Source organism: Micromonospora sp. NPDC048909 (genome assembly GCF_040649635.1).
Classification (GTDB): Bacteria; Actinomycetota; Actinomycetes; order Mycobacteriales; family Micromonosporaceae; genus Micromonospora.
Genome location: NZ_JBEZFU010000005.1, coordinates 515,140 through 572,810, shown reverse-complemented (window position 1 = coordinate 572,810; position 57,671 = coordinate 515,140). Strand labels below are relative to the sequence as shown.

Annotated in this window: 46 protein-coding genes and 1 pseudogene (2 of these 47 only partly in view); 24 read left to right on the top strand and 23 right to left on the bottom strand. The window is 72.6% G+C overall.

Annotated elements, in window-relative coordinates:
• The 3 genes in view from AB0C04_RS17500 to AB0C04_RS17490 are tightly spaced (at most 38 nt apart) and all read right to left on the bottom strand, a layout consistent with a single transcriptional unit that may run on beyond the window.
• Positions 1 to 1,203: the 5' portion of a sugar ABC transporter substrate-binding protein gene (locus tag AB0C04_RS17500; RefSeq protein WP_357055186.1), read on the bottom strand. It extends 87 nt beyond the left edge of the window; only the first 1,203 of its 1,290 coding nucleotides appear in the window; the start codon lies at positions 1,201 to 1,203; the stop codon falls past the left edge of the window.
• Positions 1,204 to 1,218: 15 nt separating this feature from the next.
• A complete protein-coding gene (locus tag AB0C04_RS17495) occupies positions 1,219 to 2,814 on the bottom strand; it encodes an FAD-dependent oxidoreductase (protein WP_357055182.1) in 1,596 nt (531 codons plus the stop codon).
• A gap of 38 nt (positions 2,815 to 2,852) precedes the next feature.
• Positions 2,853 to 3,899 (bottom strand): LacI family DNA-binding transcriptional regulator, encoded by a 1,047-nt coding sequence (locus tag AB0C04_RS17490; protein WP_357055179.1) that lies wholly within the window; start codon positions 3,897 to 3,899, stop codon positions 2,853 to 2,855.
• Positions 3,900 to 4,357: 458 nt separating this feature from the next.
• Here AB0C04_RS17490 and AB0C04_RS17485 point away from each other — a divergent pair, with 458 nt between their 5' ends.
• Together AB0C04_RS17485 and AB0C04_RS17480 are read left to right on the top strand one after the other, a co-directional pair.
• Positions 4,358 to 5,710, top strand: a complete 1,353-nt coding sequence (locus AB0C04_RS17485; RefSeq protein ID WP_357055176.1) for a hypothetical protein — start codon at positions 4,358 to 4,360, stop codon at positions 5,708 to 5,710.
• 258 nt (positions 5,711 to 5,968) lie between these two features.
• A complete protein-coding gene (locus AB0C04_RS17480) occupies positions 5,969 to 7,972 on the top strand; it encodes a translation factor GTPase family protein (protein ID WP_357055173.1) in 2,004 nt (667 codons plus the stop codon).
• A 75-nt stretch (positions 7,973 to 8,047) separates the two neighbouring features.
• Here AB0C04_RS17480 and AB0C04_RS17475 read toward each other — a convergent pair whose 3' ends face one another.
• The 9 genes from AB0C04_RS17475 to AB0C04_RS17435 all read right to left on the bottom strand — a co-directional run bounded on the left by AB0C04_RS17475 (position 8,048) and on the right by AB0C04_RS17435 (position 19,392).
• Positions 8,048 to 10,798 carry a hypothetical protein gene (locus tag AB0C04_RS17475; RefSeq protein ID WP_357055170.1) on the bottom strand — a complete coding sequence of 917 codons (2,751 nt, stop codon included), beginning with the start codon at positions 10,796 to 10,798 and terminating at the stop codon, positions 8,048 to 8,050.
• Entirely contained in the window at positions 10,795 to 11,943 is a 1,149-nt protein-coding gene (locus AB0C04_RS17470; protein ID WP_357055167.1) for a Gfo/Idh/MocA family oxidoreductase, read from the bottom strand. Before AB0C04_RS17470 ends, AB0C04_RS17475 begins: the two co-directional genes overlap by 4 nt.
• Positions 11,940 to 12,851, bottom strand: a complete 912-nt coding sequence (locus tag AB0C04_RS17465; RefSeq protein ID WP_357055164.1) for a sugar phosphate isomerase/epimerase — start codon at positions 12,849 to 12,851, stop codon at positions 11,940 to 11,942. The genes AB0C04_RS17470 and AB0C04_RS17465 overlap by 4 nt, the downstream gene beginning before the upstream one ends.
• A complete protein-coding gene (locus tag AB0C04_RS17460; RefSeq protein WP_357055161.1) occupies positions 12,842 to 14,050 on the bottom strand; it encodes a CehA/McbA family metallohydrolase in 1,209 nt (402 codons plus the stop codon). Before AB0C04_RS17460 ends, AB0C04_RS17465 begins: the two co-directional genes overlap by 10 nt.
• Positions 14,051 to 14,052: 2 nt before the next feature.
• Positions 14,053 to 15,228, bottom strand: coding sequence for an ABC transporter ATP-binding protein (locus AB0C04_RS17455; protein ID WP_357055158.1), 1,176 nt, complete (start codon positions 15,226 to 15,228; stop codon positions 14,053 to 14,055).
• The gene (locus AB0C04_RS17450; RefSeq protein WP_357055155.1) at positions 15,228 to 16,106 is read right to left on the bottom strand and encodes a carbohydrate ABC transporter permease; all 879 of its coding nucleotides are present in this window, start codon (positions 16,104 to 16,106) and stop codon (positions 15,228 to 15,230) included. The genes AB0C04_RS17455 and AB0C04_RS17450 overlap by 1 nt, the downstream gene beginning before the upstream one ends.
• A gap of 76 nt (positions 16,107 to 16,182) precedes the next feature.
• On the bottom strand, positions 16,183 to 17,130 hold the full coding sequence (locus tag AB0C04_RS17445; RefSeq protein WP_357055152.1) for a sugar ABC transporter permease: 948 nt from the start codon (positions 17,128 to 17,130) through the stop codon (positions 16,183 to 16,185).
• Positions 17,105 to 18,502 (bottom strand): extracellular solute-binding protein, encoded by a 1,398-nt coding sequence (locus AB0C04_RS17440; protein ID WP_357055149.1) that lies wholly within the window; start codon positions 18,500 to 18,502, stop codon positions 17,105 to 17,107. The genes AB0C04_RS17445 and AB0C04_RS17440 overlap by 26 nt, the downstream gene beginning before the upstream one ends.
• Positions 18,503 to 18,654: 152 nt before the next feature.
• Positions 18,655 to 19,392 (bottom strand): GntR family transcriptional regulator, encoded by a 738-nt coding sequence (locus AB0C04_RS17435; RefSeq protein ID WP_357055147.1) that lies wholly within the window; start codon positions 19,390 to 19,392, stop codon positions 18,655 to 18,657.
• Positions 19,393 to 19,578: 186 nt separating this feature from the next.
• On the opposite strand from AB0C04_RS17435, the gene iolC reads away from it, so the two are divergent.
• From iolC to fxsT, 12 genes and pseudogenes are all read left to right on the top strand, one after another.
• Entirely contained in the window at positions 19,579 to 20,562 is a 984-nt protein-coding gene (gene iolC, locus AB0C04_RS17430) for a 5-dehydro-2-deoxygluconokinase (RefSeq protein WP_357055143.1), read from the top strand.
• Positions 20,559 to 21,446, top strand: a complete 888-nt coding sequence (locus tag AB0C04_RS17425; protein WP_357055140.1) for an aldolase — start codon at positions 20,559 to 20,561, stop codon at positions 21,444 to 21,446. Before iolC ends, AB0C04_RS17425 begins: the two co-directional genes overlap by 4 nt.
• The gene (iolB, locus tag AB0C04_RS17420) at positions 21,443 to 22,345 is read left to right on the top strand and encodes a 5-deoxy-glucuronate isomerase (protein ID WP_357055137.1); all 903 of its coding nucleotides are present in this window, start codon (positions 21,443 to 21,445) and stop codon (positions 22,343 to 22,345) included. The genes AB0C04_RS17425 and iolB overlap by 4 nt, the downstream gene beginning before the upstream one ends.
• A complete protein-coding gene (gene iolD, locus AB0C04_RS17415) occupies positions 22,345 to 24,189 on the top strand; it encodes a 3D-(3,5/4)-trihydroxycyclohexane-1,2-dione acylhydrolase (decyclizing) (protein ID WP_357055134.1) in 1,845 nt (614 codons plus the stop codon). The genes iolB and iolD overlap by 1 nt, the downstream gene beginning before the upstream one ends.
• Positions 24,190 to 24,263: 74 nt before the next feature.
• Positions 24,264 to 25,166, top strand: coding sequence for a DUF4231 domain-containing protein (locus tag AB0C04_RS17410; protein WP_357055131.1), 903 nt, complete (start codon positions 24,264 to 24,266; stop codon positions 25,164 to 25,166).
• A 93-nt stretch (positions 25,167 to 25,259) separates the two neighbouring features.
• Positions 25,260 to 25,433: an FXSXX-COOH protein gene (locus AB0C04_RS17405; protein ID WP_357055128.1), complete on the top strand. Its 174-nt coding sequence runs from the start codon at positions 25,260 to 25,262 to the stop codon at positions 25,431 to 25,433.
• A complete protein-coding gene (locus AB0C04_RS17400; RefSeq protein ID WP_357055125.1) occupies positions 25,405 to 27,777 on the top strand; it encodes an FxsB family cyclophane-forming radical SAM/SPASM peptide maturase in 2,373 nt (790 codons plus the stop codon). The genes AB0C04_RS17405 and AB0C04_RS17400 overlap by 29 nt, the downstream gene beginning before the upstream one ends.
• Positions 27,774 to 28,037: pseudogene (locus AB0C04_RS17395) on the top strand (AAC(3) family N-acetyltransferase); the annotation flags it as partial. The gene AB0C04_RS17400 and the pseudogene AB0C04_RS17395, both read left to right, overlap by 4 nt.
• Before the next feature lie 55 nt (positions 28,038 to 28,092).
• Positions 28,093 to 28,578 carry an AAC(3) family N-acetyltransferase gene (locus AB0C04_RS17390; protein WP_357055122.1) on the top strand — a complete coding sequence of 162 codons (486 nt, stop codon included), beginning with the start codon at positions 28,093 to 28,095 and terminating at the stop codon, positions 28,576 to 28,578.
• Between the two features lie 71 nt (positions 28,579 to 28,649).
• A complete protein-coding gene (locus AB0C04_RS17385; protein ID WP_357055119.1) occupies positions 28,650 to 29,330 on the top strand; it encodes a TIR-like protein FxsC in 681 nt (226 codons plus the stop codon).
• Positions 29,317 to 30,462, top strand: a complete 1,146-nt coding sequence (locus AB0C04_RS17380; RefSeq protein WP_357055115.1) for a TIR-like protein FxsC — start codon at positions 29,317 to 29,319, stop codon at positions 30,460 to 30,462. The genes AB0C04_RS17385 and AB0C04_RS17380 overlap by 14 nt, the downstream gene beginning before the upstream one ends.
• Entirely contained in the window at positions 30,459 to 34,403 is a 3,945-nt protein-coding gene (gene fxsT / locus AB0C04_RS17375) for an FxSxx-COOH system tetratricopeptide repeat protein (protein WP_357055112.1), read from the top strand. Before AB0C04_RS17380 ends, fxsT begins: the two co-directional genes overlap by 4 nt.
• Here fxsT and AB0C04_RS17370 read toward each other — a convergent pair.
• Complete coding sequence (locus tag AB0C04_RS17370) at positions 34,397 to 35,347, bottom strand: alpha/beta hydrolase (RefSeq protein ID WP_357055109.1); 951 nt, start codon at positions 35,345 to 35,347, stop codon at positions 34,397 to 34,399. The two genes, fxsT and AB0C04_RS17370, sit on opposite strands and share 7 nt — an antisense overlap.
• 555 nt (positions 35,348 to 35,902) lie before the next feature.
• Here AB0C04_RS17370 and AB0C04_RS17365 point away from each other — a divergent pair.
• Positions 35,903 to 38,335, top strand: a complete 2,433-nt coding sequence (locus tag AB0C04_RS17365) for a M14 family metallopeptidase (RefSeq protein ID WP_357055106.1) — start codon at positions 35,903 to 35,905, stop codon at positions 38,333 to 38,335.
• A gap of 56 nt (positions 38,336 to 38,391) precedes the next feature.
• On the opposite strand, the gene AB0C04_RS17360 is transcribed toward AB0C04_RS17365, so the two are convergent.
• Positions 38,392 to 39,231, bottom strand: coding sequence for an alpha/beta hydrolase (locus AB0C04_RS17360; RefSeq protein ID WP_357055103.1), 840 nt, complete (start codon positions 39,229 to 39,231; stop codon positions 38,392 to 38,394).
• A gap of 152 nt (positions 39,232 to 39,383) precedes the next feature.
• A complete protein-coding gene (locus tag AB0C04_RS17355) occupies positions 39,384 to 41,771 on the bottom strand; it encodes a glycosyl hydrolase (protein WP_357055100.1) in 2,388 nt (795 codons plus the stop codon).
• Between the two features lie 220 nt (positions 41,772 to 41,991).
• On the opposite strand from AB0C04_RS17355, the gene AB0C04_RS17350 reads away from it, so the two are divergent.
• The 5 genes from AB0C04_RS17350 to AB0C04_RS17330 all read left to right on the top strand — a co-directional run bounded on the left by AB0C04_RS17350 (position 41,992) and on the right by AB0C04_RS17330 (position 46,331).
• On the top strand, positions 41,992 to 42,798 hold the full coding sequence (locus tag AB0C04_RS17350; protein WP_357055097.1) for an AAC(3) family N-acetyltransferase: 807 nt from the start codon (positions 41,992 to 41,994) through the stop codon (positions 42,796 to 42,798).
• A 61-nt stretch (positions 42,799 to 42,859) separates the two neighbouring features.
• Positions 42,860 to 43,774, top strand: a complete 915-nt coding sequence (locus AB0C04_RS17345) for a LysR family transcriptional regulator (protein ID WP_357055094.1) — start codon at positions 42,860 to 42,862, stop codon at positions 43,772 to 43,774.
• Positions 43,775 to 43,873: 99 nt separating this feature from the next.
• Positions 43,874 to 44,440, top strand: coding sequence for a cysteine dioxygenase family protein (locus AB0C04_RS17340; RefSeq protein WP_357055091.1), 567 nt, complete (start codon positions 43,874 to 43,876; stop codon positions 44,438 to 44,440).
• A 19-nt stretch (positions 44,441 to 44,459) separates the two neighbouring features.
• Positions 44,460 to 45,635, top strand: coding sequence for a putative sulfate exporter family transporter (locus tag AB0C04_RS17335; RefSeq protein ID WP_357055088.1), 1,176 nt, complete (start codon positions 44,460 to 44,462; stop codon positions 45,633 to 45,635).
• Positions 45,636 to 45,677: 42 nt separating this feature from the next.
• On the top strand, positions 45,678 to 46,331 hold the full coding sequence (locus AB0C04_RS17330) for a class I SAM-dependent methyltransferase (protein ID WP_357055085.1): 654 nt from the start codon (positions 45,678 to 45,680) through the stop codon (positions 46,329 to 46,331).
• A gap of 36 nt (positions 46,332 to 46,367) precedes the next feature.
• Here AB0C04_RS17330 and AB0C04_RS17325 read toward each other — a convergent pair whose 3' ends face one another.
• Genes AB0C04_RS17325 through AB0C04_RS17305 form a run of 5 tightly spaced genes read right to left on the bottom strand, consistent with a single transcriptional unit; the run spans position 46,368 to position 50,866 of the window.
• The gene (locus AB0C04_RS17325; RefSeq protein WP_357055082.1) at positions 46,368 to 46,835 is read right to left on the bottom strand and encodes a hypothetical protein; all 468 of its coding nucleotides are present in this window, start codon (positions 46,833 to 46,835) and stop codon (positions 46,368 to 46,370) included.
• Between the two features lie 18 nt (positions 46,836 to 46,853).
• Positions 46,854 to 47,735: a sugar ABC transporter permease gene (locus AB0C04_RS17320; protein ID WP_357055079.1), complete on the bottom strand. Its 882-nt coding sequence runs from the start codon at positions 47,733 to 47,735 to the stop codon at positions 46,854 to 46,856.
• Complete coding sequence (locus AB0C04_RS17315; protein WP_357055076.1) at positions 47,732 to 48,742, bottom strand: ABC transporter ATP-binding protein; 1,011 nt, start codon at positions 48,740 to 48,742, stop codon at positions 47,732 to 47,734. Before AB0C04_RS17315 ends, AB0C04_RS17320 begins: the two co-directional genes overlap by 4 nt.
• Positions 48,735 to 50,036 (bottom strand): sugar ABC transporter substrate-binding protein, encoded by a 1,302-nt coding sequence (locus tag AB0C04_RS17310; protein WP_357055073.1) that lies wholly within the window; start codon positions 50,034 to 50,036, stop codon positions 48,735 to 48,737. Before AB0C04_RS17310 ends, AB0C04_RS17315 begins: the two co-directional genes overlap by 8 nt.
• Positions 50,033 to 50,866 carry a carbohydrate ABC transporter permease gene (locus tag AB0C04_RS17305; protein WP_357055070.1) on the bottom strand — a complete coding sequence of 278 codons (834 nt, stop codon included), beginning with the start codon at positions 50,864 to 50,866 and terminating at the stop codon, positions 50,033 to 50,035. Before AB0C04_RS17305 ends, AB0C04_RS17310 begins: the two co-directional genes overlap by 4 nt.
• Before the next feature lie 373 nt (positions 50,867 to 51,239).
• On the opposite strand from AB0C04_RS17305, the gene AB0C04_RS17300 reads away from it, so the two are divergent.
• The gene (locus tag AB0C04_RS17300; RefSeq protein WP_357055067.1) at positions 51,240 to 53,153 is read left to right on the top strand and encodes a Xaa-Pro dipeptidyl-peptidase; all 1,914 of its coding nucleotides are present in this window, start codon (positions 51,240 to 51,242) and stop codon (positions 53,151 to 53,153) included.
• Between the two features lie 43 nt (positions 53,154 to 53,196).
• Here the strand turns inward: AB0C04_RS17300 and AB0C04_RS17295 are convergent, their stop codons facing one another.
• Positions 53,197 to 54,426: a helix-turn-helix domain-containing protein gene (locus tag AB0C04_RS17295; protein ID WP_357055064.1), complete on the bottom strand. Its 1,230-nt coding sequence runs from the start codon at positions 54,424 to 54,426 to the stop codon at positions 53,197 to 53,199.
• A 293-nt stretch (positions 54,427 to 54,719) separates the two neighbouring features.
• Between AB0C04_RS17295 and AB0C04_RS17290 the strand changes: the two genes are divergently transcribed.
• Positions 54,720 to 56,054, top strand: coding sequence for a nicotinate phosphoribosyltransferase (locus AB0C04_RS17290; RefSeq protein ID WP_357055062.1), 1,335 nt, complete (start codon positions 54,720 to 54,722; stop codon positions 56,052 to 56,054).
• Between the two features lie 4 nt (positions 56,055 to 56,058).
• Here AB0C04_RS17290 and AB0C04_RS17285 read toward each other — a convergent pair whose 3' ends face one another.
• Together AB0C04_RS17285 and AB0C04_RS17280 are read right to left on the bottom strand one after the other, a co-directional pair.
• Positions 56,059 to 56,301, bottom strand: coding sequence for a hypothetical protein (locus tag AB0C04_RS17285; RefSeq protein ID WP_357055059.1), 243 nt, complete (start codon positions 56,299 to 56,301; stop codon positions 56,059 to 56,061).
• Between the two features lie 4 nt (positions 56,302 to 56,305).
• On the bottom strand, positions 56,306 to 56,590 hold the full coding sequence (locus AB0C04_RS17280) for a hypothetical protein (RefSeq protein ID WP_357055299.1): 285 nt from the start codon (positions 56,588 to 56,590) through the stop codon (positions 56,306 to 56,308).
• Positions 56,591 to 56,889: 299 nt separating this feature from the next.
• Here AB0C04_RS17280 and AB0C04_RS17275 point away from each other — a divergent pair, with 299 nt between their 5' ends.
• The gene (locus AB0C04_RS17275) at positions 56,890 to 57,501 is read left to right on the top strand and encodes a dihydrofolate reductase family protein (RefSeq protein WP_357055056.1); all 612 of its coding nucleotides are present in this window, start codon (positions 56,890 to 56,892) and stop codon (positions 57,499 to 57,501) included.
• A gap of 156 nt (positions 57,502 to 57,657) precedes the next feature.
• On the top strand, positions 57,658 to 57,671 hold the 5' portion of the coding sequence (locus AB0C04_RS17270; RefSeq protein ID WP_357055053.1) for a hypothetical protein. The gene runs 628 nt beyond the window's last position; only the first 14 of its 642 coding nucleotides appear in the window; the start codon lies at positions 57,658 to 57,660; its stop codon lies off the right edge, out of view.

Here is a 57,671-nt window from a genome sequence, read left to right as displayed (position 1 = left end):
GCTGGCGCGCACCTGCTGGCTCAGCTCGGCCTGCCCGGCGTGGCTCGGCTTCACCACGCCGCTGGTGATGCCGTCGACGACCACCTTCTGCAACTGCTCGGGCTTGAGCTTCGGGTTCGTCTTGCCCAGGGTCTCCGCGGTCAGCTGGGACTGCCGCGGCGGCGGGAAGAACTGGGCGAGCTTCGCCGAGTTGGTGGGGTTGGTGAGGAAGGCGAGGAAGTCGGCCGCCGCGTCCGCGTGCGGGCTCTTCTTCAGCACACCGATGCCGGCCTGGCCGACCACCGCGTAGGGGCCCTTCGGCCCGGCCGGCAGCGGGACCAGGTCCCAGGCGAAGCCGTCGTCCTTCAACAGCGAGGCGCGGGAGATCTGGGTGATGGTCATGGCCGCGTCACCGGCGAAGAAGTCCGCGGTGGTGCCCGGCCCGGGCAGCGCCTTGTCGGTGAAGATCGCCCTGTGCAGGGTGGTCATCGCCTCGACCATCTCCGGGGCGGCGAAGCCGCAGGACTTGCCGTCCTCGCTCCACGCCTGAGCACCCCAGCCGGTCCAGAAGGTGGAGAGGTTGTCCCAGCCCTTGTAGTCGAAGTCCCGGATCACCAGGCCCGCCTTGCCGGTCGCACGCTGCGTGCCGCCGGCCGCGGCGAGCGCAGCGTCCCAGGTCCACTGCCCTGCGGCGATCAGCTCCGCAGGCGTCTTCTGCCCGGCCTTCTTGAGCAGGTCGGTGTTGACGAAGACGCCGAACGGTGAGGTGGAGAAGGGGTACGCGTAGAGCTTGCCGCCGTCCTGCCAGAGCTTCAGCGTGGCGGGGGAGAGGTCCTCGTACTGGTAACCCTCGGCCTTCTTGAGCGTGTCGTCGAGCGGGAGCAGCGCGCCGGAGCTCACGAAGTCGGGGGCCGAGTTCTCGAACACCCAGGCCAGGTCGGGGGCGTTACCGCCGGCGATCTGAGTGGTCAGCGTCGTGGTGTAGTTCTCGAAGGGCAGCGGGTCGAACTTGATGGCGCTGACGTCCGGGTGGTTCTTGCGGTACTCGTCGGCGATCTCGTTGAGCAGCTTGAGGTGCGCCTCGTTGGCCGACCACACCGTCATCCGGAGGCTGGCCGGGCCGTCGTCGCCGGCCTGGTCACCACCACCACAGGCGGACAGCGCAAGGACACCGGCCAGCGCCGCGGCGGTGAGCCGCAGGCTCTTTCCTGGTTTCACAATCATCTCCTCACCGGGGGTTCAGTAGCCCGCGATCGCCGGCCAGCGCAGCTCCACGCCGGCCGACGAGATGCGGTCCTGGAAGTCGGCCAGCAGGCGGGGGGTGCTGCGGACCGCGCGCGGGGACTCGCCTCGCGCCAGACAGAAGTCGGCGAGCAGCCCGGCGACCTCGCCGACGTTCCACTCGACGGGGTGCAGCCGGTAGCTGCCGTTGGTGATGTGCGTGGTGCCGATGTTCTTACCGGCCGGCAGCAGGTTCTCCACCCGCTGCGGGATCAGCGCGCCGAGCGGGATCTCGAACGGGCAGGAGCCGACGTCGATGTAGTTGTCGCCGCCGGTGGACGGGTGCAGGTCGATGCGGTACATCCCGACCCCGACCGCGTCCGGGTAGTGCACGGCGCCGTGCTCGCCGCGTACGTCCAGGGAGAGGTCCTGCTCCGCCACCGTGTACTCGGCGCGGATGCGGCGTGATTCCCGGATGTACGGCGCCTGGGCCAGACCGTCCCGGCTGCCGGTGAGGTCGCCGCGCAACCGCAGCCCCGGGAACCCGGTGCCGCCGTCCGGGCGGGGCGCCTCGGTCTGCAGCCAGTAGAGGACCGAGTAGGAGAGCTCACGCGCCTTGGCCAGGTGCCAGGACGCGTTCGGCACGTCGATGACCGGGCCCTCGAAGTAGTCGATCATCGGCCAGTTGACCAGGGTGATGTCGCTGCCGTACGTCCCGGCGGTGAAGTTGCGCCGGGCGGCGATCCGGCGGAACGTCCACAGGTTGCCGTCTCCGGGGCTGAGCCGCTGGTCGGCGTTGACGGTCAGCGGGTCGTCGTCGGGGTTGGGGGTGAAGCTGCGTTCGACGATCTCCAGGGTGCGCGGGTGCGGGGATCGCCAGGAGAGCAGGCGGTCGCCCCAGAAGTCCGGCTTGTAGTCGCGCCAGAAGTCGTAGCCGGCCGGGCGGTCGATGGTGTGGTCGCCGTCGACGTGGTCGATGGCGAAGCAGACCGAGACCGCCTGCATGTTCATCGGCTGCGCCTCGGTCGGCGCGCTGGGTTCGCCGGTCTGGGCCTGCGACTCGAACCCGGTGACGTACTCGGTGCCGGAGAGCGGCAGCAGGTCGCCGGCCTCGGTGGCGTCCAGCACGTAGGGCGCGGTGAGGTCGATCCGCTCGTCCCGGTCGCGGTGCGCCACGGTGACCCCGACGACCCGGTCCCCGTCGGTCGCCACCGCGACCGGCCGGTACGGCTGCAGCACGGTGAGCCGGCCGGACCCGCGGTACGGCGCGAGCATCTCCTCGAGGACGGCGACCGCGACCCGGGGCTCGTGGCAGAGTCGGCTGACCCAGCCGGCGCCGGGGTTGAGGTCGGTCCAGGCGCGGGACCGCTCGGTGAGCGGGTAGTGCCGTCGGTAGTAGTCCCGGATCCCGTTGCGCAGGGCCCGGTAGCTCGCGGTGGCACCGAACTGCTCGATCCAGGAGTGCTCGTCCGGTGGGACGGCCTGGCTGGTGAGCTGCCCGCCGAGCCAGTCGAACTCCTCGGTCAGGATGACGGACCGGCCGGCGCGGGCAGCGGCGAGAGCCGCCGCGACGCCGCCCAGCCCGCCACCGATGACGAGGACGTCCGCACGCATCTGTACCACTTGCTTCCTTCCAGTTGCGCGATCGCCGCTCAGCGGCGGCCGACCGCCGGTCCGGGGGCGCCGAGGGTGTCCCCCTCGACGAGTTCACAGGGCAGCAGTCGCTGTTGGAGCCCACTGGCGCTGCCGTCGATCACGTTGGCCAGCACCTCGACCGCCTGCCGGCCCATCTCCTCGCGCGGAATCCGGAAGCCGGTGAAGGCCAGGTCCGTCGGGACGGGGACGGTCGGGTCGCCCAGGGTCAGCAGCGACAGGTCGCCGGGCACGGTCAACCCGCGTCGCCGGGCGGCCAGCTCCAGCGCGACCGCGGTGGCGAAGTCCTCGGCGAAGGCGACGGTGCTCTCGTCGGCGAGCAGATCGTCGAGGACCGCGTCGGCGTCCTCGGCGGTGGCCGGCCGGTGGCGGGCGCTCTCCGCGGCGGTCGCCGCCACGACGTACCCGCGGTGCCGGTCCTGCGACGACTCGGCGGTGGTGCCCATGCTCAGGTAGGTCAGCCGGCGGTGGCCGCGGGCGAGGGCCAGCTCGACCAGTTGGCCGACGGCGCTGCCGTAGTCGGCCCCGACGTACGGCACCGGACCCCCGGCGTCGTCGCGACGGCCGACCGCCACGTACGGGTAGCCGTCCCGATTGAGTCGGTGCAGCTCCGCGCCGTCGATCTCCCGGCCGAGCAGGATGCACCCGTCGGCCAGGCGCAGCCGGTTGTCCTGATGGAAGATCCGCCGTCGGCCGTCGACCACCGGAGCGCTGGTGAAGAGCAGCAGGTCGCAGCCGACCCGCTCGGCGTACTCCTCGATGCCGAGCAGGAACGGGTGGAAGAAGTCCCGGCTGCCGCTCGGAAAGGCAGGCTCGTAGGTGAAGACGCCGATGATCCGGTTGAAGCGCGCGGCGAGGCGGCGGGCGACCGGGTCGGCGGCGTAACCCGTCTCGGCGATCGCCCGCAACACGCGGTCCCGGGTCTCCGGGGCGATGCGCACATCGGCGTCTGCCCGGTTGTTGAGCACCAGGGACACCGTCGCCTGGCTGACACCGGCCAGCCGTGCGATATCACGCTGAGTGACTCGTCGGGGAGTAGCGGTCACGGGGGATCCTTCCGGCGGCGCTAATACGCATTAGCGCTCGGTGTAGGGAGGAGCTTGGCCGCCGGTCCCGGCCTGTGTCAAGAGGGTGAACTGAGATTTCGCCGAGATGAACGCCCGGGAGTAATGCGTATTAGCCGTAACGCCGCCCGGCTGCTCGACCGTTCGGCGATTCGTCGGCACCGTCCTCCCGGGTGCTCTTGACAGGCGCCGCCGGCGGCGAGCAACATTCGATTAACACCTTTGCTAATACGTATTAGCGCCCCGGCCCGGTACCGATCGTCGGGCGCTCACCGCTGCGTCCGTCACCGAATGTCACCGCAGCGGTGGCCGTTCGCCAGCCGAACCAGCCCGGAACGTCCACTGTCGCCGGCAGGACACCAAGCCGCACGGACCGGCCGGCGCGAGCAACACCCGGCCGTTCGCCCCCGGCCGGGCCCGTCCCGAGAACAGGAAGACGTATGACGAGAACACCTGTCTCACCGCCCCGCCGCATCGGCGCGGCGGTCGGCGCCGGTCTGCTGATCGCCGCCGTGGCCGGCACGCCCGCCACCGCGGACCAGGCCGAGATCGACTTCCCCCGGTTCAGCTACGTGGGCACCGCGTTCGACAAGGCCGCCCTCGCCTACAACCCGACCAACGAGTTCATCTTCCCGAGCGTCATCCGGGCCGCGGACTACTTCCCCGACCCGCTCGGCACCTACTACCTGTACTACGCCCCCCACGAGCGGCCCGGCGGAATCTCCCTGGCCTACGCCGACTCGATCGACGGCCCGTGGACCGAGTACGCGGCCAACCCGTTGGTCAGCAACACCTGGCTACCGCACTACTCGACGGTCAGCCACGTCTCCTCGCCACACGCTGTCTGGGTCGAGGGCGAGGGCAAGCTCTTCCTCTACTTCCACGGCGAGAACTCGATCACGCGCTACGCCACCTCCGCGGACGGCATCCACTTCGACTACGGCGGCACCGCGGTGAGCCGGGACGCCACCACCGGTGGGGAGACCTCCTACGCCCGGGTCTTCGAGCAGTCGGTGCCGCGGCTGGGCAGCCGGTACCTGATGGTCTTCATGGACAACCCGACGGCGGCGCTGCCCGGGCCGACCGGTCCGGTGTCCCGGCGGATCCGCTGGGCGGTGTCCCCGGACGCACGGACCTGGACGATCCAGCCGGAGCCGCTGATCACCCCGCAGGGCAGCGAGGGCCCGAACGCGTCGGGCCCGTTCTTCCTGCGCTGGCAGGACCGCAACCTGGTGATCTTCCATGCAGCCGACGGCAACATGCACGCCGTGGACGTCGGGGAGAACTTCGACCAGGAGATCCACCTCGGCGTCGTGCACGACTCGATGAACGTCGCCCCGGACCTGGGCAGGTCGGCCGCGCCGACGTTCTACTTCGACGGCCGCACCGCGCACATGTACTACGAGGCCGGCGGCCGGCTCACCGCGACGATCGGGCACGCGGTGGCCGCCCTGCCCGAGCCGCTGCCGACCCGACAGCTGGACTGCGCGGTGGACCGGCCGGTCCTGTGGCCGCCGAACCACAAACTCGTCGACGTGACGGTGACCGCTGACCTCCCGGACGGGGTGCTCGGGCCGCGCGCGTTCGCCCTGACCGGGGTCACCGGTGGCGACGCCGCGGACGTTCGGGGCTTCACCGTCGGCACCGCCGACCTCGGTGGTCAGCTTCGCGCCGAACGGTCCGGTGGCGGGGAGCGGGTCTACACCCTGACCTACGCCGGGCACGACGAGATCGGCCGTCCGGTCGGCTGCACGGTGACCGTCACCGTGCCGCACGACCAGGGCAACGACTGATCGACCGGCCCGCGGCACCCCGGTGTCGCCTGGCCCTGCCGCGGTCCCGAGCACCCCGACCGGCGTGGTCGGGACCGCGGCCTGCCGGAACCCGGGGCCCTGAGCCAACCCGTTCGGCTTATTCGGTTGCCGAGCCGGAAGCTGGGCTGGTCGACTGGGTGGGTCACCGCGAACCGACCGGAGAGGTAACCGAGATGCGCGCTGCGTTCATGTCCAACCAGCTGGGAATGCTCATCTACCCGAAGGACATGACGCTTCGTGAAAACCTTGAATGTCGGGATCCTCGCGCATGTTGACGCCGGCAAGACCAGCCTGACCGAGCGCCTGCTGCACGACGTCGGCGTCATCGACGAGATCGGCAGTGTGGACGACGGCACCACCCGGACCGACTCCCTGGCGCTGGAGCGGCAACGCGGCATCACCATCCGCTCCGCCGTCGCTTCCTTCGTCGTCGACGGGGTGACGGTCAACCTCATCGACACCCCGGGCCACCCGGACTTCATCGCCGAGGTGGAACGCGTCCTCGACCTGCTCGACGGCGTCGTGCTCGTGGTGTCCGCGGTCGAGGGTGTGCAGGCGCAGACCCGGGTGCTGATGCGTACGCTGCGTCGCCTGCGGCTGCCGACCCTGATCTTCATCAACAAGATCGACCGGACCGGTGCCGAGCCCGAGCGGGTGCTGCGCGACATCGCCGCGCGGCTGACCCCGGCGGTGGTGGCCACCGGTGCCGTGCACGCGGCCGGCAGCGCGGTGGCCCGCTTCGTTGCGCATCCTGACGCCGACCCGGAATTCATCCGACGGCTGCTCGACCTGCTCAGCGCCGGCGACGACGGGCTGCTGGCCGAGTACGTCGCGCACGAAGGCCGACTGACCGGCCGACGGTTGCGCGGCGCGCTCGCCACGCAGAGCCGACAGGCGGCGGTACACCCGGTTTTCGCCGGCTCCGCGATCACCGGCGCGGGCGTGGGTTCGCTGATCGGCGGGCTGACCGAGCTGCTGCCCGCGGCCGAACCGGACGCGGAGGGCCCGACGTCCGGCACGGTCTTCAAGGTGGAACGGAGCCCGTCCGGCGAGAAGATCGCCTACGTCCGGCTCTTCGCCGGGACGGTCCGGATCCGGGACCGGCTGCCCGTCGCAGCCGGGCGGATCGCCACCGTGACCGGGATCGAGGTCTTCGACCGTGGGTCGACCGTACGCGCCGACGCGGTGACCGCCGGCCGGATCGCGCTGCTGCACGGTCTCGGGGATGTCCGGATCGGTGACCCGGTCGGGCTGGCCCGCGCCGGCGTCGGCGTCCGGCACTTCGCCCTGCCCAGCCTGGAGACCGTGGTGGTGCCGGCGTGCGGTGCCAGCCAGATGGCCCTGTACGCCGCGCTCAGCGAGCTGGCCGAGCAGGATCCACTGATCAACGTGCGGCGCGACGCGGTGCGGCGGGACGTCACCGTCTCGCTCTACGGGGAGGTCCAGAAGGAGGTGCTCCAGGCGACGCTCGCCGACGAGTACGGCCTGGCGGTCGACTTCCGGGAGACGACGACCGTGTTCGTCGAACGGCTTGCCGGCACCGGCGGTGCGGTCGAGCTGATCGGGGTGGCGCCCAACCCGTTCCTGGCCACCGTGGGGCTGCGGGTGGCGCCGGGAGAGACCGGCGGCGGGATCCAGTTCCGGCTCGGCGTGGAGCGTGGCTCGATGCCGCCAGCGTTCTTCACCGCCGTCGAGGAGACCGTGCGCGAGACCCTGGGCCAGGGGCTGTACGGCTGGCAGGTCCTCGACTGCGTCGTCACGATGACCCACGCCGGCTACTGGGCCCGGCAGAGCCACTCCCACGGCACCTTCGACAAGAGCATGTCCAGCACGGCCGGGGACTTCCGCAACCTCACCCCACTGGTGCTGATCGCGGCGCTCAGATGCGCCGGCACCCGGGTGCAGGAGCCGGTGCACCGGTTCCGGCTGGAGGCGCCGGCCGACGTGCTCAGCGTCCTGCTGTCGACGTTGGCCCGACTGGACGCCGAGCCGCACACCACCACGGCGCAGGGGCAGGCGTACGTCGTCGAGGGGTTGGTCCCGGCGCGGCGGGTGCGTGCCGTGGAGCGCCGGCTGCCGACGCTGACCCGCGGTGAGGGGATCTTCGAGTCGGCCTTCGACCACCACCGTCCGGTCCGCGGCGAGCCGCCCATCCGGGCGCGGTGGGACCAGAACCCGACCGACCGCAAGGAGTACCTGCTGGCCGTCAACCGCCGGGTGCCGCGCCGCAGCGACCGGTGAGATCCCGGGCGCCGGTACCCAGGCACGCCCCTGCCTGGGCACCGGCACCGTCGAGCAGCGGCGCTGCCGGCGCACTCAGGCCAGGTCGAGCTGCACCGTGGCGATCTCCCAGGCACGTAGCGGCAGCCGGACCAGGCCGTCGGCGTCGACGGTCAGTCGGTCGCCCGGCTGGCCGAGCAGGTCGGCCCGGCACGCGCCGCGTACCGGCCGGCCCGCCCCGAGCACCGCGGTGGTGGCGTCGGGAGTCTCGGCCACCATCCGCACCTCGATCCGGCCGTTCCGGTCCCGGACGCTGGTCAGCACGACGCCCGGCCCGGTCACCGCCAGCCCGGTGACCGGAACCGGCGGGGCGACGGATTCCTCGGCCGTGCCGGGAAAGGCCAGCAGCTCGTGCCGGTAGCGCTCGGTCGCCTCGGTCACGCCCCCGGTGTGCCAGTCGCCGCGGAAGGGCAGCACCGCCAGCTCCACGCTGCGCTGGCCGCGGCACTGCGCCTGCGGGATGGGCAGCTGCGGGCCGGCGGGCTCGTCGCGCAGTGCATGCACGTTGCGCGACAGCATCCCGATCGACCGCAGCACGGTGACGGCCAACTCCCGCCCGGAGTCGGTCAGCTCGTACTCGGTGGGTTGGTTGAGCAGCACCGCCAGCGACCCCGCCGGCCCGCCGGCGGCGACGAACCCGGACGCCGGGAACGTCGGCAGCGGCACCTCACCGCCGCCCCCCTCCGCGGTCAGCCCGCGCTCCACCACCGCGAACTGCCCCTCGGCGAAGGAGGCGGAGGCCGGGGCCGGCAACGGCAGATGCAGCCGCAGACGATGGTCGTCGCAGCGGTTGTCGAACTCGACCCGGAGCCGGACGAACGGCTCGCCGGTGCGCAGCTCGACCCGCGTGGTCACCACGATCGCCTCCCGGTCGACCGACCGGGATCCCGCGTCCACGTCGGCTGCCACCGGCCAGCGGTACTCCCGGACCACGTCGAGGACGGCGACCAGCGGCCCCCGGTGGCGCGGCACGACCCGCACCGCGCGGGGCTTGTCGACCAGCTCGTCCACGGCCGGCGGGGCGTAGTTGTAGCTGTCACCCACGTCGCCGCCGTCGACCAGCCGACCCACCCCGTCCACGGTCGTTCCGTCCGGAGTGGACAGGCGCAGCGTGCCGTCCTCGGCCACGTCGACCCGGAGCAGCTGGTTGTCCAGGCTCCGGTCGCCGACTGTCGCCACCGGCGCCGGCCCGGCCGGCCCACCGGCAGCGCCGGTCACCGGTCGCACCGCGGCGTGACCGAGCGCGGGGACCTCGACCAACGCCGCGACGGTCAGCCGGGGCGCGGCGACGATCCGCACCCGCCACCGGTCCGGCTGCCCGGCGTCGGCGAGCGCCAGCCGGACGTCCTCCACGTCGAAGGCGGGGTCGCCGTGTCGGGCCAGCTCGAAGGTGAGGGTGGCGTCGGCCGCCGACACCGACCACCGGCGGACCTCCTGACCGTAGAGTTCCCGGCCGTGCACCCGGGTGAGCACGGCGGGCAGGCCGCCGGCCGGCACCACCTCGTCGGCGAGCAGCGTACGGGCCCGATCCAGGACCTGGGCGGGCACTTCGCGCCCGTCCGGCCCGGCCAGCGCGACGGCGTCGGCGGGCGCCTCGACGTCGAGCTGCACCAGCGCCGTTCGGGGGGTCGGGCTGGGGTTGAAGATCAGGTAGCCGTCGCGGGGTACGGCGGCGCTGAGCCGGGTGCCGACCAGGTCGCAGACCGCCCGGCCGAGCTGGTCGGCCTCGGCGAGGCGGGCGGCCACCTGCTCGGCGGTCTCGTCGCAGCCGCACCCGGTCACCGAGTCGTGGCAGCTCGCGTCGATCAGCCGCGTCCACGCCATGTCCAGGAACCGCTGGACGGACGGGTCGTGCCAGAGCGCGGCGAGCGGCTCGGCGTACCGCTCGACCCGGCGTTCGGCGCGGCCCATCGCCTGCTTGAGGTGGGCGCGCACCGAGATGACGCCGGGCAGGATGTTGGCCCGGGCGTGCGAACGCAGCTCCCCGCGCACCACGGGCAGGCCCTCGACGGTGCTCGGCTGGGTGGCGAAGTACTCGGCGAGGGTGCCGAGGCGCAGCCGCACGCCGTCGACGTCCGCCGCGGCGAGCAGGTCGGGAGCGTTCGGGGCGGGCGCGGCGTGGTCGGTGCCGTACATGGCGAGGATCGGAGACGCTCCGCCGTCGGGACGCCACCCGGTCAGTCGGGCGGCCAGGTCGGTGGCACGGCGGGTGACCAGGGCGGCGTCGTCCATCAGCCCGGCCGCGTTGCCGTATCCGCCGGGCAGGTACTCGGTGCGGACGCTGGTGCCGTCCGGCGCCTGCCAGGCGAAGGCGTGGGTGCGCACCTGCTGCGGGACGCCGCGGAACACGCAGGCGTGGACCAGACCGGCCCGGACCAGGAGCTGCGGCATCTGGGCGATGTGGCCGAACATGTCGGGCAGGTAGCCGACCGGCATCGCGCCACCCAGGTCGGCGCTGCGGGCCAGGCCCCGCTCGAGGTTGCGGATGATGTTCTCGCCGGAGCAGAGAAACTCGTCGAGCAGGATCTGCCACGGACCGACCGCGAGCCGGCCGGCGCGCACCAGGGCGATCACCTGCTCGCGCCGCTCCGGGCGGACCTCCAGGTAGTCGTCGACCGCGGCGAGCTGGCCGTCCAGGGTGAAGCGCTGCCGGTCGTCGCGCGCCATCCGCTCGAACACCTCGTCGAGCAGGGCCACTAGCCGCAGCCGGAACCGCTGGAAAGGCTCGTACCACTCCCGGTCCCAGTGGGTGTGCGGCACCACGATGATCTCGGTCGGTCGCGTCATCCGCTCGCCGCCTCTCCGCTGATCGCCGCACCGGTCAGCTGACCGTAGCGGCGCACCACCTGCTGACTGGTCCGTACGTCGGCGGCGCCCTCGGCGAGCCCGCTCAGGGGCGCGACCCCGGCGGTGACCATCGCGTGGAAGGCGACCAATTCCTGCTCGAACGCCTCGGTGACGGACCGGAACACGGCCCGCCGCTCGCCGTCGCCGTGTGCGTCCACCACGGTCAGCGTGGTGGGCGCGTTGAGCAGGTACGGCGACGGGAAGGCCAGTTCCAGCGAGCCGTGGGAGTGGTGCAGGGTCACCGTCTCGCGGTAGGCCGGGTAGTCGGGCAGGTTGAGCCACCGGATGCCGTAGCGGGCCCCGCCCGGCAGTGTTCCGCTGACCTCCACCGACGGTTCGACCGGCAGGTCCGGGACCGCCGACCAGGTCGCGACGTGCTCCACCGTGGCCGGTGGGCCGGTCAGCAGCCGCAGCAGCGACAGGTCGTGGCAGACGCTGTTGATCAGGATCTGGTAGAGGGTGCGCGCGCCGGCGTCACCGCCGACCGCCGCGTCGAGCAGCGCCGAGTCGGCCGTGCGCAGCCGGGCCGCCTCGGTCGACGGCACGTCGCCGGGCGCCGGCGGCAGGTTGGCGAAGGCGAGCTGTCGCTCGCCGCCGGAGTGCAGGACGGTCACCTCCACCGCGTGCACCCGCTGCGCGCCGCCGAGCCCGTCGAGCAGCCGGGCGGCCTCGGCGACCGCCGGGTCGTACTGCTTCATGTAGCCGACCATCAGCGCCGACGCCCCGCCGCTCAGCTCCGCCAGCCGGTCCGCCTCGGCGAGGGTGTAGGCCAGTGGCTTCTCGCAGAGCACCGGCAGGCCGGCGCGCAGGGCCTGCGCGGCGAGTTCGCCGTGCGAACCGGAGGTCGCCAGCAGCACCGCGTCGTACCCGCCGTCGGCCAGCATCGCCTCGGCGTCGGTGTACCGGCGGCCCGGCTCGACGCCGTACCGGCCGCCCAGCTCGGCCACCCGGCCGGGGGAGAGGTCGCCGAGGGCGACGATCTCGAACAGGTCGGCGCGGCGTTGCAGCAGCGGCAGGTGCACCGTGCGGGCGATGATGCCGAGCCCGGCCACCGCGATCCGGATCCGCTTGCCCGGCTCGGTCATCGCAGCGCCGCTTCGAGCCAGCGCCGGTTGGCGCTCTGGTCGGCCACGGTGCGGTCGAGGTCGCGCCCCTGTGCGGGGGCGTCCTGTTCGATGACCAGCCAACCGGTGTAGCCGATCGCGTCGAGCCCGGCGAACACCCCGGCGAAGTCGACGTCGCCGGCGCCGAGCGGGCAGAACCCGCCGGCGGCCACCATGTCGGCCAGGCCGCCGCCGGCCGCCCGGACCCGCTCGTGGATGGCCAGGTCGGCGTCCTTCAGGTGCACCTGGCCGATTCGTCCGGCCCACCGGCGGGCCGCCGCGACCGGGTCGCCGCCGGCCAGCAGCAGGTGCCCGGTGTCCAGGCAGACCGCGATGTCGGTGAGTTCGAGCAGCCGGTCGGCCTCGGCCTCGGTCTCCACGTCGGTGCCGAGGTGGTAGTGGAACACCGGCTCCAGGCCGCGGTCGCGGCAGCGGTCGGCGGCCTGCTGCACGCGGGCGGCGAAGTCCGGCCAGGCGCTCGCCGGCAGCGCCGAGGTCAGGTCGGTCGGGATGCCGGGTCGGGCCATCCGGGCCGGATTGCCCGGGCAGGCGAGGGTGGGCCGGGGTGCGAAGCGCGGGTCGTCGACTCCTACGGCGGTGAACGCGTCGAGCGCCGCGTCGAGCTGGGCAAGGTCGGCGGCGAACCCGTCCGCGTCGCCGTAGCGCAGGTCGATCCAGCCGCCGGCGAGACCGAGGCCGGCCGTCCGCATCCGGTGGGTCAGTTCCTCGCCGGTGCCGAGGTAGCCGATCGGCCCGGAGTCGATCCCGTCGTAGCCGTCCCGGGCCAGCGCGCCGAGCAGGTCGTCCGGGCCCAGCTCTCTGTCGTCCGGCTGGTAGATGCCGTGGTTGACCGGTGCGCCGGCCACCCTGGTTCGTCCGGTCAGCTGCACAGTGCGATCACCTCCATGCGGTGGGATTCCAGGACGTGCAGGCCGTCGCCGGCGGGGAGCCGGCATCGGTCGCCGTGGACCACGCGGTGGCTGCCGTCGGGGTAGCCGAGCAGCGCGCCGTCCGCGTCGAGCGCCAGCAGCTCGTCACCGAGGCGCAGCAGCAGCGGCCCATCGGGGTCGGCGGAGACGGCGGTACGACCGGCGCGCAGCGCGTCGAGCACAGCCGACCCGGTCGGCCGGTCGTCGTCGACCAGCAGCCAGGTGGTGGGCGAGCCGGGCGCGGCGTCGTCGCCGGGGCGGTGGTAGTCGCTGCCGCCGATCGGTACGACGTCCGGTCGCCACGCCCGGGCCCAGGCCAGCGGGGCGCCCCAGGTGCGGTCCCACCAGCCGGAGTGCCAGATCTCGGCGAGTCGGGTGGGGGTGCGCAGCGGTTGCCGCCAGGCGCAGTCGCCGCCGAGCGGGTGGTTGACCGACATCAGCCCACCGCCCCGGTCGGCGGTGGCCGCCCACTCGTCCGGTGGTTGGCGGAAGTCGACCCAGCCGACCGGGCCGAAGACGTTGGCGTGGCCCCGGTCGGTGGTCACCTCCTGGCCGGGCACCAGGGTGATCTCGTAGCGGGCCGACGCGGCGGGCAGCCACGGGTGGTGGCTGACGGTGTTGTGGTCGGTGACGGCGAGGAAGTCCAGGCCGCGACCGGCGGCCAGGGCGGCCAGCTCGTCGATCGTGCTCGCGCCGTCGCTGTGCACGGTGTGCGCGTGCAGGTCACCGGCGAGCCAGCGGCGGCCGTCCACCTGCGGCAGGCTCCGGCGGCGCGGGCGCTGCGGGCGGGGTGGGGCCGGCGGCACGGTGGGCTCGGGCGGCGCGCTGGCGCTGGTGGTGGCGGTGACCTCGTAGCTGAGCCCGTCGGGCGGGATGCGGTGCAGCCGGAGCAGCACCTGCCACTCGCCGGGCTCCAGCTCGCCGGGCAGGTAGCCGGGGGTGGCCCAGTCGGCGGCCACCGTGTAGCTGTCGCGGGCGCCCCCGGACCAGCCACGGAAGCCGGCCGGCCCGACACAGCCCAGGTCGAGCACCCCGGCCTGCCGGGGATAGTCGAGGCGTACGGTGAGCGCGGCGGTGCCGGGCGCCACGGTGACCGGCAGGGTGCGCAGCACGCTCTCGGCGCGGTCCGTCAGCGTCCAGCGGCCCCGGTGCGCCACCATCGTCAACGCTCCGCGGCGGCGGCGGTCCGGGCGGCGGGTACGGCCGGTGCCGCCGCGGGAGTGACCAGCTCCCCGTCCCGGTAGAGCAGTGACCGGCCGGGCCGGGGCACCACCCAGCCGGTGTCGCCCGGCGCCGGTTCCCGCCCCTCGGGCACCACGACCTGGACGCTGGTGCCGGCGGCCCGGATCGGCCCGTCCGCCGTGCCCGCACCCGAACCGTCGGCTGCTCCGCCGGTGGCCACGTCGAGGGAGACCAGCGAGAAGCTGCCGAGGTTCTCGACGACGACCACCTCCCCCCGCAGCGCGCCCGGCGCGGGCTCGGGGGAGTGGTCGAGGTATTCGGGGCGTACCGCGTAGACCAGCTTCTCGCCGTCGGTCACCGCGGCGTCGTCGGGGATCGGCAGCCGGGTGCCGGCGACGGACAGTTGGCCGTCGTGCACCTCGGCGTCGATGAGGTTCATCGGGGTGGAGCCGATGAAGCCGGCGACGAAGGTGTTGGCCGGGCGGCGGAACACCTCGGTGGGCGTGCCGACCTGCCGGATGCGGCCGCCCTCCATGACGGCGATCCGGTCCGCGAGGGCGAGCGCCTCGGCCTGGTCGTGGGTGACGAAGACGGTGGTGACGCCGAGTTCGCGCTGCAGCCGCTTGAGGAAGGTCCGGGCCTCCAGCCGGAGCCGGGCGTCCAGGTTGGACAACGGCTCGTCGAGCAGGAAGACCTGGGGGTGGCAGGCCATCGCCCGGGCGAGCGCGACCCGCTGCTGCTGCCCACCGGAGAGTTGCCCGGGACGGCGGTCCAGCAGCGCGGAGAGGCCCAGCTCGTCGGCGGTCTCGGCGGCCTTGTCGCCGCGGCTGCGGCGGTCCATCTTCTTGATCCGCAGTGGGTAGGCGATGTTCTCCTGCACGGTCATGTGCGGAAAGAGCGCGTAGTCCTGGAAGACCATCGCCACGTCCCGCTTTCCGGGCGGCAGGTTGGTGACCTCGCGGTCGCCGATGTGCACGCTGCCGCTGGAGGCGAGCTCCAGCCCGGCGATGGTGCGCAGCAGGGTGGTCTTGCCGCAGCCGGACGGGCCGAGCAGGGCGAAGAACTCGCCGTCGGCGATCTCCAGGTCGAGGGCGTCCAGGGCGCGTACCCCGTTGGGGTAGACCTTGGTCAGTGCGCGCATGGCGATGGCGGACATCAGCGCTTGATCCCTCCGTGGAAGCGGAATCCGTACCGGCTGCTGACGAAGACGAACATGAGCGCCACCGGCAGCGAATAGAGCAGCGAGAAGGTGGAGAGCAGCCGCAGGTCGGCCTGGCCGCCCTCGGTGTAGAGGGTGTACATGATCACCGCGGCGGGGGCCTTGTCGGGCCCGCGCAGCAGCAGGTACGGCACCAGGAAGTTGCCCCAGACGTTGGCCACCGCCCACACGCCGACGGTGGCCAGCCCGGGGCGGACCAGCGGCACCACGATGTGCCGCATGATCTGCAGCGGGCTGGCGCCGAAGACCCGGGCGGACTCCTCGTAGGACGTCGGCGTGGCGTCCATGAAGTCCTTCAGGATGAAGATCGCCGCCGGCAGCAGGCCACCGCTGAGGATCAGGATGACGCCGAGCCGGGAGTCGATCAGGTGCAGCCGGTCGGCCAGCTCGAACAGCGGCACCATGGTGGCGGTGCCGGTCACGATCGAGGAGAGCAGCAGCAGCCCGTAGAGCAGCGCGTCCCGGCCGGGCACCCGGACCCGGCTCAGCGCGTACGCGGCCAGCGCCGCGAACGTCACCACCAGCGCGGCGGTGCCGACGGCCAGGTAGACCGAGTTGAGCAGCGAGCCGAGCGCGTACGGGTTGTCGAGCAGGGCGCGGAAGTTGTCCAGGGTGAACCGCGGCAGCGAAGCGGTGATCGTCGGGGTGTCGTCGAACGGGGCGGTGGCCAGCCAGAGCAGCGGCAGCGCGAAGAACCCGAGGACGGCGCAGAGGAAGACGTACCGCGCGATCCGGGCGAGCACGTGCCGGACCACGATGCGCGGCCCGTCGCTGGTCGGCTCGGTCTCGGTCCGCGTCGCGGTCGCGGTGCTCATGCCGGCCTCTTGTTGCGCTCGGCGTCAGCATGAGGCACAGATGCGCTGGGCCTGCTGGTTCGCTCGCTGCGCTCGCTCACGCCGTCTCCTTCCGCCGACCCAGCATCCGCAGGTAGACCAGGGCGATGACCAGGTTGATCAGCAACATGACGAACGAGATGGCCGCGCCGAAGCCGAGCTCCCCGCCGGAGAGCGCGACCTTGTACACGTAGACCGGCAGAATCTCCGAGCGCTGCTCGGGGCCGCCCGCGGTGATCAGGAACGGCGCGAAGTCGTTGAACGTCCAGAGGCTGATCAGCAGCAGGTTGGTGAGCACGTGCCCGCGGATGCGGGGGAAGACCACGTCACGTAGCTGCTGCCAGGTGGACGCGCCGGCGAGCCGGGCGGTCTCCAGGTGCGAGCGGGGCACGTTCTCCAGCGCGGCGGCGTAGAGCATCATCGAGAACGCCGTGCCGCGCCAGGTGTTGAACACGATGATCGACAGCATCGGATGGTCGAGCAGCCAGGCGGTGCCGGGGATGCCGAGCAGCGTGTTGAGCGTGCCGCCGTCGCGGTCGAGCAGGGCGATCCAGAGGAACGCGACCACCGAGCTGGGCAGGATCCAGGAGAGCAGGACGAACCCCTCGACCAGCCGGCGCAGCGGGCCGCGACGGTCGCGCAGCGCGTAGGCGATGGCGAAGCCGAGCCCGGCCTGGCCGATGACCGCCGAGCCGAGCACGAACTGCAGGGTGAGCAGCAGCGAGTTGCGGAACCGCTCGTCGTCCAGCGCCCGGGTGTAGTTGTCCAGGCCGACGATCTCCGGGTTGGCGGCGGCCAGGCCGGTCAGCCGGTAGTTGGTGACGCCCAGGTAGATCGTCCAGGCGGCCGGCACCACGAGGAAGAGCAGGATCAGCACCATGCTCGGCGTCAGGAACCCGGCGGCCCGGCCCCGGCCCAGCCCGGCGGCGTCGGCGGCGGGGGAGGCGCCCGTGGCCGGGCGCGCTCCCTCCACCACCTGGTCAGGAGGTGACGTTGCCTGGGCCACCGACGAACCCCTCGACCTTCTTCTGGTACGCGCTGGCGGCCGCGTCGACACCCTTGCCGGCCGTCGCGTCCGCGGTCGCCTCCTGCAGTGCGACAGACACCTGCGGGTACACCGCCAGCGGCGGCCGGTAGGCGGTGACCGGCAGCACCTTGTCGGTGATGAAGCTGAGCATCGGGTCGCCCGCCAGCACCTCCTTGTTGACGTCCGTACGGGCGGTGATCCGCTTCTCGCCGGCCAGTTCTGCCTTGACCGCCTCGGCCGAGTGCATGAACGACAGCAGCTCCCACGCCTGGGAGGGGAACTTGGAGTTGGGGTTGAGCACCCGCACGCCGCCGCCGGACATGCTGACGAAGTCCTGCCCCCGGATGCCGGCGCCGGGCTGCTTGGCGGGGATCATGGCGTAGCCGACGGCGGTGTCCCGGTCGGCCATCTTGGCGATGCCGCTGGTCGGGTTGACGACACTGCGCCAGAAGTAGTCACCCTCACCGAGGATGCCGATCTTCCCGGCGGCGAACTCGGCGAAGGACTTGTCGCGCCCCTTCGCCTCCTGCTGGAGCTTCGGGTCGCCCAGGCCGCCGCCGTAGACCTTCGTGTAGAAGTCGAGCACGTCCTTGACCGGCTGGGTGGCTCCGGCCCACTTGCCATCGGAGTAGATCTCGCCGCCGGCGCCGGCCAGCAGCGGCAGCGCGCCCTGCATCGAGGTCGCCTCGCCCATCGCCGTACCGGCGTTGATCTGGATCGGCGTCACCCCGGGCAGCGCCTTGAGCTTGGCGCCGGCGTCGAGGATCTCCTGCCAGCTCTTGGGTTGCCACTCGGCGGGCAGGCCGGCCTGGGCGAAGAGCTTCTTGTTGTAGTAGAGGACCCGGCCGTCGGTGCCGAGCGGGATGCCGTAGCGCTTCTCCTCGAACGAGCCGAGGCCCTGCACCGTCTCCGGGATCTGCGACCAACCCTCCCAGGAGTCGACCTCGCTCCCGCCCACCTCGGAGAGCGGCTTGAGGTAGCCGGCCTGGACGAACTCGCCCACCCAGATGCCGTCCAGCGCGATGACGTCCGCACCGCTCTTGGACCGCAGGTCGAGGGCCTGCTTGGTCTTGTACTGCTCGTCGTCGACGCCGCTGGGCACGAAGGTCACCTTCGCGGTGACGCCCTTGGCCTTCTGGGCCTCGACGAACTTCGGGATGACCCACTTCTCGATCCACTCCGCACCGGCGGAGCTCTTGCCGCCCACGATGGAGTTGGCGGCGATGGTGAGGGTGATGTTCTTGGCGTCCTTGCCGGCGGGCTCGGACGAGTCGCCGCACGCGGTGGCGGCGAGGGCAACGGCGGTGAACGCGGCGAGCAAGCCCGCTGCGTGTCTCGGCTTGGCTGACATGGCTGCTTCCCTTCGCAAGGAGAGACTTCGAAGAGACTCGCGGGTCGCCCGCCGGCCGCAGGGCACTCGCCGGCGGTGCTTAGCGGCCACAATGTCATGACAGCCTGACGACGTAAATACCTGTCACTGAAATGAGCGCGAAACATCCACGGTCACCGCTCCGCGACGGTCACCTCGAGGGAGTAGCGGCTGGCCCGGTAGATGTGCGCGCCGTGCTCGACGTAGCGCCCGCGGTAGTCGTACGCGGTGCGGGTCATGGTGAGCAACGGAGCCCCCCGCCGCTCGCCGAGCATCTGGGCCTCGGCCGAGGTCGCGGCGCGCGCCCCGATCCGCTGGTGAGCGCCACGGACCCGCATGCCGGCGGCCCGCAGGATCGCGTACAGCCCGTTGGCCTGCAACGCGTCCAGGTTGAGCCGGACCAGGTCGGCGGGGAGCCAGTTCTCCATCACCGCGAGCGGCTCGTCGTCGGAGAAGCGCAGCCGGCGCAGATGCCACACCTCGCCACCGTCCGGCACGCCGAGCGCGGTGGCGACGGCGGGCGGGCAGGCGGTGGTGGCCAGCTCCAGCACCGAGGTGGACGGTCGCTGACCGGCGCGCAGCAGATCGTCGTGCAGGCTGGTGAGCTCCACCGAGCGGCGGACCTCGCCGCGCACCACCTGGGTGCCCACGCCGCGGCGGCGCACGATGAGTCCCTTGTCGACGAGGTGCTGGATGGCCTGCCGCACGGTCGGGCGGGACAGCCCGAGCCGGTCGGCGAGCTGCAGCTCGCTGTCCAGCCGGTCGCCGGGTGCCAGCTCGCCACGCTGGATCGCCGCGGCGAACTGCTCGGCGACCTGGAAGTAGAGCGGGACCGGGCTGCTCCGGTCGACCGCGATCTCGGGGCCGGGCACGGCACCTCCTCGGGTGGGGCGCGCGGATTCACAGGGCGGAATGATGGGCGCCACTGTACCGAAGCGGTCACCGAGCGCAGAGGGCGGATGTCATGACAACACATTGACACAACTCACCGAGCACTGTTACCAATCAGGGACAGCGCTGGCGGGTACGCCGTCGCCGGCCGGGACGAAGGACGCCACATGCTGGATGTGCTCACCATCGGCCGGGTCGGGGTGGACATCTATCCGTTGCAGATCGGTACGCCGCTGGCCGAGGTCGAGACGTTCGGCAGGTTCCTCGGTGGCAGTCCGACCAATGTGGCCGTCGCCGCCAGCCGGCAGGGGCTGCGGGCCGGCGTGATCACCCGGACCGGCGCCGACGCCTTCGCCGACTACGTGCACCGGGCGCTGCGCGACTTCGGCGTCGACGCCAGCCAGGTCCACCCGGTCGAGGGGTTGCCGACCCCGGTGACCTTCTGTGAGATCTTCCCGCCGGACCATTTCCCGCTCTGGTTCTACCGCACCCCCACCGCGCCGGACCTGCAGATCCGCCCCGGCGAGCTGGACGCCGACGCGATCGCCGCGGCCCGGATCTTCTGGCTCACCGGCACCGGCCTCTGCCAGCAGCCGAGTCGCGACGCGCACGCCGCCGCGCTCGCGGTCCGCGCCGGACGACCACACACTGTGCTGGACCTGGACTACCGGCCGATGTTCTGGCCTGATCCGGCCACCGCGAGGGCGGCCATCGCCGAGGTGCTGCCCCAGGTCACCGTGACCGTCGGCAACCTCGACGAGGTGGAGATCGCGGTCGGCACCCGAGATCCGCAGCGGGCCGCCGAACGGCTGCTCGACCGCGGCCCCCGGCTGGCGGTGGTGAAGCTGGGCCCCGAAGGGGTGCTGGCCAGCACCGGCACCGAGACCGCCCGGGTGCCGCCGGTGCCGGTGCGGGTGGTCAACGGGCTCGGCGCCGGGGACGCGTTCGGCGGCGCGCTCTGCCTGGGGCTGCTGCGCGACTGGCCGCTGGAGCGGACGCTGCGCTTCGCCAACGCCGCCGGCGCGATCGTCGCCTCCCGCCTGGCCTGCTCCGCCGCCATGCCGGACCAAGCCGAGACCCTGGCGTTGCTGCGGGACGTCCGGCCGGAACCGGTGCCGTCGAACCCCGCCGTCGGAGGAGAAGACCGGTGAACACCGACTACCAGGCGCTGACCCTCACCCGGGCCCACCGACCGCAGGCGATCGCCGAGGCGGCCGCCGGCCGGGTCCGGCGGCCCTGGCCGGATCACGGGCGGCCGCTGTTCATCATCGCCGCCGACCACCCTGCCCGGGGCGCCCTCGGCGTCCGGGACCGGCCGATGGCCATGGCCGGACGGGCCGACCTGCTCGACCGGCTGCGCCTGGCGCTGTCCCGCCCCGGCGTCGACGGGGTGCTCGGCACCCCGGACGTCCTGGAGGACCTGCTGCTGCTCGGGGCGTTGGAGGACCGGCTGGCGATCGGGTCGATGAACCGCGGCGGCCTCTCCGGTGCCACCTTCGAACTCGACGACCGGTTCACCGCGTACGACGCCGACAGCATCGCCGCGATGCGCTACGACGGCGGCAAGATGCTCTGCCGCATCGACCCGGACGACGCGGGCACCGCCCCCACCCTGCAGGCCTGCGCCAGGGCGGTCACCGCCCTGGCGGCCCACCGGACGGTCGCCCTGGTCGAACCGCTCTGGGTTGCGCGCACCGAGGGCCGGGTCCACGCCGACCTGCGGCCCGAGGCGGTCATCAAGGGCGTCAGCGTCGGCCAGGCGCTCGGCGCCACCTCCGCGTACACCTGGTTGAAGCTGCCGGCGATCGACGAGATGGAGCAGGTGATGGCCGCGACCACCCTGCCGGTCCTGCTGCTCGGTGGCGACCCGGTCGAGGCTCCCGACACGGTCTACGCGAGGTGGGAACGGGCGCTGCGGCTGCCCGGGGTGCGTGGGCTGGTGGTGGGCCGCGCGCTGCTCTATCCGCCGGACGACGACGTGGCCGCGGCCGTGGACGTGGCCGGGTCGCTGCTCCCCGCCGGGCAGGACGCGTGAGGACGGCGGATGCTCACCTGCGGTGGGGCAGCACGGCCCGGACGCCGTGGGCGCTGGAGGTCACCCCCGAGCGGGCCGGCTGGACCTACGCCGGGCTGCGGGTGCTCACCCTGCCGCCGGGCGGCGCGGTCACCTTCGACACCGGTGACGAGGAGATGCTGGTCCTGCCCCTGGCCGGCGCCGCGACCGTGCGGTGCGACGGGGTCCGGTTCGCCCTGACCGGGCGGACGTCGGTCTTCGCCGCGGTGACCGACTTCGCCTACCTGCCCCGGGACGCCACCGTCACGGTGCGGGGCGAGGGCCGGTTCGCGCTGCCGTCGGCCCGGGCGACCCGCCGGCTCTCGCCGCGCTACGCCGCCGCCCGGGACGTGCCGGTGGAGCTGCGCGGGGCGGGGCCGGCCAGCCGCCAGGTCAACAACTTCTGCGCCCCGGACGCCTTCGACTGCGACCAACTGGTCGCCGTCGAGGTGCTCACCCCCGGCGGCAACTGGTCGTCGTACCCGCCGCACAAGCACGAGGAGGACCGGGTCCACGACGACGGCCGGGTCGAGGCGGCGTTGGAGGAGATCTACTACTTCGAGGTGGCCGGCGGCGCGCCCGGCGACCCGGCCGGACCGGCCGGCTACCAGCGGGTCTACGGCACCGAGCAGCGCCCGATCGACGTGCTCGCCGAGGTGCGCGCCGGGGACGTCGTGCTGGTTCCGCACGGGTACCACGGGCCGTCGATGGCCGCGCCGGGCTACCACCTCTACTACCTCAACGTGCTTGCCGGGCCCGGCCGGAACCGGACGATGGCCTGTGTGGACGATCCGCGGCACGGCTGGATCCGGGCGAGCTGGGCCGATCAGCCGGTCGATCCGCGGCTGCCGCTGGCCGGCCCGACGACCCGGGAGGCGTGATGCCCAGACTGACGGTGGCGCAGGCGATCGTGACGTTCCTGGCGCGGCAGTTCTCGGAGCGCGACGGGGCGCGCCGCCGGCTGATCCCGGCCTGCTTCGGCATCTTCGGCCACGGCAACGTCGCCGGCATCGGTGAGGCGCTCGCCAGCACCGAGGTCGACCTGCCGTACCACCTCTGCCGCACCGAGCAGGGCATGGTGCACACCGCGGCCGCGTACGCCCGGATGACCGACCGGTTGAGCACCCTGGCCTGCACCACCTCGATCGGTCCGGGCGCGACGAACCTGGTCACCGGCGCGGCCGGCGCGACCATCAACCGGCTGCCGGTGCTGCTGCTCCCCGGTGACATCTTCGCGACCCGGGTAACCAACCCGGTGCTGCAGGAGCTGGAGGACCCACGCTCCTACGACGTGAGTGTCACCGACGCGCTGCGGCCGGTGTCCCGGTACTGGGACCGGATCAACCGTCCCGAGCAGCTGCCGGCGGCGCTGTTGGCCGCGATGCGGGTGCTGACCGACCCGGTGGAGACCGGCGCGGTCACCCTGGCGCTGCCGCAGGACGTCCAGGCCGAGGCGTACGACTGGCCGGCGGAGCTGTTCGCCGACCGGGTCTGGCACGTGCCGCGTCCGCGTCCGGACGCGGCCGCCGTGGACCGGGCCGCGGCGGCCGTCACAGCGGCCCGGCGGCCGCTGCTCATCGCCGGGGGCGGGGTGATCTACAGCGGTGCGGGCGAGGCGCTGCGGAGCTTCGCGGAGGCGTACGGGGTGCCGGTGGCGGAGACCCAGGCAGGCAAGGGCGCCCTGTCCCATGATCATCCGTTGGCGCTCGGCGCGGTCGGGGTCACCGGCACCACCGCGGCGAACGAGATCGCCGGCGGCGCGGATCTGGTGATCGGGGTGGGCACCCGGTACAGCGACTTCACCACCGCCTCCGGCACCCTCTTCGGCGCCGAGGCCCGGTTCGTCAACCTCAACATCACCGGCTTCGACGCGGCGAAGCTCTCCGGGGTGCAGCTCGTCGGGGACGCCCGGGAGTGCCTCTCCGCGCTCGGCGCCGCCTGCGCCGGGTGGGGGAGCGAGCCGGCGTACCGTGCGTCGGTCACCGAACTGAAGGGCCGGTGGGCGGATGTGGTCGAGCGGGCCCGGCACGCGGAGCCGGACGCGCGGCCGACCCAGACCGCGGTCATCGGCGCGGTCAACGACGCCGCCGGCCCGCGCGACGTGGTGGTCTGCGCGGCCGGGTCGATGCCCGGTGACCTGCACCGGCTGTGGCGCAGCGCCGACCCGAAGAGCTACCACGTCGAGTACGGCTACTCGTGCATGGGCTACGAGATCGCCGGGGGGATCGGGGTCAAGCTGGCCGCACCGGAGCGCGAGGTGTTCGTGCTGGTCGGTGACGGCTCCTACCTGATGCTGCCGAGCGAGCTGGCCACCGCGGTGGCGGACGGGGTGAAGCTCGTGGTGGTGCTCGTCGACAACCAGGGCTTCGCCTCGATCGGCCGGCTCTCGGAGAGCGTCGGAGCGCGCCGGCTCGGCACCGCCTACCTCGACCGGGGCGGCGCACCGCTGCCGGTCGACCTCGGGGCCAACGCGGCGAGCCTCGGCGCGGAGCTGATCCGGGTGTCGACCATGACCCAGCTCCGCGCGGCGCTCGCCACCGCGAAGCGGGCGGAGCGGACCACCGTGGTCCACGTGCGGACCGACCGGTTCGAGACCGGTCCGGACGGCGGCGCCTGGTGGGACGTGCCGGTCGCCGAGGTCTCCACCACCGTCGAGGCGCGGAGCGCCCGGGCCTGGTACGAGGCGGGGCGCAAGGACCGACACTCGCACCTGCGCCCGGCCTGAGCGATCCGACGATCGGGGTGGCCGACCCGTTGCGATGTCAGCCACCGCGGGAACCGGTGACCTACCATGCGGGCGTGACGAACGTCGATCGGGTGGCCGCCGCCGTCGCGGTCTGGCACCAGCAGAGCGTCTGGTCGCGCGCGGCGACGGTGGCGAAGCGCCGGATCGTGCGGGGGCGCCGGGCGCTCGCCGGGTTGACCGTCGTCGCCGCCGTCGCCGGTACCGCCGCCAGCCAGCTCGACGGGGTCTACCAGCCCGCGAGCCGGACTCTCGCGGTGCTCGCCGGTGCCGCCCTGGCGCTGGTCCCGGTGGTGGCCCGTTCGACGGCACGGGAGGCGGTGCACGCCTGGGCCCGGCTGCGGTCGGTCTCCGAATCGCTCAAGGCCGAGCTCTACCGCTACCTGGCCCGGGTGGCGCCGTTCGTCGGGCCGGATCGCGACGCCGTGCTGCTGCGCCGGCTCGACACGCTCCTGGACGACGCCGGTGACCTCGCCGGGCTGGTCGTCGACGTCGAGCCCGCCGAGCGGCCGTTGCCCGCGGTCTCCGACGTGCCGTCCTACCTGACCCATCGGCTCGTGGGACAGGTGGAGGGCTACTACCTGCCCGGTGCGCGGCAGATGGCCCGTCGGGCCACCCGCATTCGTACGGCGACCACCGCGTTGACCGCCGCCGGGGCGGTGCTGTCCGCCGTGGTCGGAGTGCTCGGCGACGGCCTCGGGCTGGCCGCCTGGGTCGGCGTCGTGGCCACGGTGACGACGGCGCTGGTCGGCTACGGCGCGGCCCAGCAGTTCGAGCACCAGCAGATCGAGTACGCGCGCACTGCCGACCAGTTGTCCCGGCTGGCCCTCATCCGACGCGAGGGGCACGGGTGGACCGACGACGCGGCGTTCGTGGCGGAGGTGGAGCGGATCATCTCACTGTCCAATGAGGCCTGGATGGCCAGAACCCTTGAAGAAGATGGCTCGCAGCACCGCTGACGTTACCGAGGGTGCGGTAGAGTCATCGACAGTTGTGTGGGTCGCCATCGAGGGTGACTCCGGCTGACCCACCAAGTCCGATGGGGGGCCCACGTGGATCGCAACGCAGGCCGGTCGACGAAGACCACCGCACCGCTGGATGATCTCCGGCAAACTCCGCTCGGCGAGATCTCACTTGTCCGCGCCCGACTCGTGGCGCTGTCCGACACCCGCACAGTCGATCGGCCGGCACGCGTCGATGTCGCGGCCTTCGGTGCTTCGATCTGATCCGGGTGCGACGGCAGCCTCTGGGACAAGCGCACCGGCTGGTGCTCTGAGTCAGTACGTAATCAAGATCGTCAGCCGGTGCGACCTCTCCTGCGACCACTGCTACGTCTACGAACACCCCGATCAGAGCTGGCGTCGACAGCCGCGCACGATGGCGCCGGCCACGGTGGCTGCCGCTGCCCGGCGGATCGCCGAGCACGCGAGCACGCACCGGCTCGCCGCGGTGCGGGTGGTGCTGCACGGCGGCGAGCCACTGCTCGCCGGGGCCGCCGGGCTCGCCGCCATCGCGGCCGAGCTGCGCCGGCAGCTCGACCCGGTGACCCACCTGGATCTGCGCATGCAGTCCAACGGTGTGCTGCTCACCGAGGAGATCGCCGAGGTGCTGGTCGGCTACGGCGTCAAGGTCGGCATCTCCCTCGACGGTGATCGCGCGGCCAACGACCGGCACCGGCGCTACGCCAACGGTGCGAGCAGCCACACCTCGGTGCTGCGGGCGCTCGCGCTGCTGCGCCGCCCGGAATACCGGCCGGCCTACGCCGGCATCCTCTGCACGGTCGACCTGGCCAACGACCCGATCGAGGTCTACCAGGCGCTGCTGGCCGAGGACCCGCCGCACATCGACTTCCTGTTGCCGCACGCCAACTGGGACCGGCCGCCGCCGCGCCCGGACGGCGTCGCGACCCCGTACGGCGACTGGTTGCTCGCCGTGCACCGGCGCTGGACCGCGGACGGCTGTCCCGTGCCGATCCGGATGCTGGACTCGCTGCACTCCACCGCCGCCGGCGGCACCAGCCGGACCGAAGCGGTGGGGCTGGACGCCGCCGACCTCGCGGTGATCGAGACGGACGGCAGCTACGAGCAGGTCGACTCGCTGAAGTCGGCCTTCGACGGCGCTCCGGCCACCGGGCTCGACATCTTCGCCGACCGGATCGACGACGTCGCCGCCCATCCGATGATCGCCGTTCGGCAGGCGGGGCTGGCCGGCCTCAGCTCCACCTGTCAGTCCTGCCCGGTGGTCCGGCAGTGCGGCGGTGGCCTCTTCGCCCACCGCTACCGCACGGGCAGCGGCTTCGACAACCCGTCGGTCTACTGCCGCGACCTGACACACCTGATCCGGTCGATGGGGGCCCCGGCCGTCCCGTCGCCCCGAGCCGCCGCCCCCGACGGTCCGGGGCGCGCCGACGCCGGTGCGGACGCGCTGGACCCGACGGTCCTCGACGACCTCGGCACCGGCCACGGCAACGACGATTCGGTCGACCAGCTCGCCGCGATCCACCTGGCGAAGACCCGGGCGCTGCTGGTCGCGCTCAGCCCGGCCATGGCCGAACTGCCGGTCGCCGCGGCCGCCTGGGCCGTGCTGGTCGGGCTCGACGTCGCGGCGCCGGAGGTGGTGCGGGACGTGCTCGGCCACCCGTTCGTCCGCCGGTGGGCCCATCGGTGCCAGGACCGCCCGACCCCGGTCCACCTCGGACACGTCGCCGCGGTCGCCGCGGCCGCGGCGATCCGGGCCGGCGCCACCGCCGAGCTCGTCGTGCCGGTGCGCGACGGGGTGCTCAGCCTGCCCACTCTCGGCACGCTCACCCTGCCGGGCGCGGACGCCGCCATGGTGTCCGTCGACGCGGACGGGTTCCGCGTCCGCGTCAACGACGACGTGGTCACGGTGCGGCCCGACTCGGCCCAGCACCCACCGGGCTGGCGGCCGGCCCGGCGGATGTCGCTCGAGGGTTCATCGCTGCTGATCGAGGACGCCGACCCGTACCGGGACTGCTACCAGGACCTGGCGGTGACACCCCGACTGACCGCGGCGGAGGCCGTCGGGTGGGCACGCCAGGTGGGCCGCGCGCTCCAGCGGATCGACGCCGAGGCCCCCGGCTACGCCCCCGGCATGCGGGCGGTGCTACGCGCCGTGGTGCCGCTGCGCCCCGACCGGGGCGGTCGGCAGCGCAGCGCCGCCGCGGCGACCGCCTTCGGCGCCGTCGCCGTCACGCCGGCACCCGACGACGCCGCCCTCGCGGTGCTGCTCGTGCACGAGGTGCAGCACCTCAAGCTCAACGGCGTGCTCGACGTCTGCGAACTGGTCGACCGGCGCGACACCCGCCGGCTCGTCGTGCCGTGGCGGGACGACCCCCGCCCCGTGGACGGCGTGCTGCACGGCACGTACGCCCACCTGGCGGTGGCCGACGTGTGGCGCCGCCGTCCGGGTGCGGCGGCCGGCGCCCACTTCCGTCGCTACCGGGGCTGGACCGACGGAGCGCTCGACGCGCTGCTCGGCCTGGGGGCGTTGACGGCGGCGGGGGAGCGGTTCGCGCGGCGGATGCGCGCGACGGTGGACCGCTGGGCATGACTGCGCGGCCGGCCGGCGCGGTGGATCTGGCCGCCGGGCTGCGGGCGGTGGGGCTCGACGCCGGCGCGACCGTTCTGGTGCACTGCTCACTGTCGCGGATCGGACCCGTCGCCGGCGGTCCGGCGACCCTGCTGGCCGCGATGCGCGACGTGCTGGGTGACGCCGGGACGATCGTGGTACCCACCCAGACCGCCTTCAACTCGATCACCTCGCCGGCCTTCCGCGCGGCGACCGCGGGCCTGAGCAGGCGGCAGGCGGCGCGGGTGGAGGCGGGCATCCCCGCCGTTCCACCCGGAGCGCAGCCCCGCCGACGGCATGGGGGTGCTGGCCGAGCACGTGCGGCGGCAGCCGGGAGCGGTCCGCAGCGGGCACCCGCAGACCTCGTTCGCCGCGCTGGGTCCGGCGGCGGCCCGGCTGACCGCCGTGCACGACCTGGACTGCCACCTGGGCGAGCGGTCCCCGCTCGGCGCGCTCTACGCCGCCGACGCCCTCGTCCTGCTGCTCGGCGTCGACTACGCCGCCTGTACGGCGTTCCACCTCGCCGAGTACCGCCTTCCCCACCCGGCCGCCCAGCGGCCGTACCGCTGCTATGTCCTGGACAGCTCGGGTCGTCGGGTCCGGCGCGACTTCCTCGCCCTCGACCTCGACGACTCCGACTTCCCACGGATCGGCGAGGCGCTGGAGCGCCTGCCGGTCGTCCGGCGCGGTGCGCTGGGCGGCGGCACCTGCCGCGCCGTCCGGATGCGACCCGCCGTCGACTTCGCCGGCCGCTGGATGCGCCGGCACCGGGCCGGACAGTGAGGGCGGCCCGGGCATTGCCGCGGCCGATAATGTAGTGAGGTGACTGTGTCCTCAGGGGACGGGAGCGGCGGGTGACCGAGGAAGAGTACCGGGTCGACCCACGGGCACCCGTGTTCTTCCTCAGTTACGCCCGGGCGAAACAGCGCCCCGGCGAGCCACCGCGGGACGCCAACCAGAAGGTCTTCCAGCTCTACGTCGACCTCTCCGACCACGTCGCCGAGCTGCTCGGGCTGCCGGCCGGAAGCACGGCCGGCTTCCTGGACCGGCTCCTCGACGGCGGTCAGCTGTGGACCGACGATCTCGCCTTCGCCGCCGGCCACTGCCAGGTCTTCATCCCGCTGATCTCCCCGCAGTACCTGAGCAGCGCCTGGTGCGCCCGGGAGTGGAACGCGTTCGTGCGCCGCCGCGAGATCCGACGTCCGGATGCCCGGCCGACCCCCGGCGAGCGGCCGATCATCCCGGTCAACTGGTCGGTGATGGGCCGCCGACGCCGGCTGCCGGCGGCGATCGGGCATCGGCAGATGTTCTCCCCGACCGGCCTTCCTCCGGAGATCGCGCCGCAGTACCAGCAGGAAGGCATCTACGGCCTGCTCAGCCTCGGCCGCAACGGCAAGGACGCCTACGACGCGGTGGTGTGGCGGTTGGCGCAGCGGGTCGTCCGCGCGGTGGACACGCACTGGGTGCAGCCGTACGTGTCGGACATCGAGGAACTCGGCGACGAGTTCGAGGAGGCCGGGGATGAGCTGGACTGACACCGCCCCGACCGTCGCCGGACGGGAGACGTACTTCTTTCTCAGCTACGCCCATTCCGTGCCGCTCTCCGCCGCGGCCCGCCCGGACACCGACTACTGGGTCACCCGCTTCTTCCACGACCTCAACGCCGCCGTGCAGCGCGGCGCACGCCGCAGCAGCGATCTCGACATCGGCTTCTTCGACGGGCTCGTCGCGCCCGGCGCGGACCTCAGGCAGGCGCTCACCGACGCGCTCAGCCTCGCGCACGTCTTCGTGCCGCTCTACTCGCCGAACTACTTCAGCAACGCCTGGGCGGTCGGCGAGCGGGCCTCCTTCCGGTCCCGGCTGGACCGGCTGCGCCCGGCCGAGACGGACGGGCACGTCCTGCCGGTGTTGTGGATCCCCTTCCCGCCCTGGGACGACCGGCCGGAGATGGCCGAGGCGCTGGAGCTGGTCGGCGGCCCGGCCGAGTACGCCGAGAACGGGCTGCGTGCGCTGTGCAAGCTCAGCGCCTACCGGCGGCAGTACGACGAGGTCCTCGACACGTTGGCCGAGCGGATCATCGCGGTGACCGAGACCGCGCCGCTGCGCCGGTCCCGGGCCGCACCGCTGACCAGCGCGCCCACGGAGGAGCCCGGCGAAGCCGCGTTGGTCGTCGCCGCGCTCGCCGGCGAGGACGGGCGGCAGTGGCGACCGTTCGGGGCGCAGCACGCGTTGGCCATCGCCGACTACGTCGCCGCGACCGCCCAGCGGCTGGGGCTGCCCACCCGGGTCGTCGAGTTCGGCGCGGCGCGCGAGCGGGCCCCGGACAGCCCGACCGTCCTGCTGATCGATGCCGGCCTGGGGCTGTCCGCGGTGCGCGCCGCCGTCGCCGGGCTGCCGCGTTGGGTGGTGCCGCTGGTGGTGGCCGGGCCGAGCGACGCGGCGGAGGAGATCGTCGCCGCCCTGCGCGTCGCCCGGTTCCCGGAGGCACGACCGGTACACGGGGTGGACGAGTTCGAACACAGCGCGCCACTGCTGGTGATCGAGGCCCGCAAACAGTTCCTGCGACATGGACCGCTCTACCCTCAGGACGGCCCGAGCGTGCCCCGACCGAGCCTGCGGCCGACTGACGCGACCGACGTGCGGCGACGACGAGAAGAGGACCGATGACACAGCAGCGAGACGGTCAGGTGGTCACCTTCTACTCGTACAAGGGCGGCACCGGGCGGACGATGGCCCTGGCCAACACGGCGTGGATCCTGGCAGCGAACGGTCAGCGCGTGCTGGTCGCCGACTGGGACCTCGAGTCGCCCGGCCTGCACAAGTTCTTCGCGCCGTTCCTCGACGCGGACCAGGTCGCCTCCACCGGTGGCGTGATGGACCTGATCCTGGAGTACGAGTGGGCGAACCTCAAGCGACGCCGCCAGGCCCAGGAGGCCGGCGGTCCGCAGGAGGTGGAGACCCGGCCCGGCGACTGGCACCGCCACCTGGCCAAGGTGCAGAAGTACGCCTTCTCGGTGGGCTGGGAGTTCCCCGGCGGCGGCAGCCTCGACCTGCTGCTGGCGGGCAAGCACAACCCGGACTACGCCACCAACGTCACCGGCCTGAACTGGGACAACTTCTACAACCGGCTCGGTGGCGGGCTCTTCTTCGATGCGCTGCGCGAGGACATGAAGCGGCACTACGACTACACCCTGATCGACAGCCGCACGGGCATCAGCGACGTCGCCGAGATCTGCACCATCCACCTGCCGGACGTGCTGGTGGATTGCTTCACCCTGAGCGACCAGGGCATCGACGGCGCCGCGACGGTGGCCAGCCGGGTCCGCGGCTACGAGGGGCGGCGGGCCCGCCGGGTGCTGCCGGTGCCGATGCGGGTGGACGAGGGGGAGAAGGGTAAGGCCGACGCCGGTCGGGCGGTGGCGATGCAGCGGTTCGCCGGGCTGCCGGGCGGCATGACCGAGGCCGAACGGCGGGAGTACTGGCTCACCGTCGAGGTGCCGTACCGGGCCTACTACGCCTACGAGGAGACCCTGGCGACCTTCGCGGACGTGCCGGGCGGTCGGACCACCCTGCTCTCCGCGTACGAGACGTTGACCAGTCACATCACCGGCGGGCGGATCTCCGTGCTGCCCCGGGTCGACGAGGCGCTGCGCCGGCGGGTCGTGGCCCGCTTCGAGCGCAAGCCCGCGATCGCCGACGAGCTGGTCGTGGTGCGCCACGTTCCGGAGGACCAGGCCTGGGCGGAGTGGGTGCAGGCGGCGCTCACCGCGGTCGACCTGCGGGTGGTGACCGCGGGGGTGGAGGAGACGGAGCCGGCGCGGGCGGGGACGGTCACCCGGGATCTCACCCTGGTCTCCCGCTCCTACCAGGCCGTCCACGGGGAGCCTGCCGACTCCCGCTCGGCCGGCTCGGCCGGTCCGCTGACGGTCTACGTGGACGGTACGACGCCCTCGCCGGACCTGCCGATCGGGGCCTGGGTCTCGCTGCACGAGGTCGCCGCCGAGGAGGCGGTCGAGCGGTTGGTGCAGCTGCTCGGGGTGACCGCGCCCGCGCGGAGCGGCGCCGCGTCGGTGGTGCGGACCGCCCGCTACCCCGGGGCCCGGCCGCTGGTGTTCAACCCGCCGAGCCGCAACACCCGCTTCACCGGGCGGGAGCAGTTGCTGCGCACGCTTCGTGAGGAGCTGCGCGCCGGCGGGAACGAGGGCACCCCGGTAGCGCTGCGCGGCGGTCCCGGCATCGGCAAGACCCAGCTGGCCATCGAGTACGCCCACCGGTTCCGGGGCGCGTACGACATCATCTGGTGGGTGCAGGCCGACCCGCCGCAGTTCGTCGACGTGCGGGTGGCCGACCTCGGCGAGGAACTGGGGCTGCCCCGACAGCAGACCATCCCGGAGATGACCCGGGCGGTGCGGCAGCGGCTGAGCCGGCCGGAGCGACGCCCCGACGGCGGGGTACCCGAGCAGTGGCTGCTGGTCTTCGACAACGTCGACCAGTACGAGCACGTACGCGACTACCTCCCGCAGGGTTCGGGGCACGTGCTGGTCACCACCCGGAACCCGGACTGGGGGGACCTGGCCCGGGGGGTGGACGTGGAGGCGTTCCAGCGGGCGGAGAGCGTGGCGCACCTGCGGTCCCGGATCGGCGAACGGTCGATCACCGTCGCCGAGGCCGAGCAGGTCGCCGAGGCGGTGGAGAACGTGCCGATCTTCGTCGCGATGGCGGGCGCCTGGTTGGCGGACACCGGCACCCCGATCCCCGACTACCTGACGAGTCTGGAACGCGGCGGGCCGACCGAGGACGTCTGGGACATCTCGCTGCAACGGCTGCGGGAGGGCTCCGCGGGCGCGTACCGGCTGCTGCAACTGGCGTCGGTGCTCGCTCCGGAGATCTCACTGGAGCTGCTCTACAGCGACGAGGTCGCGAAGGTCATCGCCGACCATGACCCGATGGTCGCGGCGCGGGTGGCCGACCGGGTCTCCGAGCGTGACATCGCCGCGGCGCTGGTGCAGCGCATCAACCGGCTGGCGCTGGTGAAGCTCGATCTGCACGCGCAGCAGGTGCTGGTGCACCGCCTGCTGCAGGCGGCGTTGCGAGCCCGGATGTCCGATGAGGAGCTGGCCGGTGTGAAGCGCGACGTGCACCGGATCCTCGCCGGGGCCCGGCCGTCCGGCGAGGTAGAGGACGCGTCCGTCGAGCAGCGGCTGCGCCTGCTCTGGCCGCACCTCGACGGGGCGGACGCCCTCTCCTCGTCCGACGACGACGTCCGCCAGCTGATCGTCGACCGGGTCCGCTACATCTACCTCAACGGTGGTTACGCCCAGGGCGCCCGGTACGCCGAGCAGGCCGACGTGGCGTGGTCGCGGCTGCTGGCCCAGCTGGCCCCGGACACGCCGGCGCACCGGGCGTTGCAGGTGCAGCTGCTGCACCTGCGGTTCAACCGGGCCAACCTGCTGCGCAGCCTCGGCGAGTTCGAGCAGGCCCGCCGGCTCAACGAGGAGACGCTGAGCGCCCAGGAGAAGCTGATCGGCTCGACTCACCCGTACACGCTGATGACGGCCGGCGGCTACGGCGGTGACCTGCGGGCCATCGGCCGCTACCAGGAAGCCCTGGAGCGGGACCTGCGCACCTACTCCGCCTCGGTCGACGTGTTCGGCGAGGACCACCGCCGTACGCTGACCGCCGCGAACAACCTGGCCGCGTCCTACCGGTTGACCGGCGACATCCAGCGGGCCCTCGACACCGACGAGAGCACCTACCGCCGGCTGCGGGTGGTACTCGGCCCGGGCCACCTGCGCACCCTGCTCACGGCCAACAACCTGGGCCGGGACCTGCGGGAGGCCGGGGACTACGAGGCGTCGGCGACGTTGCTGCAGACGGTCGTCGCGGGCTACCGCGAGCTCTTCGGCGACCGGTCCCGCAACGTGCTGACGGCGCAGACCAACCTCGCGGCGTCGCTGCGCGGCACCGGCGAGATCGCCGAGGGCGCCCGGCTGCTGGACGACGCCTACCAGGACCTGCTCGCCGGTTTCGGCCCGAGGAACCCGGACACCCTGTTCAGCCGGCTGAGCCGGGCGGCGAACCTCATGCTCCAGGGGGAGCGGGAGCACGCCCGCAGGGAGCTCATCGAGGCCGAGGAGCAGTTCGTCGAGGTGTTCGGCGACGGGCATCCGTACGTGCTGGTGTGTCGCAACAATCTCAGCGTGGCGATGTGGGACCACGGCGAGGTGGGACCGGCTCGCGAGTTGGCCGCGGTCACCGCGACGGCGTTGGAGGCGGCGCTGGGCGACGTCCATCCGCTGACCATGGCGGCGGCCAACAACGTGGCCGTCTTCGCGATCCTCTCCGGGGAGCTGGAGACCGGGCGTGACCAGTTGCGGGTCGTCGTCGGCCGGCTGCGCGAGGTGCTCGGTGAGGACCACCCCGACGCCCTGCGGGGGCTGGGCAATCTGGTGATCGCTGAGCAGGCGGCGTCCGGCGCCACCGGCAGCATCGAGCGGATGCGGCTGGCGGATCGACTCGCGAACCGGATCGGTCAGCACCACCCGAGTGTGGTCAACCTGCGGGAGGGACGTTACGTGCGACGGGTGCTCGACCCGCACCCCTACTGACCGGGCTGGGCGCCGATGAGGACGTCGCGGCTCGCCGTCACGTCGTCGACGGTGAGCCAGCGCAGGATGCGCGGTAGCTCCTTCATCGCGTCGAAGTGTGCCGCGCCGGGCTGCACCTCGATCTCGGCCCCGGGGATCCGGGTGGCGAGCCACCGCGTGTGGCTGACCGGTGCGAAGGTGTCCTCGGCGCCGTGCCAGAGCCGGACCCGGGTCGCCGCGGTGTCGATCATGCGTGGATCGAACTTCCAGTCTCGGCGCAACGCCAGCACATCGTCGATCCACCCGTAGGGCCCGGCCCGGAGCGCTTCCTCGTAGGTGTCGGTGATCAATCGCCGTAGCGCCGCGTCGTTGATCACGCGGCGGTCCGCCGCGGTCATCTCCGCCATGACGTCCTCGAGCAGCCGCCGGGGGTCTTCACTGGCCCGCTCGGCTCGGCGGCGGATCTCCTCCACCAGACCGGCGGTGTCGCCGCCGTTGCCACCGAAACCGTTGACGTTGTCGGCGTTCATGCCCGAGTACCAGTCCAGCTCGCCCGCGTTGGACGGGGCGAACCCGACCAGCGCCGCGACCCGGGAGACCCGGTGCCGCAGCCGGGCGTCGGCCGCGCAGGCCAGCGCGTGCGGGCCGCCACCGGAGCGCCCGGCGACCGCGAACCGGGTCAGCGCCAGCTGGTCGGCGATCACCTCGACGTCTCTCGCGGCGTCGGCCACCGTCCGGCCCTCGGAGCGGTCGGAGTCGCCGTAGCCGGGGCGGTCGTAGGTGATCAGCCGGACCCCCAGACGGTGCAGGACGATGCCGCGTGGCTTCGGCCCCCGCCGGCTGCCCGGTGTGCCGTGCATGAGGAAGACCGGGTAGCCGTCCGGCGCGCCAGAGACCTCGAACGCCACCCGCGAGCTGTCCGCGCGATAGGCGAATCCGGTCCCCGGTTCCCCTTCTCGGACCACCCCAGCCTGCCTTCCGATGTTGCCACCAGCGAGTATCCGTCACGTCGGCACAGAGCGAAGGTGAATGATCGGCAGTGAACGACCTCACTCGATGGTGAGCCTAACGGTCGGGTCGGGCGGGCCGCTATCCGCTGTGGGGACAACGCGCCGGATCTGTCGGAAAGGACAGTCTCCGGGCACTCCGGGTGAAACTTCCAGCTGCGAGCCATTGATCGAACTCGGTCGCGGCCCGGTTCAGGTGGCCGGATGCGGCCGATGGTCAACGGCCTCGCAGAGGATTGACAGTTCACGTTGTGACACCTGAGGATTGCCTCAGTACACCGACCGTCACCGGAGCACCTCCGTCACCACCGTTCGACGCCCCGCAATTCGGCGATGCGGGTCAGGTCGAGGCGACGGAGCCGGACGACATCACCTTCCCTTTCTCAGCGTGTCGCGCGCCCGGTTGCCGCAACGACCGCGCGCGACCCAACGGATGGAGCCGCGTACCCCGGGCGTGCCCCTCGGCCATCTCCTGCGGCCATCAGGCCGAGTAGCCAGAAGGGCAGACATCACATGCCGAAACCCCTACCCGCGCGGTGGCGACGCCGCCTTCCGGTCCCGGCGGCGCTGGCCGCCACCATGGCCATCGTGCTGCTGGTCAGCCCGGCCTCGGCGACCGGACCGGGCGCCGCCGTGCCGGCCGATTCCGGTCCGGTCGCCGGTGAGCCGGCGAACGTCGTGGAGGTGCTGCTCGCTGGCTCCGCGGAGCTGGACGCGCTGGTCGCCACCGGCGTCGACCTCGACCACCACGTCGAACGCTCGGAGAACGGCGTGGTCGCGCACGCGGTGATCACGCCGAGCGAAGCCGCCCGACTGACCGCCGCCGGCTTCACCCTCGGCGAGATCCTGCACCGCCCCGAGGACGCCCGGGCCCGGGTCGAGGAGCGCGAGTCGACCATCACCGCCCACCTCGCCGAGAACCGGGAGTTCGCCGCCGCCGCGGCCGACCCGACCGCGCCGGACGTCTCCGACATCAAGATCATTCGCGCGGACTACTACACCTCCGGGACCAGCCAGGTTCTCTCCGTCGAGGCGAAGTGGGCGCAGGGCCAGACGGCCGGCAACACGCTCACCGTCGAGCGGGACAGCGGGCCGGGAACCGCTATCGGCTCCGGCGGTACGCAGACCATCTCCCGCTTCGTCGACGCCGGCGTCTACCTCTACCACCGCGGCGCCTCGGCGGTGACCAGCCGGCCGGACCGGATCCGGATCACCAGCCCCACCGGTGACGTCGCCGAGGTCAAGGTGCAGGAGTGGCTGCCCACCCCGGAGACCAGCCCGGAGGGGCCGGGTTACCAGAAGGACTTCGTCACCAGCTACCTCACCCCGACCGAGCTGTACGCGCGGATCCACCAGCTCGCCGCCGAGTTCCCCAACCTGGCCGAGATCGTCGAGCTGCCCTACAAGACCAACGGCTACCGGCGGCACGCCCAGGCCGTCCTCGGCAGCGCCAACGCCAGCCGGGTCGCGGTGGACTCCCTGGCCTGGGGGCACCAGGGTGGCAACGCCATCTCGGTGGAGCTGGCGAACCCCGGCACCGGCAACGCGGCGCTGGCGGTGACCGTGAGTGGCACGGCCATCCGGGTGTCCCTCGGCACCGACGGCGCGGGCACGGTGACCAGCACCGCGGCCGAGGTCGTCGCGGCGCTCAACGCCGCGGCCGGGTCGCTGGTCAAGGCGTACACCTATCGCGGCAGCCCGGGTAACGGCGTGGTCGCGCCGGCGGCGCGGACCCCGCTCACCGACGACCTCAGCGCGCCGGCCTCCGTCTCCCGCGACCCGCACCCGGTCTACGCGATCCGGATCGGCAAGGTCCGGGACGGTTCGAAGCCGGGGGTGCTCGCCTACGCCCAGGAGCACGCCCGGGAGTGGGTGCCGCCGCTGGTCACCGTCGAGACCGCCGAGCGGTTGCTGCGCAACTACGCGCACGACGGGCAGACCAAGCAGCTGCTGAACAACCTGGACATCTGGATCGCCCCGTCGGTCAACCCGGACGGCGGTCACTACTCGTTCTACGACTTCAACTCGCAGCGCAAGAACATGACCAACCACTGCCCGTCGACCGGGGCCGCGGACTTCCTCGGCCGCGACTCGTGGGGCGTCGACAACAACCGCAACTACACCGAGTACAGCCTCTTCGACGGATACTCGGGCGCGTCGTCGAGCTGCACCAGCGGCACCTACGCCGGGCCGAGCGAGCTCTCCGAGCCGGAGAACCGCAACCTCGACTGGCTGGCCGCCCGACCCAACATCAAGTTCTCGATGAACCTGCACTCCTCCGGGAACTACTTCATGTGGTCGCCGGGCGCGTACGCCCTGCCGGACCGGATCTCGGCGCCGCGGCCGACGCTGGCCGAGGAGTCGGCCTTCTGGGGCGCGTCCTCGCGCATCCTGACCGCCATCAAGCAGCACCGGAACATGGCGGTCACCCCGGCGCGCACCGGCCCGATCTCCGACGTGCTCTACTCGGCGGCGGGCAACTCCGGCGACATGCTCTGGTACAAGTACGGCATCTACGCCTGGAACTTCGAGGTCGGCACGTCCTTCCAACCGGACTGGGAGGAGGCGCACTCCGAGGCGATGGAGTTCGCCAACGGCCTGGTCGAGCTGATGCGGGTGGCCCGGGACTTCGCCAAGGACCGGACCCGACCGCAGAGCACCCTCACGGTCGCCGCCAGCTCGACCCCGGGCATGGTGAACGTGACCTTCGGCGTCTCCGAGCCGGCTTCGGTCTTCTACACCATCGACGGCGCCGCGCCGACGTACTCGTCGACGCTCTACGGCTCGGCGGGCATCCGGGAGGGCGGGGAGACGCTGACCGTCCCCGCCGGCACCCGGATCAACTGGTTCTCGGTCGACTCGGCCGGCAACGTGGAGAACAACTACAAGCCGGACGGCAACGGCAAGAACTACCGCAAGGGCCAGGCGGTCCTGCCGACCGGCTGACAGATCACAGCAGGTAGGGACGGCCGCGGTGCGTTCGGCACCGCGGCCGTCACCGGTCAGCGCAGAAACCCGGCCATCGTCTCCACAAACCACTGTGGATCGTCGAGCCACGGATAGTGCCCGGCGCCCGGCTGCACCGCCAGCTCGGCCCGCGGGAACAGGCCGGCGTACTCGGCGGCGCGCTTCGGCGGGAGCGCGACGTCGTACGCTCCGGCGAGCAACAGGACCGGTGCCTGGAGGTGGCCGAGGGCGGACCGGACGGCCGGCGGGTCGACGGCGCCGGCCGAGTAGTAGACGGCGGCCGCCTCGTCGTTGCGCTGCCCGGCCTCCCCGGCGGCCCGCGCCTGGCGGGCGGCATCCCACCGACCGTGGGTGAACGGGGTGATGGCGGCCCAGTCGGCGGCGGTGGGCTGGCCCGACCAGATCCGTTCGAACGCGGCGAAGGCCGCCGGGAACCAGGGCTCTCCCCGCCGCAGCTCGGCCAGCTCGCGGCGATCGAGGTCGCTGACCTCCACGTCGACCGGCCGCGGGCTGGGCGTGATCAGCGCGAGACGGCCGACGCGGTCGGGGTGCCGGGCGGCGTACAGCAGGGCGAGCGTCGCGCCGGCCGAGTGCGCGGCCAGGTCGAGCCGGTCCAACCCGAGGTGCACCCGCAGCGCCTCGACATCCTCGACCTGCCGGTCGCACCGGTAACTCGCCGGGTCCACCGGGACGGCGGACTCCCCGGTGCCGCGCAGATCAAGCAGCACCAGCGAGCGACGCGCGGACAACCCGCCCAGGTCGCCGAGGTACGTCGACGCCAGCATCGGCCCCCCGGGCAGGCAGATCAGCGGATCCCCGTCGCCGGTCCGGTGATACGCGAGTCGGGTGCCGTCCGCGCCGTCGAAGGTAGCCATCCGGGGATCATAGGCTCGGAGAACGGCCTCGGCGTTCCCCGCTGCGCCGTCCGCCGCCCGGCGGGTGACGACCACCGGAGACCCCTTCAGCCGGGAAGGGCCACCTCCCGTCTCCGGGAGGTGGCCCTCGCACCGCGCGGACTACCGGTCGGTCACCCCAGCCGGCAGGAGGCGAGGACGCCGACCACACCGACCCCGGTCGGCTTGGGCGGCAGCTTGGTCGACGCCGCCGGGCAGCGGGGCACGGTGAGGTCGTGGACGCCCCGGCCGAACGTCGCCGCGGTGAGCTGCCGGGTCGGCTCGTGGTAGCGCAGGTACATCACGGCCGCCTGCGGCAGGTTGGTGCCCAGCGCCGCCCACTCGCCGCCGTTCCACGCCGACATGAACACCCCGACGTCGGTGCCGACCAGCAGCAGGCCGTCGGCGGTCGGCACCACGAAGTTGACCGGCGCGTCGGGCAGGCCCCGGCCGATGTCCTTCCAGGTACGGCCGCCGTCGCGGGTCATCATCACGTGCGGCCGGTCGCTGCCGGACCGGAAGCCGGAGAACGTGGCGTAGGCGATGTTCTCGTCGGCCGGGTTCACCGCCACCCGGGTCACCCAGGTGCCGGGCAGCTGCCCCGGGTCGACCTGGTGCCAGTTCTGCCCCAGGTCGTCGGTCCACCACAGCTTTCCGTCGTCGGTGCCGACGTAGAGCGTGTTGCCGTCGGTGGGCGCGGCGGCGATCGTGGTGATCGTGCCCCACGGGTAGCCGGACGGGTCGTTGGGGCCGCCGCCGGTGAGGTCCGGGCTGATCGGCGTCCAGGTGCGGCCGTTGTCCGTCGACCGGTTGACGATGTTCCCGGCGTAGTACATGACGTTCGGGTCGCTCGGGTCGAACTGCAGCGGCGTCAGCCAGTTGCGCCGCTGCGAGGTGGTCTGGCCGGTGCCGATGGTCTGCCGGGGAGTGCCGCCGGAGTTCTCCGACCGGTAGCACGAGCCGTACTGGCTGCACCCGAAGACGATGTTCGAGGCCTCCGGGTGGATGATCACCTGGAGTCCGTCGCCGCAGCCGATCGCGTTCCACGGGCCACCGACGCCGTTGTAGCCGCGGTTGCAGCCGTTGTCCTGCGCGCCGCCCACCTTCAGCACCGGGTCGGTCTGCGCCACGTCCACCGTGTAGAACTGGGTGTACGGCTCGTAGGTGGCCTTCACCCAGCCGCTCGCCCCGTTGGCCTCGGAACGGTAGAAGCCGCCGTCGTTGCCCAGGTAGACCCGGCCGGGCGTCTTCGGATCCCAGCGCATCGTGTGCTGGTCGGCGTGCACCCCGCTGACCGAGGAGAAGCTCTGCGCCCCGTTCGTCGAGCGCATCAGGTTGACCCCGGTGAGGAAGACGTGGTCGGCGTCGCCGGGGTCGACGAAGAGCTTGCCGAACCACCAGCTGAACGTGGACTGGGACGCCTGAGCGGCGGTGACCGGCGTCTGCGCCCAGGTGTCGCCGCCGTCGTCGGAGCGGTAGAAGGCGCGGAACGGGCCGAGCGCCGTGCCGACGTACGCGTACAGCCGCTGGGGGTTGTTCGGCGCGACGGCGATGCCCCAGCGGCCCTGGTCGGCGTCGGTGGGCAGACCGTTGGTCATCCGCGCCCAGGTCCGGCCGCCGTCATCGGAACGCCAGAGGCTGGAGCCGGGGCCGCCGTAGGTGCGCTGGTGCGGCTCGCGCAGGTGGTCCCACATCGCCGCGTACACCCGTTGCGGGTTGGTGGGGTCGATGACGACCTCGGTGGCGCCGGTGGTCGCGTTCGGTGGCGCGAGCACCTGCTTCCAGCTGTCGCCGCCGTTGTCGGATAGGTAGACGCCGCGCTGGCCGCCGGGTACGAACAGGTTGCCGCTGGCGGCGGCGAAGATGCGCTTCTGGTTGCTCGGGTCGATGGCGAACCGGCCGATGGCGTGGCTGTCCTTGAGCCCGACGTGCCGCCAGGTCTTGCCGCGGTCCTTCGAGCGGTAGATGCCGTCGCCGCCGAAGGTGATCGAGCCGCCGCCTGGCTGGGCCTCGCCGGTGCCGGCGAAGAGGACGCCGTCGCTGGTCATCGCGACCGCACCCATGCTCTGCGTCCACCCGTCGGGCCAGGCCGTCTCGAACGTCGCGCCCGCGTCGTCGGACTTCCAGACGCCGCCGGAGGCGGCGGCGATGAAGAGCTGGTCGGGCACCTTCGGGTCGAGGGCGATGTCCACCACCCGCCCGCCGATGTTGCTCGGCCCGAAGAAGTTCCACTTCTTCTGCGCCAGGTGGCGGTAGAGCAGGCGGGTGCGCAGGTCGAGCTGGTGGGCCTCGCCGCGGGCCTTTTCGTACTTGGCCACGGAGAGGTCCCGGCTGCCGTCGCTCATCCGCTGGGCGGTCATCCACTCGTCGGGCAGCTCCATCGGCCCGGTGGGTGAGTTGGTGGCGAACGACTCCTGGACGGGCTGGGGGGTGGACGAGGCGGTCAGCGCGAGCGCGACGACCAGCGCCAGGCTCGTTGTCATCGCGAGGCCGCGGTATCTTCGGACGAGCGTGAGGTTCATTCGGGTCTCCCTGGGCACGCGTCGTGGCGACCGGGAAAGCGGTCTCCACGATGCACGCTAGACAGTGGAGTGACCCACGTCACCGAGCATCTGTTGCGATTCGGCCGGTCCGGTTAGGACACTTGTCGATGCCGTGCGCCCCCCCGCTGATCGGCTGGCGGTCGGCTGCCCGCCGGAAAACACCAGGCCGGTGCTGCCGGGCCTGACCTACACTCCGCCGATGGACCAGTCGGTGCCGTACACGGCGCAGTCGTTGGCGGGCGACCTGCGCGCCCTCGGGGTCGCTCCCGGTGATGTCCTGCTGCTGCATGCGTCGTACCGGTGCCTCGGGTTCGTCGTCGGCGGCCCGCAGGCGGTGGTGCTGGCGCTGTTGGACGTGCTCGGCCCCGACGGCACGCTGGTGGTGCCCACCCACACTCCCGACAACACCGACCCGGCCGACTGGCGGAACCCACCCGTGCCCGAGGCGTGGTGGCCGGTCATTCGTGACCAGATGCCCGCTTTCGACCCGGCCCGTACGCCGAGCCGGTGGATGGGCCGCCTCGCCGAGACGGTCCGCGCCTGGCCGGGGGCGCTGCGCAGCGACCATCCGCAGGTCTCCTTCGCCGCGTTGGGTCGCCGGGCCCCCGAGATCGTGTGCGGGCACCGACTCGACGACGGGCTGGGCGAGGAGTCGCCGCTCGGCGCGGTCAACCGGCTCGACGGCCAGGTGCTCCTGCTCGGCTGCGGCCACGACTCGAACACGTCGCTTCATCTCGCCGAGCGGCGGCAGTCGTCCCCGCCGCGGACCTCCACCGGTTCGGCGGTGCGTCAGCCGGACGGGACGAGCCGGTGGGCGACCTGGGTCGAGATGGCCACCGACGAGGGTGACTTCGAGCGGCTCGGCGCCGACTTCGAGGCCGCGGACGGCGCTTCGATCGGCCGGGTCGGCGCAGCGCCGACCCGCCTGATGAGGCAGCGCGCGCTCGTCGACTTCGCCACCGCCTGGCTGGCCGCCAACCGGCAGCGGGCGGACCTCCGACCGTGAGGTGAGCCCAGGATCACGGTCCGTAGGCGGGCTCCGGGCAGGCCGGCGAGCCTATGATCCGATGGTGTTCGATTCGCGCCATATCAGGACCTTTCACGAGGTGGTCCGGACCCGGTCGTACTCGGCGGCGGCGCAGACCCTGGGATACACCCAACCCGCGATCACCCAGCAGATGAAAGCCCTGGAGCGCGAGGTCGGCACTCCGCTGTTCACCCGGGTGGGGCGGCGGTTGCGGCTGACGGAGGCCGGCGAGACGCTCGCCCGCCACACGGAGAGCATCCTCGACAGCATGTCGGTCGCCCGGGAGCAGATGGCGGCGATCGCGCGGCTGCGTACCGGTCGGGTGCGGGTCTGCGCGTTCCCCAGCGCCAACGCGACGCTGATCCCCGAGGCCATGGGTCTGCTCGCCGCCGAGCATCCCGGGATCCGGGTGGAGCTGCTCGAGGACGAGCCGCCCGACTCGCTCCGCCGGGTGGTGCAGGGCGAGAGCGACCTGACACTGGCCTTCACCTATCCCGGCCTTCGTGAGGAGGTGCCGGACGAGCTGGTGGAGATCCCGCTGCTGGAGGACGAGCTCACCGTTCTGCTGCCCGTCGGGCACCCGATGGCCAGGCGCCGCGCGGTCGAGCTCGCCGACCTCGCCCAGGAGCGCTGGATCGCCGGGTGCCTACGCTGCCGCACCAACTTCCTGCACGAGTGCGCCCAACTCGGGTTCACGCCCGACATCGTGTTCACCACCGACGACAACCTCGCCGTGCAGTCGCTCGTCGCGCAGGGCCTCGGCGTCGCGATGATGCCGAAACTCACCCTGTCCTTCCTCCGCCGGGACAAGGTCCGGGGCCGCCCGCTGTCGCCCGCCTCGCGGCGTCAGGTCTCGGCCTACGTCCTGCGCGAGCACCTGCGCATCCCCGCGACCGCCCAGGTGCTGGAGGCGCTGGCCTCGGTGGCCGGACGGCGGGCCGCCGGTGCCGCCTGAGTGGCGGCCGGGGTCCCACCCTCGACACATAAGCGGTGCTTGGGTTCGTGCAAGAAACTGTTGTTGGACGTAATGGGTCACGGCGGTCAGGCTGGCAACATGACCGCTCCGTCCGCCGTCTCCGTCGTCACGGCCAGTACGCCCCGCCTCGCCCGGCTCGCCGAGGAGGTACGGGACGTGGTGGACCGCGGGCTGCCGCCCGACCTGACGGCGTACCTGGTGGGGGAGCGGCTCGCGCCGCATCTGGGCGCGGCCGACCTGCTCACCCCGCAGCAGTGCGAGGGTGACCCGGACCACTACCGGCAGCACGTGCTGCATGCGGAGCGTGACGGTTCCTTCTCGATCGTGGCTCTGGTCTGGCTTCCCGGCCAGCGAACCGCCATCCACGACCACGTCGCCTGGTGCGTCACGGGGGTGCACCAGGGCGAGGAGCACGAGCGGCGCTACCGCCTCGTTTCCGACGGGACCGCCGCCCGGCTCGTCGCGACCGAGGACGTCGTCAACCGGCAGGGCGAGGTGTGCGGCTTCGCCCCACCCGGCGACATCCACCGGGTCTGGAACGGGGGCGACGGCATGGCCGTGTCCCTGCACATCTACGGTGCGGACATCTCCCGGCTCGGGTCGAGCGTCCGCCGGGTGTACGAGCTACGGACCGACGAGTCGTGAACGGGACGCGGGTACCGGAATGACCCTGATCCGGACCACCGGCCGCGAACCGTACCCGGGCTCGCCGCCACGTGGCGGTGACGGCGGCCACCCGGCCACCCGGACCGACGACGGCGCCCCCGACGGCCGGTCGGACACCCCGAAGGGGCCTGCCGCAGGGCGGTCCACGGGCGCGCGGCGGGGTGGCGGAGCGGGTATCCTGCCCGGGCTGATCGCCGCGAGCGTCGGGGCCGCCGCCGCCTGGGCGGTGCACTGGGCCTTGCCCGTCGTGCCGGCGCTGACCGTCGCCATGGTGCTGGGCATCGCCGCCGCCCACCTGCCCGTCCTCCGCGACTGGGTACGCGGCCCGGCCCGGCCAGGGTTGAGCGTCGCGGGCAAACGGCTGATGCGGCTCGGCATCGTGTTGCTCGGGCTGAAGCTCAGCGTGCAGGACGTACGCGCGATCGGGTGGCCGACCATGCTCATGGTCGTCGCCGTGGTGGCCGCGACGTTCACCAGCACGTGGTGGCTGGGCCGTCGGATCGGTCTGCGCGGTGACCAGCCTCTGCTGATCGCCGCCGGCTATGCGATCTGCGGCGCCTCGGCGATCGGTGCGGTCAGCGCGGCGACCGGCAGCGACGAGGAGGACGCCGCGGCGTCGGTCGCCCTGGTGACGCTCTGCGGCACCCTGGCCGTCGCCGTGCTCCCGCTGCTGCAACAGCCGCTGGGCCTCGGTGACGCGGAGTTCGGACGGTGGGTCGGGGCCAGCGTGCACGACGTGGGGCAGGTGGTCGCCGCCGCGCAGACCGCCGGCCCGGCGGCCCTCGGCGACGCCGTCCTGGTGAAGCTGATGCGGGTGGCGATGCTCGCCCCGCTGGTCGCCGTGGTGGCGATCGGACTGCGGCGTCGGCGGGCGGCGGCGCAGGGCCCGGCCGGTGACGGTCCGCGAGGCGCGAAGCCGTCCCTCGTGCCCCTGTTCGTGGTCGGCTTCCTCGTGATGATCGGGCTGCGCAGCACCGGCTGGCTACCGGAGGGTGTGCTGGTCGGCGCGGGCCTGGCGCAGGAGATCCTGCTCTCCGCGGCGCTGTTCGCCCTCGGCAGCGCGGTGCATCTGCCGACGCTGGCCCGCACCGGCGGGCGGGCCGCCGCCCTGGGGTTGAGTTCGTGGGCTGTCATCGCCGGGGTGGCGTACGCGGGCGTGCTGCTGACGGCCTGACCGGGCACCCGGCGAGCGGCCCGGCACTGCTTCAATGACCCCGTGACGACCGACTGGATCCGGTGGCACCACGACTACGACGCCCCGAGTTCGTCGCTGGCCCGCCGGCTGGCCGTGGTGCAACGCGATCTGCGTAACGCGCTCGCCGACGCGCCGTGCGGCGAGCACGGCGTTCGGCGCCTGGTCAGCATCTGTGCCGGCGACGGGCGCGACGTGCTGCCGGTGCTGGCCGAACCCGGTCGTGGTCGGGACGTCCGCGCGCTGCTGATCGAACTCGACCCGACCCTGTCCCGACGCGCCCGGGAGAGCGCCGTCGACCTCGGTCTGTCCGAGGTCGAGGTGCGGACGGCCGACGCGGGCGCCGCCGACACCTACCAGCAGGTCGAGCGGGCGCAGGTGGTGCTGGCCTGCGGTGTCTTCGGCAACGTCACCGTCGACGACGTACGGCGGACGGTGGCCGCGCTGCCGGCACTGCTGGCCCCGGGCGGAATCGTGATCTGGACCCGCGGCCGGCCCGACGACGGACCCGATCCCAGCCTGGAGGTCCGCGCCTGCCTTGCTGACCACGGGTTCGCGGAGTTGGCGTTCACCAGCCCCACCGACGCCCGGTTCCGGGTGGGCATGCACCAACTCGTCGAGCACCCCGCCCATCCGCCTACGTTGCGGCCCGGCACGCGACTGTTCACCTTCGTCTGAGCGCTGCCCGCGGTCGTGGCGGAGGGGGTTCGCGGGTCAGTCGCTCTGGAACTCGGGCAGGCCCGCTTCTTCCGAGTCCGGCCCCACCACCGCGGTCAGCGTCGTTCCGTCCGCGCAGAGCGCGGTGGCCCGCAGATACGTCCGCCGTTCCTGCGCCCGCATCAGCACCTCGGCCTCGAACACCTCGTCCTCAGCGCGCAGCAGGTCGATGTCGCCCCGGCTCTCGTAGTGGGCGCGTACGTCCAGCGGGGTCATCCGGATGGTGGCCGCGACCGTGGTCAGGGCGCCCTGCTCGACCACCGAGGTGACCCGTGCGCCCTCCGGCAGCAGCAGGCCGGTGACCTGGCTGTCGACCTCGGCGTCGGCGTCCAGCGGCACCCGGTCGCAGCTGGGCAGGTTCGCGAGCATTCCCGGCCCCCGGTCGGTGGGTTGCCCGGCGTCCGTGCCGCCGCAGGCGACGAGCAACGGAACCGTGATGACGACGGCGAACATCCGGAGTCTCACCGCAGCAGGATGTCACGCTCAGCGCAGCACCCGCCAGCGTCGCACCATCAGCAGCAGCGCTGCGATGATCACCCCGGTGACCACCATGAGGACGCTCGTGATCATGGCACCGTAGGCGAAGCCGGAGAACTCGAAGACCTGGTCGAAGATGTAGACCGGCAGGTAGAGCGTGGCGTTGGCGGGCCGGCCGTCGGTGAGGACGTACGCCGGCACGAAGTTGACCTGCAGGGTGAGGATCGTGTCCCGGACGGCGAGCAGCACCAGCACCGGCGCGAGCAGCGGCAGCGTGAGCCGGCGCAGCTGGCCGAACGGGCCGCAGCCCTCCAGCGCCGCCGCCTCGTAGAGCCGTCCGTCGAGCATCCGTCGGGCGGCGAGCACGACGATGAAACCCTCACCGATCGGGAACGCGAGCATCAGCGCCACCGCCACCCGCGCGGAGCCGGGCTCGGCGAGCCAGTTCATGCCCGGGTGGCCGAAGAGCCCGAGCACCTGGTTGAGCGGGCCGTAGAGCGGGTTGAGCACCCACAGGAAGAGCACCGCCAGGGCCACGTCGGGTACGACGGTCGGCAGGTAGACCGCGACCCGGAACCAGCGGCCGCCCGGGCGGGGCGCGGCCAGCAGCAGCCCGAGCCCGATGGCGGCCAGCAGCCGCAGGGGTACGGCCAGCGCCAGGTGGATGGCGGAGGCCCGGATGCTGTCGGCGAGGAAGCCGTCGTCGAGCAGTCGGCGCGCGTTGTCCAGACCGACGAACCGCGGGTCCCGGGTCAGTCCGGTGTGGTCGGTGAACGCGTAGCCGAGGTTGAGCAGGGCGGGCAGCGCGATCAGCAGCGCGACGGCCACCGCGTACGGCGCGAGGAACGCCCACGCGGTCAGCGGCCGGCTGACCCGGCCGGTGCTCACCGGCGTCGCCCGGTGTCGGCGTCGAAGCGGTGGATCCGCCCCGGGTCGGCGCGCAGACGGACCTGGTCGCCCGGCCACACGCCGGGCCGGGGGCCGGTGCGGACGGTCAGCCGGGTGCCGTCGTCGCAGCGGGTCAGCAGTACGGCCTCGCTGCCGAGCGCCTCCACCGCCTCGACGGTCGCCGCCACCGGTCCGTCGGGGTCGAGGCTCAGATCCTCCGGGCGTACGCCGAGGGTGTCGTCGGTGGCGCCGCCCAGCACGCCGCCACCGGGTAGCAGGTTCATCGGCGGGCTGCCCAGGAAGCCGGCCACGAAGGTGTCCGCGGGCTCGTCGTAGACCTGCTGGGGCGGACCGACCTGGCGGACCCGGCCGTGGTCGAGCACGACGACCCGGTCGCCGAGGGTCATCGCCTCCGCCTGGTCGTGGGTGACGTGGATGGTGGTGGTGCCCAGCTCGCGGTGCAGGGCGAGCAGGTCGGCGCGGGTGGCGAAGCGCAGCGGCGCGTCCAGGCTGGCCAGCGGCTCGTCGAGCAGGTAGACGGTCGGCTCGCGCAGCAGCGCGCGGGCGAGGGCGATGCGCTGACGCTGCCCGCCGGAGGTCTCGTCGGGGTAGCGGTCGAGCAGGTCCGCGATGCCGAGCCGGTCGGCCGCCGCCCGGGCCCGCCGCTCGGCCTCCGCGCGCGGTACCCGGCGGACCCGCAGCCCGAACAGCAGGTTGCCACGCACGGTGAGGTGGGGATACAGCGCGTAGTCCTGGAAGACCATCGCCACCGCGCGGCGGTGCGGCGGCACCTGGGCGACGTCCTGGCCGTCCACGACGACCCGGCCGCCATCCGGCCGGTCCAGCCCGGCGATCAGTCGCAGGACGGTGGACTTGCCGGAGCCGGACGGGCCGACCAGCGTCACCATCTCGCCGGCCGGTACCTCCAGGTCGACGCCGTCGAGGGCGGCCACCTTCCCGTACGACTTGGTCAGCGCCTCGAGCCGGAGGACACCCCGGTCAGCCACCGGCGCCCACCGTCAGACCGAACAGTGGCCGGACCTTCTCCTCCAGCTGTCGCAGCCCCTGCTCGCGGCCGATCCGACCGTAGAAGACCTCCTCCAGCAGGGCGTCGCCCTCGCGCTCGACGCGTGACCAGGTGGCGGTGCGCGGGGTGGCGCGCAGGTGCGGCTCGGCGTCGAGATAGACCCGCGACGACCGAGGGGGCTTCTCTGGGTCGAGGAACTCGGGGGAGTTGGCCACGTCGAGCCGGGACGGCACCGTGCGGCCGGACCCGGCGAGGATCCGCTGGCCCTGCCCGCCCATCGCGAACTCGATGAACTGCCAGGCCTGGTCGTGGTCGGCCAGGCCGGCGCTCATGCAGTAGGCGTCGCTGTGCAGGATCGACGCGGGTACGCCGCCCGGCGCGATCGGCAGCGGCGCCACGTCCCAGGTGAAGCCGTCGATGGTGCGCAGCGTCGGCACGGCGACCCGGCTGTTGAGGTACATGCCGAGCGTGCCGCGTAGGAAGCGGGCCTCACTCGACTCGCTCTGTTCCTCGGCGTCCGGCGGCACGACGTGGTGCTTCAGTTGCAGGTCGAGGAACCAGTCGACGGCGGCGCGGCTGGCCGGGTCGCCGGTGAGGGTCAGGGTGGTCGGCTTGTCCGGGTGGTCGACCAGCTCACCCCGGTTGGACCAGACGAACGGGGCTAGCCGTGGGAGGGACGGCTCCACGCCCACGCCGTACTTCCCGTCGCCGGTCAGGGCCCGCCCGGCGGCCAGGAAGTCGTCCCAGGTCCAGCCGGCCTTCGGCAACGGCACGCCGGCGGCCGCGAACAGGTCGGCGTTGTAGTAGACGACCAGGGAGGACATGTTCTGCGGCAGGCAGGTCAGCGTCTTGCCGTCGAACCGGAAGGCGTCCAGCGCCCGCGGGGAGAAGTCGCTCTCGTTCAGCACCGCGCTGCGGTCCAGGTACGCCTGCGCCGGTTCGATCGCCTGCTGGGCGGCGAACTGGCCGTAGCGGCGGTAGTTGAGCAAAAACACGTCGGGTGGCTGCCCGCCGGCGAACGAGGTGGTCAGGCGGGCCATCAGGTCGTCCTGGGTGGCGACCGGGGAGAGGTTGACCGCGACGTCGGGGTGGGTGTCCTCGAACGCGGCGACCATGCTGCGGTAGCCGGCGACCTCCTCGGCGTCGCCGAAGAGCACGACGGTGATCCCGGAGCTGTCGTCAGCGCGGTCGCCGGCGCCACAGCCGGCGCCGTAGCCGAGCAGCAGCGCCGCGGTGATCAGGGCTACCCATCGTCGGGCCCGGAACGTGCTCACCTTCGACCTCCAGATCTCAGTGCCGCCAGCGGATCGTCGTTGAGCAGGATCCGCTGGGCGAGCAGGAACACCACCAGGCAGGGCGCCGTCGCGACGACGCAGGCGGCCATCAGCAGCGGCCAGTCCGTCGGGTTCAGCAGCCGCAGGAACTGCAGGCCGAGCGGGTAGGTGTAGCGGTCGCCGCTGTGCAGGTAGAGCAGCGGGTCGATCAGGCTGGACCAGTGCAGGGTGAAGGCGAGCACGCCTACCGCCAGGGTCGCCGGGCGCACCTGCGGCAGTGCCACCCGCCGCCAGATCGTCAGCCAGCCGGCGCCCTCCAGCCGGGCGGCACCGAGCTGGGTGTCCGGCACGCCGCCGAAACTCCAGGCGTAGAGCAGCACCAGGAACGGGCTGCCGGCGAGCACCGCCGGAGCCAGCAGCGGGACGTACGTGTCGACCACGCCGGCCAGCCGGAACAGCTCGAAGCGGGTCGCCCACACCGCCGTGACCGGCACGAGGAGCACCGCCAGCAGGCCGAGGACCGCCCGGCGGCGGGCCACCGGCGTCAGCAGCCGCAGCCCGAAGCCGGTCAGCGAGGCGACGGCGACGGTCAGTGGCACGGCGACCGCGACGACCAGCGCCGAGTTGGCCAGATACCGGAACAGCGGGATCAGCTCGGGCAGCCGGGCGTACGCGGCCACGGTCGGTTCGGGCGGGAACAGCTCGAGGGTGCGGGGCGGGGGCAGGCCGGCGGGTCGCAGCGAGCCGACCAGCATGAACCACAGCGGTGCGGCGAAGAGCGCCGCGAACGCGGCCGGCACCAGGAACCGCCCGATGAACCGCGGGATCACGGCTGGGCCCGAGAACCGCACATCCCGCCCTTCCCGTCGCCCGGCAGCCGGGTGACGCGTTCGTCGGCGATGCCGCCTGGGCTCCGCCGCCGAGCCGGGTGGGGTCCCGGCCGGTCGGTGGAGGTGGTTCGGCCGAACCTATGGCCGGGCGACGGTCGCGTCATCGGGCACCTGTTGGAATCGCACGCCACCCGGTCCTACGCCTGTCGAGATGCGACAGACGTAGGACACGGCGGCGATCACGTCCCGCACCTGTCCGATGACCGAACGCGGATCCGTTCCTAGGGTGCGAGGCAACTGCCGCGCCGGCGGCCTGTCGTCCTCGCCCGGGACGACCGGTCCGCGGCCGGTGCTGGACAAGGGGAGGAGCACGATGCGAACCACAAGGAGCTGGTGGCGAGCGTCGGTGGTGGTCGTGATGACCGCCGCCGTCGGCCTGCCGGCGGCCGCCGCGACGGCGCAGCCGGTGGTGGACCGTGTCAGGCCGGTCATCGAGAACGGAGTCACCCAACCGGTGTTCGGATATGCCGACGCGATCCGCGAGCGGATATTCGTCACCTCCGACGTCGACACCGACGGCGACGGCGCCCGCGACGTCGTGTCGATGGACATCATCCGGCCCAAGGCCAGCGAGGCGGGTCTGCGGGTGCCGGTGGTCATGGATGCGAGCCCCTACTACTCGACGGTGTGCCGGGGCAACGAGGGCGAGTGCAAGGCCGACGTCGACGGCGACGGTCTCAACGACCAGTGGCCGCTCTTCTACGACAACTACTTCGTTCCGCGCGGCTACGCGGTGGTGCTGCTCGACATGATCGGCACCAACAACTCGACCGGCTGCCCGGTCACCGGTGGGCGGGCTGACAACATCAGCGCACCGACCGCGATCGACTGGCTCAACGGCCGCCGGGCCGGCACCAACGCCGCCGGCGAGCGGGTCGTCGCCGACTGGCACAACGGCCGCACCGGCATGATCGGCAAGTCGTACGACGGCACGCTGGCCAACGCGGCCGCCGCCAGCGGCGTGCGGGGGCTCACCACCATCGTGCCGATCTCGGCGATCTCCAGCTGGTACGACTACTCGCGCAGCAACGGCCTGGTCACCCGCGCGAACAACTACTCCGGCAGCCTCTCCAACACGGTCACCAATCCGGAGCGGCGGGAGCACTGCGCGCCGGTGCGGGAGCAGCTCGGCGTCGACGGCGACGACGTCACCGGCGACTACAACGACTTCTGGGCCGAGCGGGACTACGTTCCGGACGCCAAGCGCGTGCGGGCCAGCGTCTTCGTGGTCCACGGCATCAACGACAACAACGTCCGGCCCGACCACTTCAGCAAGTGGTGGGACGCGCTGGCCGAGCAGGACGTCCCGCGCAAGCTCTGGCTGACCGGCACCGGTCACGTCGACCCGTTCGACTTCCGCCGCGGCGAGTGGGTCGACACCCTACACCGCTGGTTCGACTTCTGGCTGCACGGCGTGCACAACGGCATCATGGCCGAGCCGAGGGTCGACATCGAGCGGTCGCCGGACGTCTGGGAGACCCACCGGGACTGGCCGATCCCGGCCGCCCGGTCGACCCAGGTGTTCCTGCGGCCCGGGGCCGAGGGCGCGGCCGGCGGACTGTCGGTGCGTCCGCAGCCCGGCAAGGCTTCCCGGACGTTCCAGGACACCCCCACGATGAGCCAGACCAACGCGATCCGGCATCCGTCGGATCCGGCGGCGAACAAGGAGAACCGGCTGGTGTTCCTCTCCCAGCCGCTGCGCGCGCCGCTGCACATCTCCGGCACCCCCATCGTCAAGATCAACGCGACGGTGAACGGCGAGGACACCAGCTTCGCCGGCCTGCTGGTGGACTACGGCACCCGGCCGCGGTTCGGCACGTCCGGCGACGGCATCCGGACGCTGACCGAGGAGGACTGCTGGGGCGGCGAGGCCACCTGGGGCGGGCACGCCGAGGAGGCCTGCTACAAGCAGACCGAGAAGACCATCGCCACCGAGCCGCAGGAACTCGTGACGAAGGGCATCATCGACGGGCTCAACATCGACTCGCTCCGCGAGTCGACGCCGTTGGTGCCGGGCGACAAGAACGGCGTCGACCTCGCGCTGCTCCCCGAGGACTACGTCTTCGCGGCCGGTAACCAGGTCGGCGTGGTCCTGCTCGGTTCCTACTCCGGCTACAGCAGCCGGGCGAAGCAGAACCGGGCCGAGATCACCGTCCACTTCGATCGCAGCCGCATCGAGCTGCCGGTCGTCGGCGGCCGGCCCGCGGCCGTACGCGCGGGCCTGTAGGAGACCGGCGGGCGGGGCGCCCCGAGCGCCCCGCCCGACCCGGTCACTCCTCCGGCCGGTACGCGCCGGTCAGCCGGCCCAGCTTCAACGCCAGGTGCAGGCAGAGCCGCTCGTTGCCGTCTTTCAGGTCGGTGTCGGCCAGCTCCTCGACCCGCTGCAACCGGTAATAGAGCGTGGTGCGGTGCAGCCGTAGCTGCTGGGCGGTGGCGTGCGCGTTCCCGGCCAGGTCCAGGTAGCGCTCCAGGGTCTGCAACAGCACCGGGTTGGGCTGCTCACGCAGCAGCCGCTCCAGCCCGGGGTGCACATCGGCCATGTCGAGGTGCCGACCCTCCAGCCGGGACAGCACCCGGTAGATCCCCAACCCCGCCCAGGAGACCACCGAACCGAGGGCCGGCAGCCGCGCACCGACCCGGGCGGACTGCACCGCCTCCCCGTACGAGCCGACCGCCTCGGCCAGCCCGGGTCGGGTCTGTCCGACCCCGACCACCACGCGTTCCACCGAGCTGAGCCCGCGGGTCGCCTGCCGCAGGTTGTCGTCGAGGAGCTTCGCGACCACCTCCGGCGAGGGACGCCCGCCGCCCCGCCCGCCGCAGAGCAGCAGCACCCCGTGGTCGTCGCGGACGAGGTGCAGCGCCTCGCGGGTGCCGATCCACCGCCGGGTGGCGACCAGCGCCTGCTCCAGCGCGAGCCGGGCCACCTCGTCGGGCAGTTCGCCGCCCGGTGGCACCAGCTGCGCGACGAGCGCGGTGGCCGGGCCGTCCCCGGCGATCAGGCCCGCCTCGCGCAGGGTCCGCACCGACTGGTCCCGGGTGGCCTCGCTCTCGGAGAGCAGCGTCCGCGCCGCCTCGGTCTCCCGCTGGGAGGCCAACTCACCGAGGAGGTTCTCCCGGTAGAGCGCCAGCGACAGCTCGCTCATCAGACCGGTGGCGGCGAGGTCCGCGTCGGCCATCGTGCCGTCCGGGTCGATGAACCAGACGAATCCGAGCAGCAGGTCCTGGTGGCGGATCGGCACGCAGACCCGTGGCAGGAGGTCTAGCTCCCGCGCCGCGGGCGTCCGCACGGTCGTACGGGCGTCCATGATCCCGGTGTCGCGGAACCACGCCATCACCTCCGGGGTGGTCTGCCGGCGCAGGATCGACGCCTTGCGCACGTCGTCCATCAATCCGGTGTGCTCGCTGTAGACCACCACCCGCTGGCGTCGGTCCTCGATCAGCGCCGGCCGGCCCGCGTGGGCGGCGAGGGCGTCGACAAGGCGTTGCAACTCACCCTGCATGAGATCCTCCCGTCGCCTCGTCGCTGGATCGTCATCACGTCAGGTACCCCGCAAACGCGTTCTCACGAGTCGCCGGAGCGACCTCAGTTCCACCACCTGGTGCCGCCGAGCGTCGGCCCCACGGAACGATCATGCTGGCCGGCGCGGACCGGGACAACCGTCTACCCGGGCGTAGCCTGCGTTTCAGGCCGTGGACACCTCCCCACGGGGCCGCCTGCCGACCCCGGATCGCCCGTTTCCCGGACACGTCGGCACCGGATCCACCACAGTGGTGCCGTGGCCGAGGAGGTGACATGACCGGATTGTGGACCGATCTGTACGAGCTGCGGATGGCCGCCAGCTACCTGCGACGTGGCATGACCGAACGGGCCACCTTCAGCCTGTTCTCCCGCCGGCTGCCGCCCCGGCGCGGTTTCCTGGTCGCGGCCGGGCTGGCCGAGGCGCTGACCTTCCTGGAGAACTTCGCGTTCGACGACGACGACCTCGGCTACCTGCGCGACGTCGTCGGCTTCGACGAGGCGACCCTGGCGGCGCTCGCCCGGCTGCGGTTCACCGGCGACGTCTGGGCCGTACCGGAGGGCCGGGTGGTCTTCGCCGACGAACCGCTGCTGGAGGTCACCGCGCCGCTCGCCGAGGCGCAGCTGGCCGAGACCGGCGTGCTCAACCTGATCACCTTCCACACCACGGTGGCCACCAAGGCCGCCCGGTGCCGCCTCGCCGCCGGCGGCGCCCAACTGGTCGACTTCGCGTTCCGCCGCACCCACGGCATCGAGGCCGCGGCGGCCGTGGCCCGGGCGTCGGCCATCGCCGGCTTCGCCGCGACCAGCGACGTCGAGGCCGCCCGCCGCTACGGCCTGCAACCCTCGGGCACGATGGCCCACGCGTACGTCGAGGCGTTCCCCGACGAACGGGCCGCGTTCCGGGCGTTCGCCGCGGACTTCCCGACGAACCCGATATTCCTCGTGGACACCTACGACACCCCGGCCGGGGTGCGGGCCGCCGTCGACGTGATCACCGAGCTGGGCCTCACCGGGCCGCTGGGCGTCCGGCTCGACTCCGGTGACCTCGCCGAGCTGGCCCGGCAGACCCGGGCGATCCTCGACGGCGCCGGCCTCACCGACGCCCAGATCGTGGCCAGCGGCAGCCTGGACGAGGACGTCATCGCAGCCCTGGTCGCGGCCGGCGCGCCGATCGACGCGTACGGCGTGGGCACGAAGATGGGCGTCTCCTACGACGCCCCGTCGTTGGACAGCGCGTACAAGCTGGTGGCCGTCGGTGACCGCCCGGTGCTGAAGCTGTCGCCCGGCAAGGCCACCCTGCCCGGCCCGAAGCAGATCTTTAGGGACCGCAGCGGGGCGAGCGGCGACGTGGTCGGGCTGCGCGACGAAGCACCGGGCGACCGGGAACCCCTGCTCGTCCCGGTGATGCGCGACGGCCGCCGCCTCGACCCGGTCGACCCGGCCGGTGCGGTACGCGCCGCGCGTCACCGGTTCGAAGCGGACCTCGGCTGGCTGCCGGAGCCGGCCCGCCGGTTGGCCGACCCGACGCCACTCACCGTCACCGTCAGCTCGGCACTGACCGCGCTGCACGACCGGGTGGCCGCTGAGCTGACCTCCCGCGCCTCCTAGCGGGTCAGATGTCGGCGTTGAGCTGGTGCGCGGCGCGGGCGAACTCCCGGATGAGCTCGGTCTCGGTGCCGGCACGCCAGATGAGTACCCATCGAGCCGGTGGGGCGTCGTGGATCGGCACGTAGGCTCTGTCCGGCCGGGCGTGGTAGCGGGCCGCCTGGGCGTGGACGGGTGAGACCGCTTCGCCCGTGGCGAGGATCGGGATCATCTCCTGGAACGTGGAGACCGTCGGGCCGATCTTGATCACATGGCTATCGGGGGTGCGTACCGGTACCAGGGCCTCCCGCCAGCAGGAGGGCCGTGCCCCACCCATGACGGTCTGGTCCCGCCAGGTCGCTGTAGGAGACCGATGCGCGGCCGGCCAGGGGGTGGTCCGCCGCGACGGCCAGCACGACCTGCCGCGGGCGGCGAGCCTGGCCCGTTCCATGCCCTCGTGCAGGCCCCCGATACACGGGTCGGAGGTCGGCGAGTAGTTGCCGGCCGATCGGTGTCAGTGCCACCGCACGGTTGTTGCGCTCGAACAGGGCGGCACCGATGCCGCGTTCCTGCTTCTTGATCGCCTGACTGACCGGGCCTGGGTCACGCGCAGCCGTTCAGCGGTCCGAGTGACGTGCAACTCCTCCGCCAAGGTCAGAAATATCTCGATGTCCCGGAGTTCCACCGCTGCCTCGTCCTGGATTAGCGGGAGGTTATGGGACGGTACCAAAGATCACCTTGCCGCCGCGGACGCCGCCGCAGAGACTGGCGGACGCCGGATCAGCAGGGGTTACCGCCAGCCGGCCGCACCGGAGACCGCCGTCAGGCGGCATCCGGCACATCTAGCAAGGAGAAGTTCGTGCGCAGGCTCGTCTACTACATCGCCGCCACCCTCGACGGCTTCATCGCCGGTCCCGACGGTGCGGACCCTACCGGTCCCGACGGCTTCTGGCCGATCCCGGAGGACTATCTGCGCCACATCATCGCCGAGTACCCGGAGACCCTGCCGGGCCCGGCGCGGCAGGCGCTCGGTGTCGCCGCCGAGGGCATCCGCTTCGACACCGTGCTGGAGGGGCGGCACTCCTACGAGCTGGGGCTGAAGGTCGGTCTGACCGACGCCTACCCGCACCTGCGCCACCTGGTGTTCTCGCGCACGCTGGCGGAGAGCCCGGACCCGGCGGTGCAGGTCGTGCCGGACGACCCGATCGCCGTGGTGCGCGAGCTCAAGCGGCAACCCGGCAAGGACATCTGGGTGATCGGCGGCGGCGCGCTGGCCGGTGCCCTGTATCCCGAGATCGACCGGCTGATCGTCAAGCTGGCCCCGCTGACCGTCGGCGCCGGCATCCCGCTCTTCGGCTGCGACGCCACCTTCGAGCCCCGCACCTGGCAGTTGGCCGAGCACACAGTCCTGGACAGCGGCGCCATTTTCCTCACCTACACCCGCGCGGAAACCGCAGCGGAATCGGTGTGACCAGCGCAGACAGCGTCGTCGGCGACGTGACGATCCGTCCCGCCGCCGACGCTGGCTACGTCAACGTCGCACGTGCGATCAACATGGCCTGGAGCTGACCAGCCGCCATTCGAGCGCGCCAAATCGGCGACGAGATCGCCATTAGGATCCGTAGCCATGATCACGGGGGA

Coding starts and splice junctions, on each gene's coding strand:
- AB0C04_RS17365 (WP_357055106.1), top strand. CDS start 35,903: ATGCCGAAACCCCTACCCGCGCGGTGGCGACGCCGCCTTCCGGTCCCG.
- iolC (WP_357055143.1), top strand. CDS start 19,579: ATGCTGGATGTGCTCACCATCGGCCGGGTCGGGGTGGACATCTATCCG.
- AB0C04_RS17295 (WP_357055064.1), bottom strand. CDS start 54,426: ATGCAGGGTGAGTTGCAACGCCTTGTCGACGCCCTCGCCGCCCACGCG.
- AB0C04_RS17300 (WP_357055067.1), top strand. CDS start 51,240: ATGCGAACCACAAGGAGCTGGTGGCGAGCGTCGGTGGTGGTCGTGATG.
- AB0C04_RS17495 (WP_357055182.1), bottom strand. CDS start 2,814: ATGCGTGCGGACGTCCTCGTCATCGGTGGCGGGCTGGGCGGCGTCGCG.
- AB0C04_RS17335 (WP_357055088.1), top strand. CDS start 44,460: ATGACCCTGATCCGGACCACCGGCCGCGAACCGTACCCGGGCTCGCCG.
- AB0C04_RS17450 (WP_357055155.1), bottom strand. CDS start 16,106: ATGAGCACCGCGACCGCGACGCGGACCGAGACCGAGCCGACCAGCGAC.
- AB0C04_RS17455 (WP_357055158.1), bottom strand. CDS start 15,228: ATGTCCGCCATCGCCATGCGCGCACTGACCAAGGTCTACCCCAACGGG.
- AB0C04_RS17440 (WP_357055149.1), bottom strand. CDS start 18,502: ATGTCAGCCAAGCCGAGACACGCAGCGGGCTTGCTCGCCGCGTTCACC.
- AB0C04_RS17350 (WP_357055097.1), top strand. CDS start 41,992: ATGGACCAGTCGGTGCCGTACACGGCGCAGTCGTTGGCGGGCGACCTG.
- AB0C04_RS17485 (WP_357055176.1), top strand. CDS start 4,358: ATGACGAGAACACCTGTCTCACCGCCCCGCCGCATCGGCGCGGCGGTC.
- AB0C04_RS17340 (WP_357055091.1), top strand. CDS start 43,874: ATGACCGCTCCGTCCGCCGTCTCCGTCGTCACGGCCAGTACGCCCCGC.
- AB0C04_RS17390 (WP_357055122.1), top strand. CDS start 28,093: ATGGGGGTGCTGGCCGAGCACGTGCGGCGGCAGCCGGGAGCGGTCCGC.
- AB0C04_RS17475 (WP_357055170.1), bottom strand. CDS start 10,798: ATGACGCGACCGACCGAGATCATCGTGGTGCCGCACACCCACTGGGAC.
- AB0C04_RS17470 (WP_357055167.1), bottom strand. CDS start 11,943: ATGACCGAGCCGGGCAAGCGGATCCGGATCGCGGTGGCCGGGCTCGGC.
- AB0C04_RS17460 (WP_357055161.1), bottom strand. CDS start 14,050: ATGGTGGCGCACCGGGGCCGCTGGACGCTGACGGACCGCGCCGAGAGC.
- AB0C04_RS17290 (WP_357055062.1), top strand. CDS start 54,720: ATGACCGGATTGTGGACCGATCTGTACGAGCTGCGGATGGCCGCCAGC.
- AB0C04_RS17345 (WP_357055094.1), top strand. CDS start 42,860: ATGGTGTTCGATTCGCGCCATATCAGGACCTTTCACGAGGTGGTCCGG.
- AB0C04_RS17380 (WP_357055115.1), top strand. CDS start 29,317: ATGAGCTGGACTGACACCGCCCCGACCGTCGCCGGACGGGAGACGTAC.
- iolD (WP_357055134.1), top strand. CDS start 22,345: ATGCCCAGACTGACGGTGGCGCAGGCGATCGTGACGTTCCTGGCGCGG.
- AB0C04_RS17400 (WP_357055125.1), top strand. CDS start 25,405: ATGTCGCGGCCTTCGGTGCTTCGATCTGATCCGGGTGCGACGGCAGCC.
- fxsT (WP_357055112.1), top strand. CDS start 30,459: ATGACACAGCAGCGAGACGGTCAGGTGGTCACCTTCTACTCGTACAAG.
- AB0C04_RS17360 (WP_357055103.1), bottom strand. CDS start 39,231: ATGGCTACCTTCGACGGCGCGGACGGCACCCGACTCGCGTATCACCGG.
- AB0C04_RS17355 (WP_357055100.1), bottom strand. CDS start 41,771: ATGAACCTCACGCTCGTCCGAAGATACCGCGGCCTCGCGATGACAACG.